General features: G+C 61.1%; 50 protein-coding genes (1 of these 50 running past the window's edge). 17 read left to right on the forward strand and 33 right to left on the reverse strand.

The annotated features are described in order from the left end of the window. Positions 1–1,007: the 3' portion of an L-threonine dehydrogenase gene (yiaY, locus tag ACW5XC_RS04960; protein WP_005359322.1), read on the forward strand. The gene continues 145 nt to the left of window position 1, outside the view; 1,007 of the gene's 1,152 nt are visible here — the last part of the coding sequence; the start codon falls outside the window, past its left edge; the stop codon is at positions 1,005–1,007. A gap of 49 nt (positions 1,008–1,056) precedes the next feature. On the opposite strand, the gene ACW5XC_RS04965 is transcribed toward yiaY, so the two are convergent. The 13 genes from ACW5XC_RS04965 to ACW5XC_RS05025 are packed head-to-tail and all read right to left on the reverse strand — an operon-like array spanning position 1,057 to position 11,890. Next, on the reverse strand, positions 1,057–2,442 hold the full coding sequence (locus ACW5XC_RS04965; protein WP_042053981.1) for a vWA domain-containing protein: 1,386 nt from the start codon (positions 2,440–2,442) through the stop codon (positions 1,057–1,059). Next, complete coding sequence (locus ACW5XC_RS04970) at positions 2,442–2,876, reverse strand: pilus assembly protein FlpK (protein ID WP_321969350.1); 435 nt, start codon at positions 2,874–2,876, stop codon at positions 2,442–2,444. Before ACW5XC_RS04970 ends, ACW5XC_RS04965 begins: the two co-directional genes overlap by 1 nt. Positions 2,877–2,929: 53 nt before the next feature. Then, a complete protein-coding gene (locus tag ACW5XC_RS04975) occupies positions 2,930–3,403 on the reverse strand; it encodes a TadE/TadG family type IV pilus assembly protein (RefSeq protein WP_042053984.1) in 474 nt (157 codons plus the stop codon). Then, positions 3,400–4,158 carry a tetratricopeptide repeat protein gene (locus ACW5XC_RS04980; protein WP_110302836.1) on the reverse strand — a complete coding sequence of 253 codons (759 nt, stop codon included), beginning with the start codon at positions 4,156–4,158 and terminating at the stop codon, positions 3,400–3,402. Before ACW5XC_RS04980 ends, ACW5XC_RS04975 begins: the two co-directional genes overlap by 4 nt. Before the next feature lie 19 nt (positions 4,159–4,177). After that, on the reverse strand, positions 4,178–5,062 hold the full coding sequence (locus ACW5XC_RS04985; RefSeq protein ID WP_042053987.1) for a type II secretion system F family protein: 885 nt from the start codon (positions 5,060–5,062) through the stop codon (positions 4,178–4,180). Positions 5,063–5,065: 3 nt separating this feature from the next. Then, complete coding sequence (locus tag ACW5XC_RS04990) at positions 5,066–5,950, reverse strand: type II secretion system F family protein (protein ID WP_042053988.1); 885 nt, start codon at positions 5,948–5,950, stop codon at positions 5,066–5,068. Continuing rightward, positions 5,947–7,260 carry a CpaF family protein gene (locus tag ACW5XC_RS04995; RefSeq protein ID WP_042053989.1) on the reverse strand — a complete coding sequence of 438 codons (1,314 nt, stop codon included), beginning with the start codon at positions 7,258–7,260 and terminating at the stop codon, positions 5,947–5,949. Before ACW5XC_RS04995 ends, ACW5XC_RS04990 begins: the two co-directional genes overlap by 4 nt. Beyond that, entirely contained in the window at positions 7,260–8,393 is a 1,134-nt protein-coding gene (locus ACW5XC_RS05000; protein ID WP_042053990.1) for an AAA family ATPase, read from the reverse strand. The genes ACW5XC_RS04995 and ACW5XC_RS05000 overlap by 1 nt, the downstream gene beginning before the upstream one ends. Positions 8,394–8,396: 3 nt before the next feature. Further along, positions 8,397–8,945: a hypothetical protein gene (locus tag ACW5XC_RS05005; protein ID WP_042053991.1), complete on the reverse strand. Its 549-nt coding sequence runs from the start codon at positions 8,943–8,945 to the stop codon at positions 8,397–8,399. 11 nt (positions 8,946–8,956) lie between these two features. Continuing rightward, positions 8,957–10,354 (reverse strand): type II and III secretion system protein family protein, encoded by a 1,398-nt coding sequence (locus ACW5XC_RS05010; protein WP_042053992.1) that lies wholly within the window; start codon positions 10,352–10,354, stop codon positions 8,957–8,959. 19 nt (positions 10,355–10,373) lie between these two features. After that, a complete protein-coding gene (gene cpaB / locus ACW5XC_RS05015; protein ID WP_042053994.1) occupies positions 10,374–11,264 on the reverse strand; it encodes a Flp pilus assembly protein CpaB in 891 nt (296 codons plus the stop codon). 9 nt (positions 11,265–11,273) lie between these two features. Continuing rightward, positions 11,274–11,687 carry a prepilin peptidase gene (locus ACW5XC_RS05020; protein WP_178378374.1) on the reverse strand — a complete coding sequence of 138 codons (414 nt, stop codon included), beginning with the start codon at positions 11,685–11,687 and terminating at the stop codon, positions 11,274–11,276. After that, complete coding sequence (locus ACW5XC_RS05025) at positions 11,687–11,890, reverse strand: Flp family type IVb pilin (protein ID WP_005350403.1); 204 nt, start codon at positions 11,888–11,890, stop codon at positions 11,687–11,689. Before ACW5XC_RS05025 ends, ACW5XC_RS05020 begins: the two co-directional genes overlap by 1 nt. A 221-nt stretch (positions 11,891–12,111) precedes the next feature. Between ACW5XC_RS05025 and ACW5XC_RS05030 the strand changes: the two genes are divergently transcribed. From ACW5XC_RS05030 to ACW5XC_RS05045, 4 genes are all read left to right on the forward strand, one after another. Further along, complete coding sequence (locus tag ACW5XC_RS05030; protein WP_042053996.1) at positions 12,112–15,117, forward strand: DUF1566 domain-containing protein; 3,006 nt, start codon at positions 12,112–12,114, stop codon at positions 15,115–15,117. Between the two features lies 1 nt (position 15,118). Beyond that, a complete protein-coding gene (locus tag ACW5XC_RS05035) occupies positions 15,119–15,823 on the forward strand; it encodes a DUF1566 domain-containing protein (protein ID WP_042053997.1) in 705 nt (234 codons plus the stop codon). 125 nt (positions 15,824–15,948) lie between these two features. After that, the gene (gene bamE, locus ACW5XC_RS05040) at positions 15,949–16,287 is read left to right on the forward strand and encodes an outer membrane protein assembly factor BamE (protein WP_042053998.1); all 339 of its coding nucleotides are present in this window, start codon (positions 15,949–15,951) and stop codon (positions 16,285–16,287) included. A gap of 171 nt (positions 16,288–16,458) precedes the next feature. Next, positions 16,459–17,088, forward strand: a complete 630-nt coding sequence (locus ACW5XC_RS05045) for an NAD(P)H-binding protein (RefSeq protein ID WP_042054000.1) — start codon at positions 16,459–16,461, stop codon at positions 17,086–17,088. A gap of 144 nt (positions 17,089–17,232) precedes the next feature. On the opposite strand, the gene ACW5XC_RS05050 is transcribed toward ACW5XC_RS05045, so the two are convergent. Both ACW5XC_RS05050 and ACW5XC_RS05055 read right to left on the reverse strand, forming a co-directional pair. Further along, positions 17,233–18,927 carry a pyridoxal phosphate-dependent decarboxylase family protein gene (locus ACW5XC_RS05050; RefSeq protein WP_042054002.1) on the reverse strand — a complete coding sequence of 565 codons (1,695 nt, stop codon included), beginning with the start codon at positions 18,925–18,927 and terminating at the stop codon, positions 17,233–17,235. A gap of 218 nt (positions 18,928–19,145) precedes the next feature. Continuing rightward, positions 19,146–20,162, reverse strand: coding sequence for a lipoate--protein ligase A (locus ACW5XC_RS05055; protein WP_042054004.1), 1,017 nt, complete (start codon positions 20,160–20,162; stop codon positions 19,146–19,148). A gap of 430 nt (positions 20,163–20,592) precedes the next feature. Here ACW5XC_RS05055 and ACW5XC_RS05060 point away from each other — a divergent pair, with 430 nt between their 5' ends. Further along, positions 20,593–23,055, forward strand: a complete 2,463-nt coding sequence (locus tag ACW5XC_RS05060) for a diguanylate cyclase domain-containing protein (protein ID WP_042054005.1) — start codon at positions 20,593–20,595, stop codon at positions 23,053–23,055. 50 nt (positions 23,056–23,105) lie between these two features. On the opposite strand, the gene ACW5XC_RS05065 is transcribed toward ACW5XC_RS05060, so the two are convergent. Genes ACW5XC_RS05065 through ACW5XC_RS05105 form a run of 9 tightly spaced genes read right to left on the reverse strand, consistent with a single transcriptional unit; the run spans position 23,106 to position 32,831 of the window. After that, a complete protein-coding gene (locus tag ACW5XC_RS05065; protein ID WP_042054006.1) occupies positions 23,106–24,305 on the reverse strand; it encodes an ABC transporter permease in 1,200 nt (399 codons plus the stop codon). Then, complete coding sequence (locus tag ACW5XC_RS05070; RefSeq protein WP_042054008.1) at positions 24,305–25,519, reverse strand: ABC transporter permease; 1,215 nt, start codon at positions 25,517–25,519, stop codon at positions 24,305–24,307. The genes ACW5XC_RS05065 and ACW5XC_RS05070 overlap by 1 nt, the downstream gene beginning before the upstream one ends. After that, the gene (locus tag ACW5XC_RS05075; RefSeq protein ID WP_042054009.1) at positions 25,520–26,209 is read right to left on the reverse strand and encodes an ABC transporter ATP-binding protein; all 690 of its coding nucleotides are present in this window, start codon (positions 26,207–26,209) and stop codon (positions 25,520–25,522) included. Then, on the reverse strand, positions 26,202–27,341 hold the full coding sequence (locus ACW5XC_RS05080; protein ID WP_042054010.1) for an efflux RND transporter periplasmic adaptor subunit: 1,140 nt from the start codon (positions 27,339–27,341) through the stop codon (positions 26,202–26,204). Before ACW5XC_RS05080 ends, ACW5XC_RS05075 begins: the two co-directional genes overlap by 8 nt. A gap of 27 nt (positions 27,342–27,368) precedes the next feature. Next, complete coding sequence (locus ACW5XC_RS05085; RefSeq protein ID WP_042054011.1) at positions 27,369–30,545, reverse strand: efflux RND transporter permease subunit; 3,177 nt, start codon at positions 30,543–30,545, stop codon at positions 27,369–27,371. Beyond that, complete coding sequence (locus ACW5XC_RS05090; protein ID WP_042054013.1) at positions 30,538–31,578, reverse strand: efflux RND transporter periplasmic adaptor subunit; 1,041 nt, start codon at positions 31,576–31,578, stop codon at positions 30,538–30,540. Before ACW5XC_RS05090 ends, ACW5XC_RS05085 begins: the two co-directional genes overlap by 8 nt. A gap of 41 nt (positions 31,579–31,619) precedes the next feature. Then, entirely contained in the window at positions 31,620–32,090 is a 471-nt protein-coding gene (locus ACW5XC_RS05095) for a YeeE/YedE family protein (protein WP_042054014.1), read from the reverse strand. A gap of 13 nt (positions 32,091–32,103) precedes the next feature. Continuing rightward, a complete protein-coding gene (locus ACW5XC_RS05100) occupies positions 32,104–32,517 on the reverse strand; it encodes a YeeE/YedE family protein (RefSeq protein ID WP_042054016.1) in 414 nt (137 codons plus the stop codon). Further along, entirely contained in the window at positions 32,517–32,831 is a 315-nt protein-coding gene (locus ACW5XC_RS05105; RefSeq protein WP_005338008.1) for an ArsR/SmtB family transcription factor, read from the reverse strand. The genes ACW5XC_RS05100 and ACW5XC_RS05105 overlap by 1 nt, the downstream gene beginning before the upstream one ends. A gap of 88 nt (positions 32,832–32,919) precedes the next feature. Between ACW5XC_RS05105 and ACW5XC_RS05110 the strand changes: the two genes are divergently transcribed. From ACW5XC_RS05110 to ACW5XC_RS05130, 5 genes are all read left to right on the forward strand, one after another. Then, positions 32,920–33,105: a YgaP family membrane protein gene (locus ACW5XC_RS05110; protein WP_042054017.1), complete on the forward strand. Its 186-nt coding sequence runs from the start codon at positions 32,920–32,922 to the stop codon at positions 33,103–33,105. A 54-nt stretch (positions 33,106–33,159) separates the two neighbouring features. Next, positions 33,160–33,348, forward strand: a complete 189-nt coding sequence (locus tag ACW5XC_RS05115) for an FAD-dependent oxidoreductase (RefSeq protein WP_236727569.1) — start codon at positions 33,160–33,162, stop codon at positions 33,346–33,348. Then, positions 33,312–34,421 carry an NAD(P)/FAD-dependent oxidoreductase gene (locus tag ACW5XC_RS05120; RefSeq protein WP_236727570.1) on the forward strand — a complete coding sequence of 370 codons (1,110 nt, stop codon included), beginning with the start codon at positions 33,312–33,314 and terminating at the stop codon, positions 34,419–34,421. Before ACW5XC_RS05115 ends, ACW5XC_RS05120 begins: the two co-directional genes overlap by 37 nt. 380 nt (positions 34,422–34,801) lie before the next feature. Continuing rightward, a complete protein-coding gene (locus ACW5XC_RS05125; RefSeq protein WP_042054018.1) occupies positions 34,802–35,206 on the forward strand; it encodes a hypothetical protein in 405 nt (134 codons plus the stop codon). A gap of 217 nt (positions 35,207–35,423) precedes the next feature. Beyond that, positions 35,424–36,152 carry an MgtC/SapB family protein gene (locus tag ACW5XC_RS05130; protein ID WP_042054020.1) on the forward strand — a complete coding sequence of 243 codons (729 nt, stop codon included), beginning with the start codon at positions 35,424–35,426 and terminating at the stop codon, positions 36,150–36,152. A gap of 91 nt (positions 36,153–36,243) precedes the next feature. Here the strand turns inward: ACW5XC_RS05130 and ACW5XC_RS05135 are convergent, their stop codons facing one another. From ACW5XC_RS05135 to grpE, 8 genes are all read right to left on the reverse strand, one after another. Beyond that, on the reverse strand, positions 36,244–37,254 hold the full coding sequence (locus ACW5XC_RS05135) for a LacI family DNA-binding transcriptional regulator (RefSeq protein ID WP_074042676.1): 1,011 nt from the start codon (positions 37,252–37,254) through the stop codon (positions 36,244–36,246). A gap of 27 nt (positions 37,255–37,281) precedes the next feature. Further along, positions 37,282–38,697, reverse strand: a complete 1,416-nt coding sequence (locus ACW5XC_RS05140) for a glycoside hydrolase family 32 protein (protein WP_042054022.1) — start codon at positions 38,695–38,697, stop codon at positions 37,282–37,284. Further along, positions 38,697–40,061, reverse strand: a complete 1,365-nt coding sequence (locus tag ACW5XC_RS05145) for a sucrose-specific PTS transporter subunit IIBC (RefSeq protein WP_040065997.1) — start codon at positions 40,059–40,061, stop codon at positions 38,697–38,699. Before ACW5XC_RS05145 ends, ACW5XC_RS05140 begins: the two co-directional genes overlap by 1 nt. Before the next feature lie 83 nt (positions 40,062–40,144). After that, positions 40,145–41,101, reverse strand: a complete 957-nt coding sequence (locus tag ACW5XC_RS05150) for an aminoimidazole riboside kinase (RefSeq protein WP_074042679.1) — start codon at positions 41,099–41,101, stop codon at positions 40,145–40,147. A gap of 115 nt (positions 41,102–41,216) precedes the next feature. Beyond that, the gene (locus tag ACW5XC_RS05155; RefSeq protein WP_143182591.1) at positions 41,217–42,722 is read right to left on the reverse strand and encodes a carbohydrate porin; all 1,506 of its coding nucleotides are present in this window, start codon (positions 42,720–42,722) and stop codon (positions 41,217–41,219) included. Positions 42,723–42,985: 263 nt separating this feature from the next. Continuing rightward, positions 42,986–44,128, reverse strand: a complete 1,143-nt coding sequence (dnaJ, locus tag ACW5XC_RS05160; protein ID WP_042053030.1) for a molecular chaperone DnaJ — start codon at positions 44,126–44,128, stop codon at positions 42,986–42,988. A gap of 101 nt (positions 44,129–44,229) precedes the next feature. Continuing rightward, positions 44,230–46,158, reverse strand: coding sequence for a molecular chaperone DnaK (dnaK, locus tag ACW5XC_RS05165; RefSeq protein ID WP_042053028.1), 1,929 nt, complete (start codon positions 46,156–46,158; stop codon positions 44,230–44,232). Between the two features lie 298 nt (positions 46,159–46,456). Then, on the reverse strand, positions 46,457–47,032 hold the full coding sequence (gene grpE, locus ACW5XC_RS05170) for a nucleotide exchange factor GrpE (protein ID WP_005338036.1): 576 nt from the start codon (positions 47,030–47,032) through the stop codon (positions 46,457–46,459). A gap of 291 nt (positions 47,033–47,323) precedes the next feature. Here grpE and nadK point away from each other — a divergent pair, with 291 nt between their 5' ends. From nadK to ACW5XC_RS05200, 6 genes are all read left to right on the forward strand, one after another. Next, positions 47,324–48,208 (forward strand): NAD(+) kinase, encoded by an 885-nt coding sequence (gene nadK, locus ACW5XC_RS05175; RefSeq protein WP_005338038.1) that lies wholly within the window; start codon positions 47,324–47,326, stop codon positions 48,206–48,208. Positions 48,209–48,458: 250 nt separating this feature from the next. Beyond that, a complete protein-coding gene (recN, locus tag ACW5XC_RS05180) occupies positions 48,459–50,123 on the forward strand; it encodes a DNA repair protein RecN (protein WP_042053026.1) in 1,665 nt (554 codons plus the stop codon). A 278-nt stretch (positions 50,124–50,401) separates the two neighbouring features. Then, a complete protein-coding gene (locus tag ACW5XC_RS05185) occupies positions 50,402–51,292 on the forward strand; it encodes a manganese-dependent inorganic pyrophosphatase (protein ID WP_042053024.1) in 891 nt (296 codons plus the stop codon). A gap of 244 nt (positions 51,293–51,536) precedes the next feature. Continuing rightward, on the forward strand, positions 51,537–52,700 hold the full coding sequence (gene macA, locus ACW5XC_RS05190) for a macrolide transporter subunit MacA (RefSeq protein ID WP_042053022.1): 1,164 nt from the start codon (positions 51,537–51,539) through the stop codon (positions 52,698–52,700). Then, the gene (locus tag ACW5XC_RS05195) at positions 52,697–54,682 is read left to right on the forward strand and encodes a MacB family efflux pump subunit (protein ID WP_042053021.1); all 1,986 of its coding nucleotides are present in this window, start codon (positions 52,697–52,699) and stop codon (positions 54,680–54,682) included. Before macA ends, ACW5XC_RS05195 begins: the two co-directional genes overlap by 4 nt. 2 nt (positions 54,683–54,684) lie before the next feature. Continuing rightward, a complete protein-coding gene (locus tag ACW5XC_RS05200; RefSeq protein ID WP_042053020.1) occupies positions 54,685–56,049 on the forward strand; it encodes an efflux transporter outer membrane subunit in 1,365 nt (454 codons plus the stop codon). 534 nt (positions 56,050–56,583) lie between these two features. Here the strand turns inward: ACW5XC_RS05200 and ACW5XC_RS05205 are convergent. Then, positions 56,584–56,994 (reverse strand): H-NS family histone-like protein, encoded by a 411-nt coding sequence (locus tag ACW5XC_RS05205; RefSeq protein WP_005344269.1) that lies wholly within the window; start codon positions 56,992–56,994, stop codon positions 56,584–56,586. Between the last annotated feature and the right edge of the window lie 431 nt (positions 56,995–57,425).

Here is a 57,425-nt window from a genome sequence, read left to right on the forward strand (position 1 = left end):
CCAAGCTCACCACCCTGCTGGCTGAACATGGTATTGAAAGCGCTGTTTTCGATGAGACCAAACCCAACCCCACCACCAGCAACGTCGAAGCGGGTCTGGCGATGATCAAGGCCAACGGCTGCGACTGTGTCATCTCGCTGGGTGGCGGCTCGCCCCACGACTGCGCCAAGGGCATCGCGCTGGTCGCCGCCAACGGTGGCAGCATCAAGGATTACGAAGGGGTGGATCGCTCCGCCAAGCCGCAGTTGCCGCTTATCGCCATCAACACCACCGCCGGTACCGCCTCCGAGATGACCCGCTTCTGCATCATCACCGACGAAGCGCGCCATGTGAAAATGGCCATCATCGACAAGCACGTTACCCCGCTGATGTCGGTCAACGATCCCGAGCTGATGCTGGCCAAGCCGGCCGGCCTCACCGCCGCCACCGGTATGGATGCCCTGACCCACGCCATCGAAGCCTATGTCTCCACCATCGCCACCCCGGTGACCGATGCCAGCGCCGTGATGGCCATCGAGCTGATCGCCAAGCACCTGCGCACCGCCGTTCACCACGGCGATGATCTGCACGCCCGCGAGCAGATGGCCTATGCCCAGTTCCTGGCCGGCATGGCCTTCAACAACGCAAGCCTGGGCTATGTGCACGCCATGGCCCACCAGCTGGGCGGTTTCTATGACCTGCCCCACGGTGTCTGTAACGCCGTGCTGCTGCCCCACGTTCAGGCGTTCAACGCCCAGGTGAGCGCGGCTCGTCTGAAGGATGTCGCCCGCTACATGGGGGTGGACGTGAGTGCCATGAGCGACGAACAGGGCGCCGCCGCTGCCATTGCCGCCATCAAGCAGCTGGCGCTGGATGTGAAGATCCCGGCCGGTCTGGAGCAGCTCGGCGTCAAGGCCGATGACTTCGATACCCTGGCCAGCAACGCCCTGAAAGATGCCTGCGGCTTCACCAACCCGAAACAGGCCAGCCACGAAGAGATCGTCGCCATCTTCCGCGCGGCGATGTGACCCTGTTAACACCTTGAATAGCGAGGGGCCGATCAGGCCCCTCTTTGCATTATTTCGTCAACACGACATCGTTGATGGAGCTCGCCAACCGGGTCAGCACAGTACGAATATTGCTTTTGGTTGCTTTGAAGGCCAGGGAGCGATCACTGGCACACTGGGCCACGAAACGGGTATCCCCTTCGAACGCCACCGTGTAGATCTGGATTCCCTTGCGTTTCATCTCCCGGCATAACAGCAACTGCTTGCGATCCCGCAATGCTGCCTCGGACCCCATGTGTTCCCCATCGGAAAACAGCACCATGATCTTGCGGTTATCCTGCAACCCATATGTGCGCGGCAAAGCTGCCGCCCCCTGCCGCCAGCGTCCCTGCCACTCTGGTGAAAGCAGCCGCCAACCCCACATCACCCCCTCTGCCGTGTTGGTATTGAATGCGGCATAGAGGGTATCAAGCGCCTGACGATAGTCGGCACGGGTCGCAAGATGAGGCTGGATCGGACTGACCCCGCAATCCGGATCATCGAAGATGCCGAGCTTGTCACGGCGGTTCTCCAGATAGCGGTCCAGCGGATTATCTTTGGGCGCAAAGGCCAGCAAGGGCGTCCCATCGCCATAACGGGCAATGGGGGGAGGCTTGGTGCTGTAAAAAAGATGGGGCCTCAGTTCATCCCGCGGGGCCTGCTCCAGTTTACGGATCCAGCCGGGCGTGACCTCTGCCACCCGATCGATACCATCAACATGTTCCGGCAATCTGGCACAGAATGCCTTGCGTTGACGCCCAGGCACCTCTCGCGACAACAGATTGAGCCAACCACGCTCCTCTGCGAGCGTCCGCAACCCGAAGGGAATTTCGATGCTTTCGGGATGAAACAGCTCGGGATGATCGCCGATATTGACCAGCCCGGTGGCGGGAATGATACTGACCACCCGATCCTGATTGCGCCGCTCGCGACCAAACAGCACCTCGCCAAACTCGACAAGGCCCTGCTTGATCGCCTTCATGGGTGCACCTGACATGGAATCGGAAATATCCAGCACCAGCGCGACTTCGATCCGGCTTCGTGCACTGCTGGCACGCGCAGCCGCCGCAATCGGCATCCCCTCCTCCCCTTCATCTATCGCCGAGAGATCCATCAGAGCGGGCACTTTTCCCTGCAAGATCACTTGCGCCCCCTGCTCTCCCTGGTTCAGGCGGGGAGTAGCCACCTGCAGGTTACGCCCGCTCAGATTGGCCTGCATCAGCGCCTGGGCATCTTGCAAGGCTGTATCGCTATCTGCCGCAGAGTAGATGACTGCATCGGCAGCGGCGCTGAGCAGACTCTGGCCGTTGTAACCGCGCACCAGCTCGATGGCGACCCCGGTCAGCGCCAATACCCCGACCAGCATCAATGCGAATGCCGGAGATAAGCCGCCACGCTGTTCAGACAATAGTGGCATCAGTGGATCTCCTGAATAAAGTGGGTGGTCAACGCACGATCGCCCCACAGGCGGCGAAACATGCCCCCCCCTTCCAAATCCGGACGATAGCAAAGGGTCACCCGCATCAAGGTGCCAACCCGCAGCGGCGGCCAATTGCCCTGCCCGGCACAGCCACTTCCCTGCAACAGCGGCAACAGTTCACCACTGGCGCTGTTGTACTGCTCTATGGTCAACGCCGCTTGCCCACCATGCAGAGCCGCCAGTTGCTGCTGCACAAATCCTTGATAAAACGCCAGCTGGGAAACTGCCGCCGCATCCTGCGTGACCCCTTGCTGGGTCACTATCTGCGTCACGTTATAGGCCACATTGTGCAACCGCTGTTCAAGGCGCAGCAGTTGCAATGCCTCGTTGCCAAAACTGAGCAGGGCCAACAGCGCGGGGATAAACAACATCGCCTCGATGCTGATACTCCCTCTGTTTTGTGCGGGTCGAGAGATGGTTCTGCTCATCCTGCACCACCTGCCGGCAACCGGTCAGTCAGCAACAACAAGGTGCTCTGATAACCCAGCTGGCGATCGGCCACCAGCCAGCTCGGGGTCAGCAGCAAACGGGGGCGAAGTCTGGCGGTCACCTCCAGCACGGGATCGGCGGGTACTCGGGTGTCACTGCCAGGATCCAGCCCCCCCTCTTGTTGTCCCAACATGGCTGCAAGTGACACATGATGCCTGACAGTCACCTCCACCCCGGCCAATTCACCGTGCCCTTGCTTGAGTAACCGCTCCCGAATAGCGCCAGCCAAGGGGATCCGCCCGGCGGCCGACTCGGCCTGCAGCTCCCGCAATGCAGCGCGAAGGCCATACTCCAGGGTGCTGTATTGCAGCTGTATCCGCAGCACATCCACCACCAGCAGCAACAACGCCAGCAGCAGTGGCAAGATGATCACCAGTTCGATGCTGGCCACGCCACGCTGATGATTCACACAGACTGCCCTCTGAGTTGCGCCTTGAGCAGCCGGATATCGTGTTCCAGCTGGCTGGCACTGAGAAAGCGCGACAGGATGAGGCGAGCCTGAGGTTCATTGCCCTCGGCCAGCAGCAGCAGGGCGTAGTTCATCTCCACCTGGGGTGGCAGGCTCTGATAATGCAGCAGCGGCTCGAAGGCCTGACGAGCTGCGACCCGGTTACCCTCCATCAGCCAGCCCAATGCCAGATTGCCGCGATAGTCAGGCTCATCCGGAGCAGCGGCTACCGCCGCCTCAAACAGCGCACGCCCTTTGGCAAACGCCCCCTGCCGCAGACTGGCTACCCCCAGCCCATTGCTGAGCCGGGCCCGTGCCAGCGGTGTCAGCTTCGGCAAGGCGAGTCCTTGACGATAAGCGGTTGCGGCCTCCTCCGTACGCCCATCATCGAGCAGGAACTTGCCCAGATAATTGGCCGCCTCCGGTGCCTGCTTGCCAGCGCGGTCGAGCAGCTGTTGCAGGCCATCGCGTGCGGCCTGCTTTTTATCTTGCTGATAACGGGTTCGCGCCAGCATCAGCTGCGCCTCTTCCAGCGAGGCATCACTGCTCAAGAGCGCCAGATAGAGGCGTTCCGCCTTCTCGTACTGGGCAGAATCAAAAGCAGCCTTGGCCACCGCCATGCCATTGCTTTGACTCTGCGCCGATGCATCACCATGGCTGCTGCATCCCGCCAGCAGAAGCAGCGAGATAAAAATGAGGTAATAGCTTGATTTCATATCCGATTCCATCACCTGCTCAACGCAGGCTGTTGATCAACAAATTGAGGGTGGGGGCAATGATCAGCACCAGCATGGGCAACATGATGAGCGCCATCTGGATGAGAGTGATCTTGCCCGGCAGGGAGCCTGCCTGCTCCTCCAGTGCCAGTCGTCGCATCTGGCGCGCCTCCTGACTGATGGTGCGCATGGTCTCGGCCAATGGCGACCCGTACTGCTGAGCCATCTGCAAGGTGTTGGCGAGACGATCCAGCTCGGGCAAGCCGGTCCGCCAGGCAAGCCGTGCCAGACAGCTGGCCTGATCGCCGCGCATCTGGATCTCGGCATGAGTACGCAAGAATTGCCGGGCAAGCCCCGGCTCCAACGCCTCCAGATAGTGACCCACTCGCAGCAACGCCCGATCCAGCGCAAGCCCCGCCTCGACACTGATCACCAGCAGGTCGATGGCATCAGGCACCACCTTCTGCTGAGCCGCCTTGACCTTGCGGGCCCGCCATTGCAGCCAGCGCTCCGGCAAGCCGGCCCCTACCACATAGGCCATCAGTACCCACATCAGGGTGAATCCATCGGCTGGGGCAACCAGCAGGCGCCATGTCAGCACCATGATGGCCAACCCCAGCCCCCCCAACAGCTTGGCACCCCGTAACCGGTCAAAACCCTGGCTGGCAAAGATCCCGGCTTGTGCCAGTAACTGCTGCAAGCGTGCCTGCTCGCGGCCGCCCACCGGATAACCGCGGCCACACCACGCCAGCCACTCACGCCCCGGCACCTTTGCCGCGGCAAGAGTGGCATAACGGCGACACTGTTGTTGCCACTGTTGTTGTTGCCGGTAACCGTACCAGCCCGTCACTGCGGCAAGCGCAAGCGACAGCAGTGCCAATGCGAATAGTTGGGTAACAGCCATGACCTACCCCTGCAGACGTGTGAGCCGGCGGATAAGCCAGAGCCCCACCGCCACGCTGATTGAGACATACCCCATCACCCACTGGCCGCTGGCCGTGGTCATCAGATAGGTAAAGTGCTCCCGCCCGGTACTGAACAGCACCAGCAGGATGATGACAGGCAGAGCGGCCAATACCTTGGCAGAGTTGCGACTCTCGGCGGTGATGGTCTGGATGCTGGCCGCCAGGGTCTGACGGGCACGCAGGGTTTCGACCAGTTGTGCCAGCACGTCGGAGAGGCGACCACCGGTCTCTTGCTGCAGGCTGAGCACTATGGTCAGAAACTGGAACTCGGCCACCGTGACCCTGCTTGCCGCCTGTCGCATCACTTGCGCCACCGGTTGCCCTACCTGCAACTCGTCGTGCATCTGGGCAAACAGCCGTGACATCAAGCCGCGCTGCTGCCGTGCCACTTGCAGGAAAATATCGGCCAGCGGCGCCCCCACCCGCAGCGCCCGGATCATCCCGTCAATCACCTCGGGCAGGCCGGTGCGAAACTGCTCCAGCGCACGCTGTTGCAGCTGTTGATAGAGCAGCAGACCAAACAGCAGCGCGCCACCAACCGCCAGCAACAACGCCAGCCAAAGCGGCATGCCATTGGCGACCAGCAAGATGCAGGCAAGTGCGGCGCCTGCTGGCCCCTGCCAGCACCAGCGTGTCAGTTGTTCCTGACCCACCATGGTCACCATCTGCTGATACCACCGGGGCAAGGGACGCGCCGCCTCCCGAGACTCCGGTTGCCCGCCATAACGCTGGCTCTGTTGCAGCCAGGCTTCACGCCGACTCTGCCACTGCCAGAGCAGCAGACAGGCCGCCCCCCAGCCAAGGCAGACGAATAACAGCATACTCATGCTCCCTCCCCCCCAGCTTCATCCATGCACGCCAGCAACTCGGCTAGCAGGCCCGCCTGACGGGCCTTTTCTTGTACTCCGGCAGAGAGCTGATGGGCCATGAAGCGCCCCTGCAACTTGCCATGCAACTCGGACTCCAGCACGAAACGAAACAACGGTTGCATCCTGATCTGGCCCCCCTCCAGCGCCGTGATTTCACTGATGGCAGTGATGCGGCGCTGACCATCGCGCATCCGCTCCAGTTGCACCACCAGATCCACCGCGCTGGCGATCTGGGCCTGAATGATCTGCTCGGAGAGGCGCTCCGCCCCCATCTGCAACATGTTGGTCAGGCGCAGCAGCGCATCTTCCGGGGTGTTGGCGTGCAGGGTGCAGAGTGAACCGTCATGGCCGGTGTTCATCGCCTGCAGCATGTCGAACGCTTCAGCGCCGCGCACTTCCCCCAAGATGATCCGGTCCGGCCGCATCCGCAGCGCATTTCGCACCAGCGCCCGCACACTCACCTCCCCCTTACCTTCGGCACTCTCGTTGCGCGTCTCCAGCGGTACCCAGTGCGGCTGCTCAAGAGAGAGCTCGGCGGCATCTTCAATGGTGATGATCCGCTCGTCGTCGTTGATGTGCTTGCTCAGGGCGTTGAGCAGGGTGGTCTTGCCCGACCCCGTCCCCCCCGAGATCAACACGTTGAAACGACTGCGAGCAGCCAGACCGAGAAAGCGGGCCATGGCGTCCGACAAGGCCCCTTTCTCCACCAGATGAGCCAACGTCAGGCGGCTACTCGGGAATTTACGAATGGAGATGGAAGTGCCGCACAGGGCGATCGGCGGTGCAATGACGTTGACCCGGCTGCCATCGGCCAGACGGGCATCCACCATGGGGGTGGACTCATCCACCCGCCGTCCCACCGCATTGACGATCCGCTGCGCCACATTGAACACATGCTGACGGTCGCGAAAGCGCACCCCTGATAACACCAGCTTGCCGTGCCGCTCCACATAGACCTTGTCCGGACCATTGACCAGAATGTCCGACACCTCGGGATCATCGAGCAGGGGTTGCAGCGGCCCGACCCCCACCATCTCGTCCACCAGTTGCCGCCCCAGCAGGAGCAACTCCTGACGGTTGTAAGGGAGCATGCGGCGGCTCGAGAGCTGATCGAGGGCATTGGCGACCCGCTCCAGCAATGCATCACGGGGCAAGGTGGCGGCCACCGAGGGCTCCACCAGCTCGTAAAACGCCTCGCGCGCGGCCTCAGACATGGTCAGCAGCGCCCCTTGTACCGGCGGCTGCCGATTGCTGGCTTGTCCGAACATCAGCGCAATCCTCCCCGGCGGCGTCCCGCAGGTTGAGTGCCAACCAGCTCGGCTGCCAGCCACTTGATTGCTCGGGCCAGTTTGCTTTTTTGCTTGATTAGCGCCATACCGGCCCGCTCGGCTCGTACAAAGGCGCCGTGGTCATAAGGCAACACGGCGGCATGAGGTTGACCACAGACCCGCTCCAGCTCTGCGGTGGGCACTCGCCCCTCCTTGCCGCGGCAATGGTTGCCTACCAGCAGGTGACGTTGAGCCTGTCCCCCTTTGGGCAAGTTCCCCAGCAGTCGCAAGGCCCCCAGACTGAAATCGTGCAACCAGATCACCACATCTGCCTCTTGCAGCAAGGCGCGTAACCCATGGCTGCGCAGGTCTGGCACATCGATAATGAGGGTGCTGTAGTGCTCCGCCATCACATTGACCGCGGCCACCAGCTGCTCGGCGCCGAGCACCAGCTCAGCGCCCTCGTCATAGAAAAGGAACAACCGTGACCCGAGTTGATGAGCGGTGTGGGCCAGCAGGGTGCCATCTAACCGATCTGTCGCCTGCCACCACTGCTCGCCGGGCGGGGCATAGTCGCTGCCCAGCAAAATAGGGTGACGGCTGTGATAAAGATTGAGATCCAGCAGAGCCACCTGACGGTGATGCTGCTCTGCCAGCTCCAGTGCCAGATTGGCGCAGACGGTACTGGTGCCCACGCCACCCGCGGCCCCCACGACACAGATCACTCTCCCTTTACGCAAGGAGGTCACCAGCGGCACCCCCAGCAGACGCAGCAGACCTGCACGAAGCGCATCAGGATCCAGCGGCGCCGGGTAGTAATCATCCACCCCCACCGAGATCAACCAGCGAAACAGGGCGACATCTCCCCGCTCCCCCAGCAGCACCAGCCGCATCTGGGGTGGACAACATTCAGCAAGCGCCGCCAGATCGGCCGCCAGCGTCTGCTGATTTTCCACCTCCACCAGCAGGATATCGGGCGCACCGTGAGCCAGGCAGTGCGCTCTGGCCTCCGCCAGAGAGCCCGTCAGCTGCAGGTGCTCCACATCGCTCAATCCGGCCATCACCCGCTCGACCCCGGCACTCAAGGCGGGCTGGCGCGTCACGGCCACCAGCCGTTTGGCTTGTTCACTCATGACTTACTCCCCGGTCGTCTGCTGTTTCTTGGCCGATTTGGCCTTGCCCTGATAGAGGCGCTGTACCGCGCCGGCATCGAGGGCGCTACCACTGCCGTCATAACGGGCACCACGAGCCCAGTGCTCGCCATGGCTTTGGGCACGATATTGATTGCGCAGCACCAGACAGGAGCTGGCAGAGGCTGACGCCCCGCCTCTGGTATAACGGCAGCTATCCGGCTGCAAGGTGGCATCGAGTAGCACCTGATAGTCACCTTGCCCGGTCGGGGTGAAGATGAGCCGGGTATCGAGCGCCAGCCACTGAGCCAGCTGTTGGCGCAGCGCCTCCGGCGTTGGCGCATTGCTTGCTGGCTGCGGCCCGCTGATCTGCAGCGTGACGGTGCCCGCCTCCAGCCGATTGGCCAAGGGGGCCAGTTGCCATTGCAACTGCTGTTGCAACTGCGACGGGACAACCCGGAATTGCAACTGATCCTTGAGAGGGGCAACCGGAGGTGGGGTGGTACAAGCCAGTAACGGCAACGTCATGGCCAGCAACAACGTCTCTTTCAACATGGTCATCCTCCTCAGTAGCTGTAGCCATAGTTGCCGAACAGGCGGGTTGTCTGCGCCGCCGGCAATTGGGTTGACCCCATGTCGGTGAAGAACAGTCGCTCGAAGCGACTGGGAGCCCGGTAGTGATCCAGCGGCGTCGACAGGGAGAGGGGATCGCTGGTGGGCTGCACCAGACGGGCAGTGGCGATGATCACCAGCTCGCTCTCCTGATTTTTGAAGCTGTTGCTGCCAAAGAAGGGGGCCAGCCCGGGGATCTCTCCCAGGAAAGGCAGCGCTTCGTTATTCTGGTTGCGATGGCTGCGCACCAAACCTGCCAGCGCAAAGCTCTGGCCGTCAGCCAGCTCGATGGTGGTGGTGGTACGACGCGTCTCGATGCCAGGTACCACGACCCCGGCAATGGTGACGCTGTTCTCCCGGCTCAGGGTCGATACTTCCGGGGAGACCGTCAGGCTGATGCGATTGTTGTCCAGCAGGGTCGGCGTCAGCTCCAGCGAGATGCCGAACTTCTTGAACTCAATCTCGGGCCCGTTATCGCCGTTGCCAACCGGAAAGGGGAACTCACCGCCGGACATAAAGGTCGCCGCCTCTCCCGATTTGGCCGTCAGGTTGGGCTCGGCCAGTACATTGACCAGACTGTTTTCCACCAGCGCATCGATGATGGCGTTGATGTAGACCACATCTTTCTTGCCGCTCCAGCTGCCTCGCTCCAGCGGCTTCGGGAAACGGTTACCCGGCGAGACACCCAACTGCAGATACTCACCCATCGCGCTCCAGCGCAGCCCCAGCTGTTCACTGGTAGTACGCTGCATCTCGACGATGCGCACCGATATGTTGATTTGATCCGATCCGGCCAGTCGCAGCTGGTTGATGACATTGGCGTACTGACCGCTGCCCCCACCGGCGACTGCTGCACCTTCATCCTGATTACCCGTCGGAGGCGAAGGGGCCATCACCGTACTCTGGGCGACGGATTGCGGTTGCAGTCCCTTGGCAAAGCCTTCCACCATGCTGAGGATTTCGTGCGCCTGCAGCGGGCTGGTCACCTCTCCTGCCACTACGATGGCACCGCCCGACTCGCTAAAGGTGAGTCGACTCTGGGGGAAATGCTGACGGGCCAGCTGTTCCAGCGGTGCGAGGTCAGCGACGACGGTTACCCGATAGTGACCCAGGGTTCGGCCATCGAGTGCAGTCACCACCAGATCGGTGTGGCCCACCTTGCGGCCATAGATCAGCAATTGCTGCTCAGAGGGGCTGTGTACTCTGACCAACTCCGAATTGGCCACAAATGCATCCAGCACAGGTTCATCAAAATTGAGCAGGGTGGATTGCTCGGGAGTGAGCGTCAGGCTCTCGGCGGCTGCGGCCCAGAGCGGCAGCATGGCGAGCAATATGGCAAATGTTCGCAACATCATTTCCTTTCTGTGTTGATTAGGGTTGACGGGTTCGGTCGTTACCGTCGCCATAACTGATCTTGACCCCATGACCTGGAATGGCTCTCGGGTTCTGGCCGCGAGCGACCTGTTCAGCCCATATCAGACTCCCCTCCGGCAGCGCCATCGCAGGGCTGCCCGCCGGTGCGCTCTGTGCCGAACGCAGTACCAGAGCCAGCTCTCCCAAGCGATGTGCCAGCAACAAGCGTGCTGCCGCCCGAGGGGGCAACTCGAAGGTCACGGCGACCTGGTCGAAGTTATCCTGTGCCGCAGGATTGCCGTTGAGCGCGGCGATATCGGTCACCTGGGCGTCGATGGCCAGCAGCTTGATATCAGTCAGAATGATCTCGGCCGACTGATTGCTGGTTACCTCTGCCCCTTGGGCATTGTGTTGACGCGCATGCTTGCTGGTGAGGATCACATCCACCCGGTTACCGGGCCGGATCAGGCCGTGGCTGGCCGCCTCCCTCCCCAACGCTAGGGTCACCGCTCGCATGCCCGGCGCCATCATGGCGGAGAGATAGTGACTCTGCTCGGGACGAACCAAATCATCGGCAGAGACGATCTGGCCCGCCTCCAGCGTGCGGGTCACCAGACTCCCCTTAAGGGCCTTGGTATCGGTAAAACCAAACAGAAATAGACCCGGCAGGTTCCTCTCTTCGGCTTCGGGAAGGGCTTGCCAGCCCAGATCTTCGGGATGGATGAAAGAGCCGGCCTGCACCCGATGGGCGGCAACCAGCACTTGGGCCACCCGATCCGGCGTCAACGATTCTGCTGGCGGATCCTGTGAGGACGTACCGCTCTGCGGCGCAGGTTCAGCTGGCCACAAGGTAGCCAGCATCGCCGCCAGCACCAGCAGTGCAGCGATAAGCAAAAAGAGTTTCTTCATAAGGTGTGACTACATAAACAGAGGTGTGGTCAGAGCTGTCGCCCAGAGGATGGCAACCCCATAAGGCACAGTAGTTCGATTGGGTGAAGGGCGCAGGCGGCTATGGATAAAACACACCAGGCTGAGCAGGCCACCGGAGAACGCCATCAACAGCAATAATTCGGGCCATTGCTCGCCTGCCCCATAGAGGCAGACCGCCAGCAACTTACTGTCCCCGGCGCCACACCAGCCTCGGTGATAGGCAACCAGCCCCAACAGCAAGGTCAGTATGGCCAACACCAGTGACAGCGGATTGAACGGCAACAACCAGCCAACCCAGAGAGCCAGTACCAGCACCGCCAGATTGGGGATCCGCCGTTCGAACAGATCACTGACCAGACACCAGCAGGCCATCAGTATGGCGAGCCATTGCCCCCACGCCATCACTTGCCAGCCGCGTCCATATTCAACCCGGCAACGATAGCGGTGAACTTCTCTTTCAACGCCGTGATGAAGATCCCGTCCGAGCCAAATATGGCCAGGATCCCAGCCGCCAACCCGGCAGCCAGGATGCCGTACTCAATGGCCGTGGCACCGCTTTCATCCTTCAGGTAGTCACGAAGGTAATCCCAAACTCGCATCGTCATTTTTTGTCCCTGTTTTTTTATGCCTGAAATTAAACAACGACAAGATGATATTGAGATAACAAACGAGAATCAATATCATTATCATAAAATGAAATAATTCGCAGAGTGAATTTGCCAATTTAACGGAGTTAACAGCGAAAGCATCTGCAATTGGTTTCATTTACGCGCTAAAAGCCGGACTTGGCAGATTAATAATCTAAACAACAATAACGGAGTCGAACGTGTTCAGGACAACGAAACTACTGCTATTGCTCCTTTGCTGCGCCACATTGCTGGCATGCAAGGCAGAGCTGGGCAGCCCCGAGCAGGCGGGAAATAACGCAAGCAACAGCGGAGGAAGCGGTAGCAACCAGCAACCCACCACACCGGATAGCGGAAGTGGCAACAACCCGGGCACTGCGGGAGGTACTGCCAGCGGAGGAAGCACCAGCAGTAGCAGCGGAGGAAGCTCAGGTAGCGGCTCGGGAACAACTGCACCAGACCAATCGGGCCAACCAACAACGGAGACGACACAGCCCGCCCCACCCACTTCGCTGGATCTGGCCGGCGCACTGCCGCTGACTCACGAACAGGGTGGACAATTTGATATTCAGCTCTGTGCCGACAAGGTCTGCGTCACCCAGAGCGCTCAGGCTGATGGCAGTTTCGGCTTCAAACTGAAATTGAGCCAATGGCCACAAGACAAGGCGCTGCGCCTTGTCGCCAGCCACCGTCAGAACAGCGCGCTATCCCTCAGCAGTGAATTGCCTACGCTGACACAACTGCTCAAACAGGATCAAAACGGGGATGGCATCATCACCGAGCAAGAGAGCCCTCGTCTGCACCTCTCCCCCATGCCGCTGGCATATCAGAGCATCATGGCGGCGCTGCAAAAACAGGAGGGAAAACAGGATGTCTCTGGCCAGCTCTTCAGTAACCCTCATCTCAATCACCGTTTTGCCCGAGATTTGACCGCCTTGCTGCAGTTGACCCTGAACGGCGATATGCCGCTGCCGGCCCAGCAACTCAGTGCACTGGCAACTGCACTGGTCAGCCAGCAACAGTCCAACCCGACATCTACCCTGTTTGAACACCTGACGACACAGGCCACCAGCCAAGGCACAACATTACCTGACGACGCCGAAACCCGGCTTAACGATGCCCTCGCTGCCATGGAGAAACTGGATACCCGCACAGCGACCTACCAGCTGCTCACCACCTTCTATCCACAGCGAAAACTGACCTTGCTGGGACAATTCCCCTCTCGTCTGAGTGAAGCATCGGTATCGGTAGAGATCGGTGCCAAACCCAACCATGATGGGCTCAATGCCCACTATTTCAAACCCGAACGCCCCATTCGGCCACAACGGCTTGCGGTAATGGCCCAGAGTGGTCAGATGCAAGAGTCTCTTCCCATCAAGCTGGGCAACCAGTACAGCATCACTCTCACGCTCGCTGACCTCAACAACAGCTTCGCCAGTTGCAAACCGGGCAGCAGCGAGACCAGTGATGATCTGATGGAAGACACCCTGACCCTGGTGGTACAGGATGCCAAGAGTGAGGTGGAACTGCGCTCGGTGCTCGGCTCTTTCTGCGAGCTGGTCAAGCGCGATGAAAATCGCGATGGCATGCTCGGCGCCAACGAATACCCGCGCCTCAATGTGGGCTATACCACCACGGCGCAGTGGGCTCTGCTGCTCAAAACCACACTCAGTGCCGGCATGGGCTCTTTCCTGGACTGGCAAGCCTGGACCCTGGCAGAGCTGGATCAAAAACTCAAGGCACTTCCGAAGCATCAGGTTGAGCTACTGGCAGCCATGGTTGCCCTGCAGGCCGAAGGGGAGCTCTGGCAGCAACCTGTCAATCTGATCGAGGGCACTGATTTTCGCCAGCAACTGCTGAGCTGGCTGGAGATCAACATGGCCAATGAATATTCAACCGTGTCCCGCAACAATCAGATACCGGACCTGTTCAAACTGGAAACCACCATCGCCGACAATAGCGGGCTGGGTCCCCTGTTGAATGCCAATCCAGACAAGAACATCTCCCACATCATCAAGGCGGCGACCGGTCTGATCCGCAACTCGGAAAGCGATGCTCTTCTCTATCCCGGAACCAGCACAGCGGGTAGCTGGCTCACCCCCTACCCCAACAGCCCCATATCCCCTGTCTGTCAGCGCGAGGTGTTGTCAGATCAAGTGATCGGCCTGGCTATTCTGGGTCAGGGCCGTGATCAGGATGGCAGCCACTGGGTCACCCTCGGCTGGCAACCCCAGGAGGGAGTGAGTCAGTATCGAATTGGCTGGGGGAAAACCCCGTTTGAACATATTGAAAACGCCGAACAGCAAAACATCAGCCAGCAGACTCGCATCACCCTCAAGGGTCTCCCTCACTATCAGGACTACCAGATAAGAGTGATGAGCGAGGGTGGCACCATCAGTGCCCCACTGACCTACCGAGCCGGGCAGTTGCATGTGGCCGATACCCGTATCACTCACAGCATGGGGTTGGATGATGGCAAGCGTGGTCGGGACCTGGATAGCCGCTGCGATCCCTTGAGTGGACAAGCGGTCAACAGCAATCTGGATGGGGTGCTCGGTGCTCGCTACATCAAGCTGGACAACCGGGGAGAACCCCTGCCACGCCAAGATCTCTCCTACAAACAGATGCCGTTTGCCTGCGTGGCCGACGCCCTGAGCGGGCTGGTATGGGAGACCAAGGTACAACACAAGGATGGCGAATCTTCCCTGCACGATGACAAGAGCCTGTTTGCCTATGACGATATCCAGAGCAACAACGCCTTCAACGGCAGCTGCTATGACCCGCAAAGTGGCACTCTGGCCAGTGACCGCAGCCGCTGCAATCTGAAACGCCAGATAAGCCAGGTCAACCAGAGCAAGCTGTGTGGCCTCTCCAACTGGCGCGCCCCCAGCCAGCAGGAGTTCTACGGCATCATGACCCTGACCCGGGATAATCCCATTGCCCTCGATACCCGCTACTTCCCGCTCTATTCAGGTTTGCAATACACCCGTGGGAAATGGCAAGAGCTGGAGGGGATTTCCCACGGCTTCTGGACCTCGGATGTGATGCCGGTCAGTCGTACCAACAGCACTTGGGCAAAAGATGATGGCGGGCTTGATGCATATGAGGTTCGGCCGGATAAGTATCTACGCGGCAGCGTCGCCCGCCAGTATCAACCTCACCACGTCATGCTGGTGAGCGATGGCTTCAAGGTCACAGGAGAATAAAATGCACCACTCTCTCTTCCCCTTATTACTTGCTGCCGCCCTGTTGCCGGCAGCAAGCCAGGCCCGTGAATGCCTGCCTGGCTATCAGGACGATGGTACCCGTTTCGTTAGCGAACTGATCGACACGGCCGAAGGCAAGATGCAGGTGGTCAATGACAGAGCTACCGGTCTGCAGTGGATCTACTGCCCCTACGGTCAACAAGTCAGTGATAATGGCTCTGGCTGCGAGGGCATGCCCGAGGTGATCAACAGCAGAGCAAGCCAGAGCGACAACCCCTTGATGACCATCATCGTGCAGGCCAACGACCGGCTTGACACGCCCACACACCCTTGGCGGGCCCCAGACATCAAGGAGCTGTTTACCCTCTACAACCCTCAGTGCCAACCTGCTACCTACAGCGCAGTGGGCTTTCCTGAACCTCAATTGGCCGCGGACACTGAAACCCTCAAACAGCGTGCGTGTGAAGCCAGATATGACCCGGTGACCCATGAATATCTTGAGCCGACTGAAGAGCAGACACAGGCTTGCAACAAGCTCACCGGGCAAAGCAATGCCTTAACCATGCTCCAGTTTATTTCGGACAGCTCCTCCGGGGATGGATACAACTACCTGCAGTTCGAACCATCACATGAAGTGTTTCATGACGACGGTTACAGTGCACCTATGCTTAGGCTCGTCAGGCCAATCCCGAACCACAGTGAATGATGCTGTGCTGGCCAAAGGGAGGTAACTCCCTTTGGCAATTTTTGCCTTGGCTTTTTACTTCCGCCAAGGGAGTAGGTATGATTCGGCCAGCGTAAAAAGACTTGAATGGATGATCTGAACTCGATATGCGGATGAAACACCTGATTGCCGCGGCTTTGACCGCCCTCACCCTCTCCGGTTGCAGCCTGGTCTATCGTATCGATATTCCCCAGGGCAACTATGTGGAACAAAAACAGGTCGACAAACTGCGCCAGGGGATGACCCGCGAGCAGGTCAGCTATGTACTGGGGACCCCCATGCTGCGCGACGGCTTTGACCCCAACACCTGGTACTACCTCTATGAATTCCAGCCGGGCCACGGCGACAAGGAGCGCAAAGAGCTCACCGTCACCTTCGCCAACGACAGGCTGACCACAGTGATGGGTGACTTCCCGCTGCCAGCAGCCTTCAATACCCCGCTCTGATATCCCACAAAACCGGCCTCGCGCCGGTTTTGTTTTATCCAGCCCCGCGTAATTCATCCTGCCCGACAACACTGAGTCATTTATCCCCATTGCAGCTGCCCGCAAATTGCCTGATGCTGATGAGCAGCCACCATGGCATCAACACCATCGAATGACACAGGGAGAATCCCCATGAGCCGGATCCTGATTGCCGGAGCCAGCGGCCTGATCGGTCGCGAACTGGTGCAGCAACTGCCTGCCGAACATGAACTGACCCTGCTCTGTCGCAAGCCGGGCAAGGAGGCACACCACTGGCTGCCGGTCAATTTTGATGATCTGGCCAGCGTCACCCTCTCCCGCCCGGTGGATATCGCCTTCTGTGCCCTCGGTACCACCCGCAAAGAAGCGGGCTCTGCCGAGGCGTTTCGTCGGGTCGATCTCGACTATGTCATCGCCTTTGCCGAGCTGGCCTGTCGCCACGGTTGTCAGCGGCTGATCGTGGTCTCGAGCATGGGAGCCAACACAAGTTCCCCGGCTCTCTATCCGCGTACCAAGGGGGAGATGGAGCAGGCCCTGCTGGCCCAATCCTGGCCACGGCTCGCCATCGTGCGTCCCGCCATGCTGCTGGGGGATCGCCAGCCACCGCGCCTCTCCGAGCAGATCTTTCAGACCATCTACCCGCTGTTTCGGCCGCTGCTGGTGGGCAAGCTCGCCCGCTGGCGCGCCATCGAGGCCCGTCAGGTGGCCCACGCCATGATCGCCCTCTCGAAACTGCCCGCCGGGTGCGAGATTGTCGAGAATGAGCAACTGCTGGCCCTCTGAGCCCGGCCTTTTCCACCGCTTTCGCATACCGTCGTGAAAACAGAAGGGCAAGCCAACCGGCTTGCCCTTTGTTTATCTGTTGGCGAGGTACCCTGACCGCCTCTTGCCATCACCGGCTGCGCTCGGCAGTCAGGGCAACCGCCATCAACCGCGAATATGGTCGATAAAGGTGTCGATCTGCTCGCGAGTGCAGGCCGGATTCATAAAGACAGCCTTCTCCCCGGCGATGTAGGAGTACTTGCCGCGAGCGTCATAGTCGGAGTGGGCCACCGCCTCCACCCAGTTGGTGTAGAGCCCCACCTTGCCGCGCCCCTTGAACAGGCTGCGGTGATAGTCGGTGTTACGCTGCAGCCGCGCCTTGTAGGCAGGGTCGCTGGAGCGGGCCAGCTCGAAGGCGAATTCGGCTTCCGGATCGCTCACCCACTCGGGGTTGTAGATCTTGAAGCCGACGCTCGGCCCCTGATTCTCCTGCGCCACCAGCTTGACGTTGCCAAGCTGACTCAGGCGATAGCGGAAGTAGTTGGCATTTTGCAGGCAGTGGGCCAGCACGGTGCGATACCCCTCGACCCCCATGTAGTTGAGCGCCGCATAGGCACCGAACAGACCGCTCGCGCCGCGGGAGCACTCGATGGTGGATTGCAGGTGGGTCTGGCCCTGAATGTCCCGCTCGAAGTAGGAGAAGTTCTCGGGGTCATTCTCCATCGCCTTGAGGTCATCCTGCTCTTTAATCATCACCAGACTGGAGGTGTAGGGTACATAGCCCCACTTCTGGAAGTCGACGGTGAAGGAGTCGGCATATTTGAGCTCGGCAAAGCGCGCCACGTTGCGCTCGATCCCTGCCAGAGTCGCACTGTTGATGGCGAGCGGGTTGGCGGCAAAGTCGTAACCCAAGAAGAAGATCATCGACCAGCCGATGGCTGCGTCGACGTGGATATGGGGCTTGACCGCCACCTCGAACTGCTCGCAGAGGCGATTGCGCAGCTCGAACACGGGTTTCACCTGATCCACCCCGAAGGTGTCGGTGGTGCCCATGGTGAGCATGATGGTGGGCACCACGTGTTTCAGGGCAAAACAGGCAGTCAGGGTGCGCTCGAGGTGGTCGAGATCGATGTCGTTGTTCTCACCGACCTGAATGCGGATGGTCTTGTTCTCGATATCGACCCCAAGCAGGGAGAGGTTGGTGATGTTGGAGTAGTGACCGCCCTGGGAGTTGATGATGCGGTAATCCTGATAGTGGCCGAGCCCCTTGTGCTTGGCTTCTGGCAGGCTTTTGCGAATGCCGAGCAGGTAGCCGTAGAGGTTACAGAAGGTCCCCCCCTGGGTGAAGATGCCGGTGGCGCACTCGGGGTCATAACCCGCCAGCAGCGCAATCTGGCGCACCACCTTCTTCTCCAGCTCCTCGGCCACTCCGGCATATTCGGAGTAGACCAGATTGGGGTTGGCCAGAATACCCATCTGGGCGCCATAGATAGCGGGATCCGCCGACATGGTGATGACGTTCTCGACGCTGGAGGGGTTCTCCCAATCCTTCGACAGGGCGGCGGCAAACAGCAGCTCGGCCATGGGCTCACCCGGGGTGCGCATGGTGGCGGGCACCGGCATGGTCTCGCAGAGATCGGCCAGGCGGGCACGGCCATCAGGCCAAGCATTCAAACGGGCATCCGGCGCCAGACCACGGGCCCGAAATTCATTGAGGGTGGCAAATCCGGGTTCGCGAAAAACGGGCCAGAGATCGGGATTGCGCGAGAAAAAGTTGGCTTTGACGGTGGCGAAACGGGCGGAGAAATCGGGGTGAACGGCATTGACGCTTTCGTCTTGAAGATAAACTAAGTCACTCATTTTTATACCATTAGTACAGCAAATGTGCGGCCGTTATACCCCTGTGTCAGCGGGGCCAACAGTGACAATATCTAATGGCCTACCCTACTTTTTGTTATGTATCAGCCATGACAAGGGCTGGCAAAAAGGCGTCTTTGAGGCGCCTCTTTATATTTCGTGATCTTTCTCCCATCCTGGCTGATAGCGCCCTCACTACCGGACCGCCATCAGCGCTCCCCTCAACGCAGAGAGGCCAACAGCCAATCGGCAAACTCCCCCAGCTCGCCCTGATGTTGCGGAAAGGCCGCCAGCCAGGGCTGCAGGCGCGCGGCAACAGCGTCCGGTCGATAGCCACAACCCGCCAGTTCGGCCGCCAGCCGATCAAACGGGGCCGGCTCCAGAGTATCGCTAAAGAGCTGCGCCTGGGTGATGACCCCTTTCTCCACATCAAAGTGCAGCTCCACCCCGCCCCAGCTGAACCGCTCCTCCAGCAGATGGGTGAAGGCGGGCGCGTGGCCATAGTTCCACTCCCAACTGCGCTGGCGAGCGAAGGTCTCGGCAAAGCCCGGCAGATCCGGCATCTGCTCCGGGGAGATATGCTCGGGCTCAACTCGCGCGCCGTAATGATGGAAAAAGGCCTCCTGCAGCGCCTCGCTCACCTGTTGATGGTCAATCCCCGGCTGCAGTTCGCACAGATTGGCCACCCGGCTGCGCACCGAGGTGATCCCCTTGGCCGCCAGCTTCTTGGGGTCGGGGTTGAGGTAGTTGGCAAGGCGGCCGAGATCGGCATCCAGCAGCAGGGTGCCGTGGTGGAACCCGCGATCCAGAGTCTCCCGATAGGCCGACCCCGATACCTTGCGCTCCCCGTCCGGGGTCGCCACCAGCAGATCGTTGCGACCGGAGGCAAACGCCTCGATCCCCAATCGCTTAAGCCCATCCAGCACGATGGCGGTGGAGACGCTCTTGTCATACTCCGGCTTGCCCGCCATGAAGGTGAAGCAGCTGTTGCCAAGGTCGTGGAACACGGCGCCGCCACCGCTGCTGCGACGCGCCAGGGTCACCCCGTCCTCTTCCATGCGGCGGGTATTGCACTCCTTCCACGGATTCTGGGCACGACCGATCACCACGGTATTGGCGTTGCGCCAGAGGAACAGCACCCGCTGGCCGGGGTCCATCTGGCGGAAGATGCACTCCTCAACGGCCAGATTGAACAGGGGATCGTGAGAGTCGGAGACAAGCAGACGCAAGCGGGACATAAAAAGACCTTATCCGGAACTGGGGACAGCATGATAACACTGACGGGGTACCATCACTGAGCCGTTGCACATTAACCGGTGCGCAGCAGCCGCGATACATTTGCGTCACACCTGACTGCCCCATAAAAGTATCTATTGATATAACGACACAGCTTGACGTGCAACCACGAAAAAAATGCAGTCAAGCCACAATGACAACGATAAAAACGGGAAAAAGTGGCTAGAATGCGACCACTTCGATAGGCCATATGACTCTCTTATTGGTCACATAACTTGCAAAAAAACGGCATGTATCCATCCCGTGTGATGAACGACACAAAAATGACTTCCCAACCCCCCTATACCCCATTGCAAACGCCTTTTCTCCCCTTGCAGGTGACACAAAATTGCTTGAATCTAGCCTAGACACCGCTCCCGAGAGAAACGTTGTATGACGGAGAACGCAGCCCCCCGCCAGCCCCTCAGCTGGTTTATGCCAATGCTGGTCGGTATGGTCATCGCGACCCTGACCTCTCCCCCCGTGCGAGCCGGCGAGCAGGTCATCGTCCAGTTGCCGTGGCAACACCAGTTCCAGTTTGCCGGTTACTATGCGGCCATCGCCAAAGGGTTTTATCGGGAGGCCGGTCTGCATGTCACCCTGCGCGAAGCGGACTCCCGCACCGATGTGGTCAGCGAGGTGATCTCGGGAAAGGCCCAGTTTGGCATCAGCGGCAGTGATCTGCTGCTGGATCGGGCTGCCGGTCGTCCGGTGGTGGTGCTCGCCGCACTGCTGCAGCACTCGCCGCTGGTTCTGCTCACGCTGGATCGGCCAGATATTCGCAACCCGGCCGACCTGGCCAACAAGCGACTGATGCTGGAGCCTGGCTCCAACGAGCTGCTGACCTACCTTTCCTACCATACCCGCAGCCGCGACTGGGTCACCCTTCCCTACAAACAGGGGATAGAGGCACTGCTGGCGGGCAAGGTGGATGCCATCAGCGCCTACAGCACTACCGAGCCCTTCTATCTGCAACAAAAAGGGATCCCCTATCGGGTCTTCAGTCCGCGCACCATCGACTTCGACTTCTACGGCGACAACCTGTTTACCTCCGAGCGGGAGCTGATCACCCGACAGGATCGGGTCTACGCCTTCCAGCAGGCCAGCCTCAAGGGGTGGCGCTATGCGATGGACCACCCCGAAGAGATGATCAACCTGATCATGGAGCAGTACCCGACCGGGGCTGGCCGTGAACAGCTGGAGTTCGAGGCGCGCGAAACCAGAGAGCTGATGCAGCCGGATCTGATCGAACCTGGCTACATGCAGCAGGAGCGCTGGCTGCAGATCGCCAAAACCTATCTGGAGGCGGGCATGCTCACGGTATTGCCCAACCTCGACCGCTTTATCTACGACCCGGCGCAGGAGCGGCTGCGCCAGCAACGGCAACTGCTCGACAAGAGCGTGGCGGTGGCCATGCTCATCACCTTTACCCTGATGACCCTGCTCGGCATCTTCTTGCACCTCTATCTGCGCCTGCGCCAGGAGGCACGGGATCGCCAGCGGCTGACCCGTGAGCTGGCCCAGAGCGAGCAGCACTATCGCTTCGTGGCGGAGAACAGCGCCGATGTGATCTGGACCATGGATGCCGCCAGCTTGCGCTTTCGCTATGTCAGCCCGGCCATCACTCCTCTAAGCGGCTACGAGGCCCCCGAGCTGTTTGCCCTGCCCCTCAAACAGCTGCTGCCCGATGCCTCAAGGCAACTGCTGCGCGAAGAGATCTCCGCCACTCTGGCCGCCTGGCAGCGGGGGGAACATGACCAGACTCGCCGGGTCATTCGCACCCAGCTGCGCCACAAGGATGGCCATCTGGTGGCGACCGAGACCATCACTACCCTCCATGGCAACCACAATGCCCAGCCGGAGGCGATCCTCGGGGTCACCCGGGATATCACCGAGCGGGCAGCGCGAGAGGAGATGATGCGCCGCCTAGCCTTCTACGACCCCCTCACCGGGCTGCCCAATCGCCGCTTGCTGCAGCAACGGCTCAAGGAGCTGATGGAGCAGGAGACGCCCCGTCCGCTGGCATTGATGTTTATCGATCTCGATCACTTCAAGCCGATCAACGACACCTTCGGCCATGAGACCGGGGATATTCTGCTCAATATGGTGGCCGAGCGGATGAGCCACTGCGTGCGCAAACAGGATCTGGTGGCACGGCTGGGGGGCGACGAGTTCGTTATCTTGCTGCCGGAGAGTGGCGACGAAGTGCTGGCGGTGGCCGACAAGCTGCACCAGCAGCTGCGCCATCCGTTCCAGCTGGAGGGGCAGGAGCTGCTTATCTCCAGCAGTATCGGGCTGGCGCTCTATCCCGAGCACGGGGAGGATGCCAAGACGCTGATGCACCACGCCGATCAGGCCATGTATCAGGCGAAGAATCGCGGCCGCGGCCGGGTCTGCCTCTTTACCGAGGGCCTTGATCCCGAGCAGGGGGCACTGCTGTGGCAACCCGGCCACGAGTGCGGTCACCCGCGCATCGATGCCGAGCATCGCCAGCTCTTCGTATTGACCAACCGGCTGCTGGAGCGGATGAAAGATCAGCACGAGGATCCGGCCCCGTTTCTGGAGAGCCTAGAGAGCCTGTTCGACATGGCTCGTCACCACTTCGCCTTTGAAGAGCAGATGCTGGCGGAGATCGACTATCAGGAACTCGTCAGCCACCGTCAGGATCACCAGCGCCTGCTCAACAAAGCAAGCCAACTGCTGCACGCTGCCAAAGCGGGGACGCTGGGCAACGACGAGTTGCTCAACTTCATCATTCAGGAGCTGGTAGTCGGCCACATGAGTCAGGCGGATCGCCGCTACTTCCCCCTGTTCAGATCTGAGCGCAGCCTGCCGGTTGCGGAGGTGGTCACCTAGTCCCCCCTGTTCAGACCCGAGTGTAACGCACCTCTTGCGAAAGGGTCGGCCTAGTCACCCCGCAGGGCAACCACTGGGTCGAGACGCACCGCCCGCAAAGCGGGGGCGACCCCGGCCAATAGGCCAACCAGGGCGCTGCAACCGAGCGCCAGCAAGAGATAGAGAGGATGGAGGGTGAGCGGCAACCCGGCCGCCAGCAACGCGAACAGCAGCTTGAGCACCCCGAGCAGGGCCAGCCCCATGGCTCCGCCCAGCAGCGCCAGCACCACGGCTTCGAGCAGGAACAACAATAGAATGCGCCGCCGTGGGCAGCCCAACGCCATCAGCAAGCCCACTTCGGGGATCCGCTCCTGCTGGGCGATGCTCATGATGCTGAAGATGCCGACCGCCCCGATCAGCAGCGAGATAATGCCGAGCCCGCCAACCGCCAGCTTGATGATGGAGAGTATCTTGTCGAGGCTGGTCAGCATGTCCTGCTGGGAGGTGAGGGTAAAATCTTCAGCGCCGTGGCGGGCGATCAGCACTCGCCTGATCTGGGCGGTGATCTCGGCCTCCGTCTGCCCGGCGCGATAGATGACGTCGATCTCCTGCAACCCCTCCTTATTGAACAGCGCCTGGGCGTGGGCGGCGGGCAGATAGATCATGTCATCCAGATCAAAGCCGAGAAATTGCCCCTTGGGCGCCAGCACCCCAGCCACCCGAAAACGGCGATCACCGGCGCGCAATAGACTCCCTGGCGCATCGCCACCGGGAAACAGCTCAGCCGCCACCTTGGCCCCCAGCACCGCATAGGCGCGGGGCATGGCACTGTCGTCCGCGGGCAGAAAACGTCCCTGCACCAGGGTGAGTCGCCAGCCGGAGAGCGCCGCAGGGCCGGTGCCCAGAATGGCGGTGCTGCGGGTCAATCCGCGGCTGCGCACCTCCCCCTGCCCCTGCACCACAGGGAGCGCCGCCTCTACCCCTGCCAATCTGGCGAGGGCATCGGCGTCTTCCAGCAGCAGGGGGCGACTGCTGGAGAGGATGCCGGGCGGGCCGCCGGCGGTTTCGGTCTTACCCGGGGTCACGGCGATCAGCCGGGTGCCAAATTGGGAGAAGCTGTCGAGCAGATAGAGCCTGAGCCCCTCGCCGATGCCGGTGAGCAGGGTCACCGAAGCGATCCCGATGGCAATGCCGAGCGCCGACAGCAGGCTGCGACTGCGCCCCGCCAGCAAGGCGCGCCAGAGCCAGAACAGCAGATCAGCGGCGCGCATCAGCCACCGCTCCACTGCCCGCTGCGCAGGCTGCTGACCGGATCTTGCCGTGCCGCCCGGGAGGCGGGCAGCCAGCTAAAAAACAGCCCGGTCAGCAGGGCCGCCGGTATGGTGCAGAAAGTAGCGAGCAGAGGGACCGCCGCCGGAAATCCGGGCCAAATCACTCCGGCGAGGCCAACCAGGGCATAGCCCAAGACCGTGCCAAACAGCGCGCCACTGCCGCTTAGCAGCAGCGCCTCCCACAAAAACAGCTGGCGGATCTGGCGACTATCGGCCCCCAGCGCCTTGAGCAGGCCGATCTCGCCGGTGCGCTGGCGGGTGCTGATCAGCGCCAGATTCATCATCATGATGCCGGAGACCAGCAGGCTGATGGCACCGATGCCAGCAACCGCCAGGGTGAGGGTCGAGAGAATGGTGGAGAAGGTGGCCAGCATGGCGTCGCGGCGCACCACGGTCACATCGAGCCCCCCGTGACGCGCTTGCATCAGCTGCTCCAGTCGCTTGACCAGCGGGGGCACCGCTTGCCCCGCCAGCGGCTGGATCAGCAGCCGAAACAGCCCCTCGGTGTTGAACAGCCGCATGGCGCTACCGACCGGGATCAGCGCGGCCTCGGCCATATCCATCCCCAGATTGCTGCTCTGGCTGGTGAAGACCCCCACCACCCGAAAGCGACGATTGTCAAAACGCAGCCACTGTCCGACCGGATCGGCCTGACCGAACAGCTCACGGGCCACCTTGGCCCCGAGCAGGACGGCCGGTCGATCTTCTGCGGCATCCCCCGGCAGCCAGCGGCCGGAGAGCAGCTCCAGCCCGTGGGTATCGCGCAGCCCGTTGCTGCTGCCAAGCAGCATGGTCTGACGCAACCGCGCCCCCTGTTTGGCCTCGGCAAAGCCCATCACCAGCGGCACCAGCCGCACGTTTGGCTGGTGCTGGCCAAGGTAGTGCATATCATCGAGGGTGATCTGCCGCAGACTGTTGCCGGTGACCGGCGGCAGCCCGCCTGTGGTCTCCTTGCGGCCCGGGAACATCACCAGCAGATCCTTGCCAAGGGAACTGAACTGGTCGGCCACATAGCGCCTCGCCCCCTCCCCCAGCGCGGTGAGCAGCAGCACCGAGGTGACGCTCAGACTCACCGCCAGGATCAAGACCAGCGCCCGTGAACGCTGACGCAACAAGGCCACGGCGGCAAAGCGGATCACATCGGGGCGCCGCATTCAGCCACCGCCGCTATCAATGTTGATGCGGCCATCGTTCATCAGGATCCGCCTGCCCGCCCGCTCACCGAGGCGCGGATCGTGGGTCACCACCACCAGCGTGATCCCCTGCTCCCGGTTGAGCCCCTCCAGCAGGGCAATCACCTCCTCCCCGGAGCGGGAGTCGAGATTGCCGGTGGGCTCGTCGGCCAGGATCAGCCGCGGCGCCATCGCCATGGCCCGGGCGATGGCCACCCGCTGACGCTGACCGCCGGAGAGTTCGGCAGGGCGGTGTCCGGCCCGGTTCTCCAGCCCCAGCTCCCCCAGCAACTGCTGGCTTCGGCGATGGCGCTCGGCGGGCGTGATCCCGCACAACATCAGCGGCAACTCGACGTTTTCACGGGCGGTGAGGCGGGAGATGAGGTGAAACGACTGGAACACGAAACCGATGCGATGGCCGCGCAGCTGGGCCAATGCGGGTTCTGACAGGGTGGCGGTGTCCTCCCCTCCCAGCCAGTAGCGCCCCTCGTCTGGCCGATCCAGCAGCCCCAACACATTGAGCAGGGTCGATTTGCCGGAGCCCGAGGGGCCCATCACCGCCAGATACTCCCCCTCGGCAACCCGCAGGGATACGCGATCGAGGGCGGCCACCTCGCTCCCCCCCAGAGTGAAACGACGGCTGACGGCATCAAGGCGAATGAGATCACTCATCCGTCTGCTCCGTGGCGGCGCTGAAAGGGCCCTCTCCGACAATCTGTCCGGGCTGGGCTGCCAGCCGATCACCGGCGGCGAGCCCCTCGGCCACTTCAATCCAGTTCCAGTTCTCCACACCCCAGCGGGGTACCACCCGCACCAACTTATCCCCTTCCAGCCGCAGCACGCTGCCATCGTCGGCCCGGCTGCTGGCCGCTACCCGCAGCACATCGGTGGCGCGGGTCACCTCGACCTCAAGATCGGCGCTGTAGCCAATAAGCAGGGGCACATCGGTGGGCAGGGCCGTGAGCGCCGCCTCCACCTCCACGGTGCGGGCCTGCTTCTCCAGCTCCTTCACATAGGGGGCGATGCGGGTGACGGTGGCGGCAAAATCGCGCCCGGGCATGGCATCGAGCAGTACCCGGGCAGACTGGCCCACCTTGAGGCGGGCGGCATCCACCTCATCGATGGGGGCTGAAACATACAGACAGTTATCATCGATAAGATCGATCACCGGAGGCATGGCCACTCCGGGCGGTGAGGGGGTCATGTATTCGCCCAACTTGCTGTTGACCTCCGCCACCACTCCGGCAAACGGCGCCAACAGGCGACGCTCGCTCAAGCGAGCCTCCACCTGGGCGACCTGCGCCTCGTCGACCCGTTCCTGCTGACGGGATGCCTGACAGACATAGCGGCGGGTATCGGCCAGATTCTGGGCCTGCTCGGCGAGGGTGCGGGAGGTGAGATTTTTGGCCAGCAAGGTGGCCAGCCGGTTGGCCTCCCGCTCGTAGTAGGCCGCCTCGCTGCAACGCTCCTCGCGCTGGGTCTTGCCAAGGGCCTGCTGGGCGCGGGCCCGGGCGAGATCGGCGTGAATATCGTCACTCCAGAGGGTCAGCAGCAGATCTCCCCGGGCTACCCGCTCCCCGGCCTTGACGGCGATCTGCTCCACCACGCCGCCACCGGGCAGACTGAGTCCGGCCCGCTGACACGACTTGATGGTGCCAGCCCGGGTGTTGACCACGGTGACCAGCACATCCCCCCGCCCGACCTCAGCCAGCCTGATCGGCGTCGGCTGCGGTTGCCACCACCATGCCAGAGCAGCAGCCGCTACCACAGCGCCACTTCCCCACCACAACCAACCTCTCTTCATCGCGCATCCTTTCGCTAGTGACTCCCGTCATGTGCGTCGGGAGAGCAGGGCATAATAGAGCAAGGGTATCACCACCAGGGTGAGCAAAGTGGAGACCAGGATCCCGAAAATCAGGCTGATGGCCAGTCCGTTGAAGATGGGATCATCGAGGATAAACAGAGCCCCGATCATCGCCGCCAGCGCCGTCAGCATGATGGGTTTGGCCCGCACCTGCGCCGCTTCGATCACCGCCTGCTCGAACGCCACTCCGGCGCTGCGCTGCTGCTCGATAAAGTCCACCAGCAGGATGCTATTGCGTACGATGATCCCGGCCAGGGCGATCATCCCGATCATCGAGGTGGCGGTAAACTGGGCTCCCAGCAGGGCGTGGCCTGGCATCACCCCTATGATGGTGAGCGGAATAGGAGCCATGATGATGAGTGGCACCAGATAGGATCGGAACTGGGCCACCACCAGCAGATAGATGAGGATCATCCCCACCCCGTAGGCGATGCCCATATCGCGGAAGGTCTCGTAGGTGATCTTCCACTCCCCGTCCCACAACAGCGCCACCTCCCCCAGCTTGTCGGGCTGCTGCACGTAATACTGGGGCAGATCGATGTCGGCACCGGCGGCAAACATGCCGTAGAGCGGGCTGTCGGTATGGCCACCCATGTCGGCCACCACCATCACCATGGGCTGCATGTTCTTGTGCATGATATAGCTGGGGGCCAGCTCATCACGGCGACTCACCAGCTCGGAGACCCGCACCAGCTGGCCGCTCTGGCTGCGCACCTTGAGGGCCAGCACACCCGCCAGATCCCGTTTGTCACCGGGAGCCAGTTCGATGCGGATCGGCACCGGATACTTGGCGCCGTGCCCCTGCAGCCAGCTGGCATCCTGATAACCCACCCCGCCATTGAGGGTGTTCACCAGATCCCCGAGATCGACCCCGAGCAGGGCCGCCTTGCTGCGATCCACCACCAGCCGCCACTTGGGCTGCGGGTCGGTCAGATAGATATCCACATCCACCAGATCCGCCGTGGCCACAAAACGGGCCTGTACAGCGCGAGCGGCCGCTTCGCGGGCGGCCTGAGTCGGGCCATAGATCTCGGCAACGATGGGGGACCAGACCGGCGGGCCGGGGGGCACCTCAACGACTTTCAGGTTGCCCCCTGCCGCACTGGCAATGGCCTGCAGCGGCTCCCGAACCGACTGGGCAATCTGGTGACTGCTGCGATCCCGCTCATGCTTGTCTACCAGATTGACCTGAATATCCCCCACGTTGGCGCCGCTGCGGATAAAGTAGTGGCGCACCAGGCCGTTGAAATTGATGGGGGCGGCGGTACCGGCATAGATCTGGTAATCCTTCACCTCAGGCACTTTGGCAAGCTCTCGCCCGACCGCCAGCAGGGTGCGCTCGGTCTGCTCCAGGGTCGCCCCCTCCGGCATATCGAGCACCAGCTGGAACTCCGACTTGTTGTCAAAAGGGAGCATCTTGAGCACCACCCACTGCACCACCGGCATGGCGGTGGCGGCCCCGACCAGCAGCAACACCACCAGCCAGAGTTTGCGTCTAGCGCGCTTGGCGCCATCACCGATCAGGAAAGGAGTCATCAGCCGGTGAAAGAGGCCAGCCTTGGCCTCGCCGTGGGCACCGTGCACCTCACCCTTGAGCAAATGGCTCGCCAGCCAGGGGGAGAAGATGAAGGCCACCAGCAGGGAGATAAGCATCCCCATGCTGGCATTGATGGGGATGGGGCTCATGTAAGGGCCCATCAGACCACTGACAAAGGCCATCGGCAGCAGGGCCGCAATGACGGTCAGGGTCGCCAGTATGGTCGGCCCCCCCACCTCATCCACCGCCCCCGGAATCAGATCCTTGAGCGCCCCATTGCCCAAACCGCGATGGCGGTGGATGTTCTCCACCACCACGATAGCGTCATCCACCAGAATGCCGATGGAGAAGATCAGCGCAAACAGCGACACCCGGTTGAGGGTAAAGCCCCAGGCCCAGCTGGCAAACAGGGTCAGTGCCAGGGTGATGACGATGGCCACACCCACCACCAGCGCCTCGCGCCAACCCATGCTCACCAGTACCAGCAGCACCACCGCCGTGGTGGCAAAAATCAGCTTGCCGATCAGGGTGTTGGATTTGGTCTCGGCGGTAACGCCGTAGTCCCGGGTCACCGTCACCTCGACCCCGGCAGGAATAAGCCGATTCTTGAGACTCTCGACCCGCGCCTCCACCCGCTTGGCCACATCGACCGCGTTCTGGCCCGGCTGCTTGCCGATGGCCAGGGTCACCGCCGGATAACTGGCCTGCCCCATCCCCATCCAGCTGCGCTTGGTCGGAGTCTCCTGACCCAGAGAGACCTTGGCCACCTCCCCCAGATAGACCGGCTTGCCGTCGTGCAGCCCCACCACCAGCTCTCTAGCCTCCTGCTCACTTTGCAGGAACTGCCCCAGCTGCACCTTGATCTCCCGGTTATCTTGCTCGATGGCCTGTGTCGGGCCCACCTGATTGGCGGCCGCAAGTCGCTGGCTCAGCTCACCCCAGCTGATGCCATGGGCGCTGAGGGCCGCCGGATCCGGCATCACCCGCAACACGGCACTCTGGCTGCCCAGCGTGTAAATATCACGGGTACCGGGAATGCGCTTGAGTTCGGTCTCCAGCTCATGGGCGACCCGGGTCAGCTCGGGAGCCCCAAGTTGCTTGCTCCCCTCTTTGCTCCAATCTTTGCTCCATAAGGTCAAACTGACGATGGGGACATCATCGATCCCCCGGGGTTTCACCAGCGGCTGACCGACTCCGATCCCCTGTGGCAACCAGTCGCGGTTGGAGTCGAGCTGGTTGTTGAGATCGACGATGGCCTGCTCGCGGCTCACCCCCACCTTGAACACCACCACCAGCAAGGCGCCATCGGGTTGGGAAAAAGAGTAGAGGGTATCAATGCCCTTTATCTGGGAGACCACCTGCTCGGCAGGGGTAGTGACGAGAGAGGCCACTTCAGCCGGAGTGGCTCCCGGGAAGGGAATGTAGACATCAGCGAAGGTGACATCAATCTGCGGCTCCTCCTCCTTGGGGGTCACCAGCACTGCAAACAGGCCGAGCAGCAGCCCCACCAGCGCCAGCAGCGGGGTGATAGCCGAGCCCTGAAACAGCGCAGCCAGCCGACCCGCGGGCCCCAGCCTCTCCTTGTTGCCGTTCAGCTCGCTACTCATGGGCCACCTCCTGCTGCTGCGCCCAGCCATCGGGAGCCAGCTTGTCACCGGCTTGCAGCCCGGCCAGGATCTCGCACTGCCCTTCAAAGCAATGGCCGACCCGCACCGGCGTCAGGGCCCAGCCAGCGGGTTGCTGCAGATAGACGCCGTTGAACTCCCCTTGCCGCAGCAGGGCGCGATCCGGCACTTGCAACACCTGACGTTCACCCTGTTTGAGCTGCACCTTGAGCCACATTCCGGGCAATACCCCGACGGTTTGCGGCGGCAAGTCGAGGCGCAACCTGAAGGCGTGGCTCTGGCTGTCGGCATAGTTGAAGCGGGTCAATTTGACCGGGGTAACAGACTTGCCATCGGGCAGCAGCACCTGCACATCCGCAGGCTCACGAGCCAGCGTCAGGGCGGATTGGGGCAACTCCACCTCCACCCGCAAGGTGTCGAGAGAGAAGCCGGAGAGCAGCGGGGTACCGGGGGCGACAGTCTCCCCCAACTCCACCAGCCGTTTGGTCACCACTCCGGCGTAGGGAGCCAGAATGCGGGTATAACCGTAGGCCTCGCGGGCCTGAGTGAGAGCCGCATCGGCAGCATTCACCTCGGCGCGGGCGGCGCGATCCGTCGCCTGGGCATTATCGAGCTGGGCGCGGGTGATCACCCCCTTGGCGATCAGCGCCTGAAAGCGGGCAAGCTGGCGCTCTGCCTCCACCTGCTGGGCCTGCGCCCGGGCCAGCCGTGCCTCGGCACCCGTGACGGCGGCAAACTGCTCTTTGCCGCTGATCTCCAGCAGCGGTTGCCCCGCTTGCACCTGATCGTTCACATCCACCAGCATGCGGGAGACCCGGCCGCTGGTCTGGGCCGCCACCGTCCCCTGATTGATGGCACTGACGGTGCCATCCAGCGTCAGCCAGTCGGTCACCGGCTGTGGCGCCACTGTCAACAAGGGCTCTGGCTCCCCGTCCGCGGCAAAGGCCCGGGGGGATGTCATGGCCTGCGATGTCATCACCAACAAGGTGATCCCCAGCAACCGGATCTTTTCCATCATCACTCTCCTTCCCTGGCGTAATCTGTCACTTCACGGGATCAGGCGGTATGGGACTGGCGCACCTTATCCTTCCCCCGAGCTGGCGCCTTGGCCAGCACCCTGGCCAGTCCTTTGTCAAACAGCAAGATCCCGGCCACCATGGCCGCTATAAACAACATTATCATGGGCTGCCCGCTGGAAATGAGACTCAGAGCAGGCCCCGGGCAGATACCCACCAATCCCCAGCCGATGCCAAACAGCGCAGCCCCGCCGATCAGCCTGCGCTCGAGCCGAGGAGCTGGTACGGCGGCGATGGGCTCCCCCAGCACACTCTGGCGACGGGGTTTCACCAGCAAGAAGTAACCCGGCATAAAGACCAGCAGGGCGCCTCCCATCACGAAGGCGAGGCTGGGATCCCAGGCGCCAGCCAGATCGAGAAAACCGGTGACCCGAGCGGGATCCACCATGCCGGAGATGGCCATCCCCAGTCCGAACAACACACCCGCAAACAAACTTGTCAGCAACTTCATGGCGATCAGCCCCTTACAGCAGATGATGAGTGACGAAGACGGTGATAAAGCCTGCCGCCATAAAGGTGAGGGTGGCGACGATGGAGCGCAGGGAGAGCCGCCCCATGCCACAGATGCCGTGGCCGCTGGTGCAGCCATTGCCAAGACGGGTACCGACCCCGACCAGCAGACCGGCCAGTAGCACAACGGGCCAACCGGGCAGCGTGGTGAATGCAGGCATGGTGGCCCAGCCCAGGGTCAGCGCCAACCAGGCACCCGCCACAAGCCCCAGCAGAAACAGCACCCGCCACGGCGCACGGTGTTGCAGCGCACCGGCCAGAATACCGCTGATCCCGGCCACCCGGCCGTTGAACAACATCAGGATCAGGGCCGACAGCCCCGCCAGCATGCCACCGCCCAAAGAGAGCAGCCATTGGCTTTCCATCATCAAGATTCCTTATTTTCTGAGTGACAAAAATGGGTTTGCAGCGCCCCCAGCACATCGGCGGCCGCCTCGCTCACCAGCGAGTAATAGATCTGCTGGGAGACCTTGCGCGAACGGATCAGGCCGTAGCGCTTCAATACCGAAAGTTGCTGGGAGAAGGCCGACTGCCCGAGTTGGCTATGGGCCAGCAGCTCCCCGACCCCCTTCTCCCCCTCCACCAGCTGGCAGAGCACCATCAGGCGTTCGGGATGAGCCAACGCCTTGAGCAGGGAGGCGGCGGCTGTCGCATGTCTGTTCATCTCGTCGAATTGGCTCATAAGAGTAAATTAGCAATTGCTGATATTTGTTCTATTGTATAAAACAACACTAAATTAGCAATATCTAAAGTAGATAAGGAGAAAGAACATGACAGTAGATAACGGAGTCAGAATCGTCGCGGGTTGCATGTTGCTGCTCTCGCTGATCCTTACCACCTGGGTTCATCCGGGTTTTGTCTGGTTGAGCGTGTTTGTCGGGGTCAACCTGATCCAGAGCGCCTTCACCGGTTTCTGCCCGGCAGCGATGATCCTCAAACGGATAGGATTTAAATAACTGGGTCGGATGACCCTGCTCACATGAGCGTGTAATAAACGCAGGAGGCTGAACATGGCAACGGTAATCGTCATCGGCGCGGGTCTCGGAGGCATGTCTGCCGCCTACGAACTCAAGGCCGAACTGGGCAAGCAGCATGAGGTGATCCTCATCAATGACAAGCCGGACTTTGAATTCACCCCCTCCAACCCCTGGATTGCCGTCCAGTGGCGGGAGCGCAAGGAGACCTCGATCCCCATGTGAAGAAAAAGGGGATCCGCTTTATCCATGCCGCCCTGACCGAGCTGCAACCGGCGGTGCAGCAGCTCACCCTCTCCGATGGCCAGACCCTGCGTTACGACTTTCTGGCGATCTGCACCGGCCCGGCCCTCGCCTTTGACGAGGTAGCGGGGGCTGGCCCCGAATCCGGTGGCACCACCAGCGTCTGTACCCTCTCCCACGCCGAAGAGTGCCGTCACAGCGTCAGCGCACTGGTCGATGATCCCGGCCCTGTGATTGTCGGCGCCATGCCGGGCGCCTCCTGCTTCGGCCCCGCCTACGAGTATGCGTTCATCCTCGATCGCCACCTGCGCGACAAGAAGGTGAGAAAAAATGTGCCCATGACCTTTGTCACCAGCGAGCCCTACATCGGCCATCTGGGTCTCAACGGCGTAGGTGACTCCAAGGGGATGCTGGAGAGCGAACTGCGGATGCGCGACGTGCAGTGGATCTGCAATGCCCGCACCGTGGCGGCGCAAGATGGCCAGATAACGGTAGAGGAGCTGGACGATGAGGGCAATATCAAACGCACCCACACCCTGCCCTACAAACACGCCATGATGCTGCCCGCCTTTGTCGGCATTGCGCCGCTGCGGGGCATCGAGGGGCTGGTCAATCCCCGCGGCTTTGTCATCGTCGACGAGCACCAGCGCAACCCTGCCTTCCCGCAGATTTACGCCGCCGGGGTCTGCATCGCCATTGCACCGCCGCACAAGACGCCGGTACCAACCGGGGTGCCCAAGACCGGCTATATGATTGAAGCGATGGTGCGCACCCTGAGTCACAACATCAAGGCGGAGCTCAGCGGCCAGCCGCCAGTGACCAAGGCAGTATGGAATGCCATCTGTCTGGCAGACATGGGGGACACAGGTGCCGCCTTCGTCGCCATGCCGCAGATCCCGCCGCGCAACGTCGCCTGGTTCAAGAAAGGAAAGTGGGTCCATCTGGCCAAGATCGCCTTCGAGAAGTACTTTCTGCACAAGATGCAGGTGGGGGATACCGAGCCCATCTACGAGAAACTGATGCTCAAATACCTTGGCATCGACAAGACCGAATGACCCCGTAGACCCGGCCCTCGCCGGGTCTGCTTTTGGCGGCCCTGCGCGGCAAAACGGGCTTTCGATTATGTTTCAAGATGTTGCTGCAAGCGGCGCGGGGTTTACCCTGCCCGCCGCCTCGGCTATCATTCGAGCCTCTTATCAATAGCGGAGACCATCAGTGGGCAACTCATCAAGTGACAGTTGTAGACCGACCCTCATCGTCGGTACCAAGGTCGCGAGCTAGCCGCAGGTCTTTCTCTGCCGCATGCTCGCAACCCTGCGAGAAGCGGAAATCCACTCCCCTCTTCTCCCTTTTTACACTTGACGTCTGGCAACCAGTGGCCAACCGCCACGGTCGCCATGCCTGCATAGTTTCTGCTTCCCACAAGGAGGCTGCTATGCGTTTTATCTCAATCAAACCGGCTGCGGATCGCGCGGTCACAACAGGTTCTGTTGCAACCCGGACTCACCCCCTGTTGAACCGGCTCGGCCGTGGCATGCTGCCACGCTGGCTGGGCGGCAAACCGCGTCAGCATCACTACCGGCTGCAGATCCGCTGCGAGGATCGCGCCGATATGGAGCAGGTGCTGGATATGGTGAACCACACCTTGCAACCGGCGGGGCTGCAACCGATGCAATCGATGAAGCCGGGTCACGGCGGCGGGCGAGAGCTGGTGCTCAACCTGCAGTGCACCCCGCCCCAGCGCCGCTATCTGGTGCAGTTTGTTCATCAGGTCGGGGTGGCACATCCGGTTCGCTGGCAACTGCGCCCGCGCATCGACTGCGATCCCGAACTCAACTGACCGCACACCTGCGTTAACAACAGTGAAAGGGGCCAGCCACGCTGGCCCCGCTTGTTGCGTCCTCTCCGAGCGTCAGGGCATCTGATGATGCTCGCGCCCCGGGACGCCGCGTTTTGTTTGTCTGCTGGCCATCCGCGCAATCATCCCCTGATCCATCAGCCTCCCGGCGTTTCATCATGGATTGCGCCAAGCCAGCGCTTATCAGAAGGAGTACGCCATGAAGATGTGGCAACAAATTGACATGATCTCCCTGCTCGACACCCTGGCCAGCCTGCTGCTCGCCTTTGTGCTTGGCAGTCTGGTCGGGCTGGAGCGCCAGTACCGCCAACGTACCGCAGGCCTTCGCACCAACGTGCTGGTCGCCGTGGGAGCCGCCCTGTTCGTCAGTCTGGCCCAGCGCATCTATGACCTGCACGGTGGCAGCTACAGTGTGGTGCACGTGGTGGCCTATATCGTCTCCGGCATCGGCTTTCTCGGCGCCGGTGTCATCATGCGCGAGTCGGGCAATATCCGCGGCATCAACACCGCCGCCACCCTGTGGGGGGTAGCCGCCGTCGGTGCCGCCTGTGGTGCCGGGCTCGCCATCGAGGCGATTCTCGGCGCCCTGTTCGTGCTGGCCGCCAACACCCTGCTGAGACCGCTGGTCAATCAGATCAACCGGCGTCCGGTGGACAATCTCGACACCGAGGTGACCTACAAGGTGACGGCGCTCACTCCGCGCGAGCACCAGAAAGAGGTGCTGCATTGGCTGGAGGAGATGCTGGAGCAGGCCAACTACCCCCTGAGCGAGCTCGACATCGAGCCGTTTGGCGAGGGGGATCTGGAGATCTCTGCGGTGCTGCTGGCTACCTCCATCGATGGCGACGAGCTGGATGCCCTGATGGTGAAACTCGGCATCCACCCCCATATCAAGCAGGTGTTCTGGCGCACCAGTACCACCGATTGAGCCGTTGGTCAGAGGAACGAGCCATCCGCCCGCAGCAAAAAGCCCCGCCAGCAATGGCGGGGCTTTCTCATATGAGATGGGCGAAGAGTGGCTAGCGGCGACTGCGCCAGCGCACCCTGGGGGTGATCACCCGGGCAGTCTGCGCCGGGGGATTGCCCGCAATCAGTTGCTGCATCAGCTCGAAAGCGGCGAGAGCCAGCGCCGGACAATCCTGCGCCACCGAGTCGATGCGCATGGGAATGCAGTCGAGCAGGTCGTGATCATCGAAGGTGCACAGGCGCATCCCTGTCTCCATCAACCCCGCCTCGTTAAGGTAGCGCAGTACCCCTTCCAGCAGGGTAAAGGAGGCGGTAAAGAGCCCCCTGGGGGGCGCCCCCAGCTCGGCCACCAGCTCGGCCATCAGCTGATAACCGGAGCTCGGCTGGTAGTCGCGATGACGCACCCTTGCTGCATCGGCTTCAAAACCGGCGCGATGAAGCCCCAGCTCATAGCCCGCCAGCCGGTGACGGCTGGGGGAGAGATCCAGCAAACCGCCGAAGTAGTAGATCTCCTCGCCGCACTCGCTGGTCATGTCCCGCACCAACTCGGCGGTGGCCTTGCAGGCATCGGAGATCACCATGGGCAGGCGCGACTCGCCAATATGGCGGTCGAGCTGCACCACCGGCAGGCGGTCGTGAATGCGGGCATAGATGTCATCGCTGTGGCCGCTGGAGGCGACAATCAGCCCATCCACCTGACGGCTGATGAGGTTGTCCACCACCCGCTGCTCGAGGGCGGGATCATCCTCGGAGCAGGCGATCAGCAGCTGGATACCCGCCTCCCGGCAGTGGGCCTCGAGGGCACGGGCAATGCGGGCAAAACCGAAGTTGGTGAGATCGGGGATCACCAGCCCCCAGGTGTAGCTGCGGGTCTCGCGCAGGGAGCGGGCGTGAAAGCTCGGCAGGTAGTGACACTCCTCCGCCACCGCCTGAATGCGCTTGCGGGTATCGTCGGCAATCCGGTACTCCGCACTCTTCCCGTTGAGCACCAGACTGGCGGTCGCCTTGGACACCCCCGCCAGTTCGGCGATCTGGGCAATCGTGATCCGTTTCTTCTTCTCCACCTGGCCTCCCGGCTGACTAGAACCGGGCTATTGTACTAGGCACGCCGACAGCGGCCAGTGATTGAGGCAAATTTTGCAGCCATCATCGCCGTTACCTGATGAAAGTTGCGGCTTTTCCCCGGGGAAGTAGCGCGCCGACAGGCTGTGACGCCCCTCATCGATGAAACACTCCAGACTGGAGCGATCACACAGGACGGTGATCCGCCCGCCAGCCCATGGGCTGCTGCGGGTCTCCCATACTCCGCTCTGCCAGTTCTGGCGCCGCAAGGTGATGCGCCCCGGCTGCCAGCACAGCTCGGCCACGGCACCGAACCAGAGGCTCCCCTCACCACACAGATCCAGATCGAGCCAGGCCGAGTCGATGGCCAGCCCCGGAAATTCGCCGAGCGTCCCCGCGAAGCGGGTCAACTCTCCCTTCAATGCCGCAAGCTCCGCCACAGGCCGCTGGCAGAGCCACTCATCCTGCCAGAACAGCTCCCGCGGGCAGCTCATCTGGTGGATCCAGCCGTGAGCGACCGTAGGTTGGCTCATCTCGTTCTCCTCCGGCAGCCCCAGCCAACCGAACAAGAGGCGGCGCCCCTGACTGTCTCGGGTGGTTTGCGGCGCATAGAACTCGAAGCCCCGATCCAGCTCGTGGAAAGCCCCGTGCGCGAAGTGCTCGCCGTCGAAATCCCCCGCCAGCCAGCCGCACTGGTAGAGGTTGCGATAATCCTCGCCTGCCGGGGCAATCCCTTGCGGGCAGCTGATCAGCACATGGCGCTCCCCCAGCGGGAAGAGATCCGGGCACTCCCACATATAGCCAAACTCCCCGAGGCCGCCGTGCCCGCTGCCGGCGATAGGGCCCACCAGCGTCCAAGCATCCAGCTTGTCGCCGCGATAGAGCAGCACTTCTCCCTGGTCATCCAGGGTGCGAACCCCCAGCACCATCAGCCACTGCTGGCCGTCGTGCCACACCTTGGGGTCGCGCACGTGGCCGCTGTAGCCTTCGGGCAGATCCAGCACAGGCCCCAGCTTGGCAAAACCACCCTCACCGTCGGCCCGGGCCAGACACTGATAGGCGGTGCGGCCGCCATCCTGGTATTTGACATTGCCGGTGTAGATAAGGGTCAGACGCCCCTGCTCGTCGCTCACCGCAGAGCCCGAATAGCAGCCGTGGCTCTCATAGGCTTCGGTGGGCAACAGCGCCACCGGCTCGTGCTGCCAATGCAACAAATCGGTGGAGGTGACATGGCCCCAGCCCTTGTTGCGGTGCTCGCAGCCAAGCGGGTTCCACTGGTAGAAGAGGTGGTAGCGCCCGTTGTGCTCGATAAAGCCGTTGGGATCGTTGAGCAGCCCCACCGGGGCTGCCAGATGCCAGCGGGGCCGATGGGGATCGGCCGCCGCCTTGAGCTGTCCGGCCAGCAGCGACCGGACAATCTGGTTGAGAAGATCGCTTTCCTTCATCACTCCACCTTGTACTTGAGCAGGTAGGAAGCGGCGAAAGCGGCGCCAAAGGCGATCACCAGCCCGATGATGTAATGAATAAGGCTCATGGGCTGGACGATGGCCATGCCGGGAATACCGGTCAGCCCCACCGCCGTCATCCCCACCTTGGCCGCCACCACGTAGGCGCCGCCGCAGGCCCCGCCAAACAGACCGGCGAGGAAGGGTTTGATATAGCGCAGGTTCACCCCGAAGATCGCCGCTTCCGTGATACCCAGCAGGCAGGACATGGCAGCCGGCACGGTAATGGCCTTGATCTTCACGTCGCGAGTCTTGAAGTAGACCGCGAGGCAAGCCCCGCCCTGCGCCACGTTGGCCATGGCCCAGATGGGCAGCAGGAAGTTGACGCCAATTTGCGGATTGGCCAGCAATCCCGCCTCGATGGCGTGGAAGCTGTGGTGGATGCCGGTGATGACGATAAGCGAGTAAGTGCCGCCAAACACCAGCCCCGCCAGCCAGCCCGCCTGCTCATAGAGGGCGCTCAGACCAAACGAGATGCCATCCCCCAATACCCGACCCGCCGGGCCGATAAAGAGCAGCGCCACGAAACCGGTGATGATGACGGTGAGGAACGGCGTGAGGATCAGATCCAGTGCATCCGGAATGCGCTTGCGCAGCTGTTTCTCCAGATGGGACATAAACCAGACTGCCAAGAGCACCGGGAAGACGGTACCCTGATAGCCGATCATCGCCACATCCAGTCCGAAGAAATCCATGGTCTTGAAGCCACCGGCCACGCCCCAGGCGTTGGTCAGCGCCGGGTGGGTGAGGATGCCGCCAAGGGTCGCCCCGAGGTACGGATTGCCGCCAAACTCACGTGCTGCCGTAAAACCGATGAGGATCGGCAATATGATAAAGGCCGCCGAGCTGAACATGTCGAGCATCACAAACAGGGCGCTGTCGGCATTGGCCCAGCCGTAGGTGCGCACCATGCCGAGCAGCCCCATCAGCAGGCCCGAGGCGACGATGGCCGGAATGATCGGCACGAAGATGTTGGAGAGGGTTCGCGCCAACCGCTGGGCCACGTTGAGCTTGGCCGCCGCCATGTCGGTCAGCTCCGCCTTGCTGGCGGTGCCGGTACCGGTCAGCGTCACAAACTCCGCATAGACCTTGTTGACCAGACCGGTGCCAAAGATCACCTGAATTTGGCCCGCGTTGCTAAAGCACCCCTTGACCCCCTCCAGCTTGTCGATGGCGGCCTTGTTTACCTTGCTGTCATCGGCCAGCACCAGCCGCAGCCGGGTGGCGCAGTGGGCAGCGCTGACGATGTTCTCCTTGCCCCCGAGCAGGGGCACCAGATCCTTGGCTATCGCACTGATATTCATATTCTTCCTCTTATGACCCGCCACGCTGGCGGGCCCTTGTCACATGAGAGTAGGGGCTGTCGAGCCGGGCTTCTAGCCGCAGATCAACAGCCGCTTGTGTCTGATCGCAAAAAGGCATCCAGTTCGGAGCGGGTCGGCAGCGCCGTCATCGCCCCCTTGGCGGTGGTGGCGAGCGCCCCGCAGCCGTGGGCCTGAGCCAGAATGGCGGGCAACTCGGCCAGAGTCGGCAGCGACGAGCGCCCGGCCAGCGCCGCCAGCAGCCCGGCGACGAAGGCATCCCCCGCCCCCGTGGTGTCGATGGGCGTCACTTTCTGCCCCACCCACTCCAGCAACTCGCCATCAAGGTGAGCCACCACACCGGCCGCCCCTCTGGTCACCAGCACCAGCGCCGGGCCAGAGAGAGTTGCAAGCCCGGCGACCAGATCGTCCTCGCCGCTCAGCAGTTGCAGCTCCTCGATGGAGAGCTTGACCACATCCGCCTGTGTAATTGCCTGACGCACCAGCGGCAGCATCTCGGCGGAGTTGCCCCACACCTCGGGGCGCAGGTTGGGGTCGAAGCAGACCCGCCCGCCTGCCGCCTTGATGTCCGCCATGGCCTGCAGGCAGCTGGTGCGTACCGGCTCGTTGGCGAGCGCGATGGAGCAGGTGAGCAACCACTGACCGGCGTCGAAGCGGGGCAACTCATTTGGGGTGAGGAACTGGTCGGCACTGGGGCGCACCATAAAGGTGAAGCTGCGCTCCCCCTCGTCATCCAGTTCTACCAGCACGGTCGAGGTGCGATGGTCAGGATCGAGCCGCAGCGCGGCCACATCCACCCCCTCTCCGCTCAGGGTGTCGGCCATAAAGCGGCCGAACGGGTCAGCACCAACCCGGCCGATAAAGGCTGCATCACCACCCAGCCGTGCCACACCAACCGCCACATTGGCGGGCGCCCCCCCCGGACACTTGAGGTAGTGCAACGCCCCTTCCGGGATCAAGTCCACCACCGCATCCCCCATTACCCACACACGATTCGTCACCTTGCTACTCCACTGCTGCATCGGATCCACGGTCAAACCCGAACTCTGTTCTGTTGGCTGGCATTATCAGCTAAACCGTTTTAGCCAACCAACAGATCTCGGCACCGGTTGCCATTTTTGTGATCGGGATAACGAACTAGAACCAGGTTTCCATCTGCACACCAAAGTTCCACTCGCCACCGGCGGTGAAGTTGCTCTGGCCCATGGCATCGTCGCTGGCGTATTTGTCGAGCTCGGAGGACCAGTCCATCCAGCTGGCGAACACCCTAAGCTCGGGACGTTCGAAGAAACCGGCGGTTTGCGCCTTGAAGGTGGGGGCGAAGGTGAGCTTGGTGAAGTTGCCGTTCACCGCCTGGCGTCCCTTGTAGCCCTTGGGATCGAGATCCATGTACTGCCAGGCCGCCTCGTAGACCAGCTCGACGTTCTGGCTCAGCACCTGCGCCACCCGGGTATTGAAGGTGAGCCAGCGGTACTCGTCCCCTTTCACGTAGCGATCCTGACTCTGCTCGGCCAGCAGGGCCGGGGCAAAACGCCAGCGCGGATTAAGATCGGTAGCGCCAAACACGGCGACCCGCACCGCATCGGCGTCCGGCAGCAGTTCGCTGTCAGAGCCCAGCCCCTTGACCTCGGCCCCCAACCCATGACCGTACAGCACCGCTGCCTTGGCAAAACCGGGGTTGATGCCGAAGAAGCTCTCGCCGTGGTAGGCCAGCAGGGTGTGTGCCCCCTTGTCCGCTGCCTCGCTGCCCGCCCCCTTGTCATTGATGCGGGCGTCATTGTCCTTGGCCGAGAGGCCGTTCACCATCCACTGCCAGTTGCCGACGCGGTTGTTCATGGTGAGGATGTAGCTCTCGATATCGGAAAGACCGCTGGCGCTGATGTCGCCGTAATCGCGGCCATAGAGAGAGAAGTTGGCCTTCCAGCTGTCGGCCAGCTGCACGTCGTAAACGCCGCCGCCGGTACCGGCCAGGAACACCACGTCGGAGTCGAGCCAGTGGATGTCGAAGTTGTCGCGGTCAAAGCGCTTGCCCGCCCACAGCACCGCATTCTTGAAAGGGCCGTCGAAGCTCGCCAGATTGCCGATCTCGGCAAACACCTGACGGGTATTGAGGCTCGAATCGCTGGCGGTCCAGTCGTTGCTGGTCTCCACCCCGTCTGCCAGCATCAGCTTGTAGCGAGCCCAGCTGCCATCCTCGAAGGTCTGGGTTTTCAGCAGGTTGGCCTCCATGTAGGTGTCATCCTCGTTGCCAAGGCGACCGACAGCCCCGCCCACGGATCCTGCCGGGGTGATGTAGGGGCCGCCGCGCCCGCCGTTGCCATTGCTGTTTACCAACAGGCCCGAGCGGGCATAACCGTGAAACTCGAAGCCCTGGGCACCAGCGGTCTTCTCATCCACCTTCTGGCTGCGGTTGTTGGCCACCTGCGCCTGCTCCCTGGCCGCGCTCGCCTTCACTTCCGCCTGACTGGCACGGCTCTCTGCTGCCTCGGCTCTCGCTTCAGCCGCCTGTACCCGCGCCTCCAGCGCCGCCAGACGGGCCTCGACACTCTCACCTGCAACGCTCGCCTGCGCCGCCCACAGCGGGCTGCTCATCCCCAATCCCAGCGCTACCGCCAGCGCCAACTTGCTCTTGAACATCATCATCTTCCTCACCTGTCATCTGTGGCCCGGACGGGCGCTGTTGTTATCGACAGACGGAGCATAGCTAAACCGCTTTAGCTAGCTCAATACAGCAACTAAACCGTTTCAGCAACAGTGTGAGCGGGATAACATTTGTACAGCAGGAATTGGCGGGAGTTGTGAGGAGGATCCCTCATCAGGATCCACTCAATAAGGCGGATCCTGGCGATATACGGGCAAAAAAAGAGCCGGCACAAGGCCGGCTCTGTTTATTCGGGTCGCTGAAATCAGCTGGTCAGATCGTCGAAGAAGCGTTTCACCCCTTCGAAGAAGCCTTCCGATTTCGGCTTGTGGGTCTTGGCAGCGGCACCGCTGAACGACTCGTCCAGCTGGCGCAGCAGCTCTTTCTGCTGCTCGGTGAGGTTGACCGGGGTTTCGATCACCACCTTGCACATCAGATCCCCTACCTGACCTGAGCGCACTGACTTCACGCCCTTGCCGCGCATGCGGAACATCTTGCCGGTCTGGGTCTCCGGAGTGACCTTGAGCTTGACGCGGCCATCCAGGGTCGGCACTTCAATCTCGCCACCCAGTGCAGCTGCGGTGAAGCTAATGGGCACTTCGCAGTAAAGGTTGTTGCCGTCACGCACGAAGATCTCGTGCTCTTTGACGTGCACCTGTACGTAGAGATCACCTGCCGGTGCTCCCGCTTCCCCCGCTTCCCCTTCGCCGGAGAGACGGATGCGATCGCCGGTATCGACGCCCGCCGGAATTTTCACCGACAGGGTCTTGGTGCGCTGGTAGCGACCTTCACCGTGGCACTTGCGGCACGGATCCTTGATGATCTTGCCGCGACCGTGACAGTGCGGACACGCCTGCTGCACCGCAAAGAAGCCCTGACGCATCTGCACCTGGCCGGAGCCGTGGCAGGTCGGGCAGGTCTGGGCGCTGCTACCGGTATGGGCACCGGAGCCGTTACAGACTTCACAGTGAACCAGGGTAGGCACCTTGATCTCCTTGGAGACCCCGCGTACCGCCTCTTCCAGGGTCAGCTCCATGGTGTAACGCAGGTCGGAGCCACGGGCCGGGCCACGACGGCCACCGCCACGGCCACCGCCGAAGATGTCACCGAATACGTCACCAAACATGTCGGCGAAGTCGGCACCGCCGCCAAAGCCACCGTGGCCACCGCCACCCTGGCTCGGGTCGACACCGGCATGGCCATACTGGTCGTAACGGGCACGCAGGTTGGCATCGGTCAGGACCTCGTAGGCTTCCTTGACCTCTTTGAACTTCTCTTCGGATGCGGCATCACCCTGATTACGATCCGGGTGATACTTCATGGCCAGGCGCTTGTACGCCTTCTTGATCTCGCGATCGTCGGCATCTTTCGCCACACCCAGTACTTCGTAGAAATCGCGCTTCGACATACTCATCCTGTGGTTACGCAGACGGGCGTTGGTTACCCAACGCCCGTGAATTCATTGACCAAGCCGATGGGCGAAGCGGGCTTCGCCCATCTGGGTAGGGCTTACTTCTTGTCGTCTTTCACTTCTTCGAACTCGGCGTCGACTACGTCGTCGTCAGCCTTGGCAGAAGAGGAGGACTGACCGGCATCAGCACCGGCTGCACCCTGGGCCTGAGCCTGCTGCTGGGCAATTTCCATCAGCTTCTGGGACGCTTCCAGCAGAGCCTGCTGTTTGGCTTCGATAGCAGCCTTGTCGTCACCCTTGATGGCAACTTCCAGCTCGCTCAGAGCGGCTTCGATCTTGGTCTTGTCGTCGGCAGGCAGGGCTTCACCGGCTTCGGTGATCTGCTTGCGTACGGAGTGGACCAGACCATCAGCCTGGTTGCGAGCCTGTACCAGCTCTTCAAACTTCTTGTCCTCGGCCGCGTTGGCTTCGGCTTCGCGTACCATGCGCTCGATCTCGTCATCAGACAGACCAGAGGAGGCCTGGATGGTGATTTTCTGCTCTTTGTTGGTCTCTTTGTCTTTCGCAGAGACGTGCAGGATACCGTTGGCATCGATGTCGAAGGTCACTTCGATCTGCGGCAGACCACGCGGTGCCGGACGGATGCCTTCCAGGTTGAACTGGCCCAGAGACTTGTTGTCGCTGGCGCGCTTGCGCTCACCCTGCAGCACGTGAATGGTCACGGCAGACTGGTTGTCTTCGGCAGTGGAGAACACCTGGGACTTCTTGGTCGGAATGGTGGTGTTCTTCTCGATCAGCGCAGTCATCACGCTACCCATGGTTTCGATACCCAGGGAGAGCGGGGTAACGTCCAGCAGCAGTACGTCGGTCTTGTCACCGGACAGTACGGCGCCCTGGATGGCAGCACCCATGGCCACGGCTTCGTCCGGGTTGACGTCTTTACGCGGCTCTTTGCCAAAGAACTCGGCAACGGTCTTCTGAACCAGCGGCATACGGGTCTGACCACCAACCAGGATTACGTCGTCGATCTCGCCAACTGCCAGACCGGAGTCTTTCAGGGCGACACGAACCGGCTCCAGAGAGTCCTTCACCATGTCTTCTACCAGGGATTCCAGCTTGGCGCGGGTCACCTTGATGTTCATGTGCTTCGGACCAGTGGCATCTGCAGTGATGTACGGCAGGTTGACGTCGGTCTGCTGGGCAGAAGAGAGCTCGATCTTGGCTTTCTCGGCGGCATCTTTCAGACGCTGCAGAGCCAGCTGGTCGTTGCGCAGGTCGATGCCCTGTTCACGCTTGAACTCGTCTACCAGATAGTTGATGACGCGGTTGTCGAAGTCTTCACCACCCAGGTGGGTGTTACCGTTGGTCGCCAGTACTTCGAAGGTGGTTTCGCCTTCCACTTCGTCGATCTCGATGATGGAGATATCGAAAGTACCGCCACCCAGGTCATATACGGCAACCTTGCGCTCGCCCTTGACCTTGTTCACGCCGTAAGCGAAAGCAGCAGCAGTCGGCTCGTTGATGATGCGTTTTACATCCAGACCGGCGATGCGACCGGCATCCTTGGTAGCCTGACGCTGGGCGTCGTTGAAGTAGGCCGGAACAGTGATGACTGCTTCGGTTACCGGCTCACCCAGATAGTCTTCGGCGGTCTTTTTCATCTTTTTCAGCACTTCGGCAGAGATCTGCGGCGGTGCCATTTTCTTGCCCTTCACTTCAACCCAGGCGTCGCCGTTGTCAGCTTTGGCGATGGCGTACGGCATGATTTTCAGGTCACGCTGCACTTCTTCATCTTCAAAGCGACGACCGATCAGACGCTTGATGGCGAACAGGGTGTTTTTCGGGTTGGTGATGGCCTGACGCTTGGCCGGCTGACCAACCAGGATCTCGCCATCATCGGCATAGGCAATGATGGACGGAGTAGTACGATCGCCTTCTGCGTTCTCGATCACGCGAGCAGTGTCGCCATCCAGAATAGCGACGCAGGAGTTGGTAGTACCCAGGTCAATACCGATGATTTTACCCATTTGACGAATCTCCAAATACTTTGAATAAACTGGCGAGGAACTCGCCTTAATGCGTTAACGGCTAGGTGGGGGCTGCCAATCTGGCTTTCAAGCTCCCGGCATCAAATTTTTTGTGCCGCCGCGGCCTTGCACCCTATATGGGGTCGCCAGACGCAGCTTCAAGCCCCAACCCTAAAAAACCACACCCTTTGTCATGGTTGCGCGGTCACGTTGAGCCGTAAAACCGGGCAAGATGAACAGGTGCTGCACTGCGAAACAAAAAGCCCGCCACGGGGCGGGCTCGGGCACCCACAGCCAATCAGTCGACCGCTTTGGCGATCATCACCATGGCAGGACGGATCACCCGACCGTTGAGGTCATAGCCCTTCTGCATCACTGCAATGACGGTGTTCGGGGCCACATCGGCACTCGGTACCATGCTCATCGCCTGATGGGCGTTGGGGTCAAACGGCTGGTTGATCGGGTCGAGCGCCACCAGACCAAACTTGGCCACGCCGCTCTGCATGGATTTCAGGGTCAGCTCGACACCTTCGATCATCGGCTTGAGGGCTTCGTTCTCCTTGTCGGCCAGTTCGATGGCACGCTCAAGGTTGTCCAGCACCGGCAGCAGTTCATTGGCGAACTTCTCCAGAGCGAATTTGTGCGCCTTCTCCACATCCAGCTCGGTACGACGACGCAGGTTCTCCATCTCGGCGGCGGTACGCAGGGCGCGTTCACGCTCTTCCGCCGCTTTTTGGATGGCGGTTTCCAGCTGCGCTTCCAGTTCGGCAATGCGGGCCTGTTCGGCTGTCACTTCACTGTCTACATCGGTCGGCTCGACTGGCTGGGCTTCCACTTGCTCCATCGCTTCAACCTTTTGCTCTTCGTGGTTCATGACATCTCCAATTCCGGGGTTACTTATGAGGGCCCTGACGTCTGGTTGAGCGACCGGACGACAACAGACCGACTATGTTGGCGCTATTATGGGGATGCATCCCCGGCTTTCAAGGGGTAAAGGGCAATCTGGGTTGCTGAATAGCCGCAACCGTCGGTTTATCCGGGTTGCCGCTCACCGTTTAACCAGTAGCCTCAAGGGGATAGCCGGCCCCGTCACACGGGAGAGCGTCACAAGCGGAGCAAAGCACTGTATACTGGCCCGCAATACCCATCCCAGATCTGACTGACTATGGATTCTCCGTTCAAAACCATCGCCCTGATTGGCAAACCCCACCATGAGGGGGCCAACCAGACGCTGACCGGCCTGCATCAATACCTGACCGCCCGCGGCTTTCGGGTTCTGGTGGAGAGCCGGGTCGCCCAGACCCTGAGCATCCTCGATGAAAACGTGATGGATCTGGTGCAACTGGGCCAGCAGGCCGATCTCGCCATCGTGGTCGGCGGTGACGGCAACATGCTGGGGGCGGCGCGAGTGCTGTCGCGCTTCGATGTGGCGGTGATCGGGGTCAACCGGGGCAACCTCGGCTTTCTGACCGATCTCTCGCCGCAGGATTACCTGCTGCCACTGGAGCAGGTGCTCTCCGGCCACTACAAGAGCGAACACCGCTTCCTGCTGGAAGCCTCGGTCTATCGCCACGGCGAGCGCAAGTCGAGCAATCTGGCGGTCAACGAGGCGGTACTGCACCCGGGCAAGATCGCCCACATGATCGAGTTCGAGGTCTATATCGATGGCAGCTTTATGTATAGCCAGCGCTCGGACGGCATCATAGTGGCCACCCCGACCGGCTCCACCGCCTACTCCCTGTCAGCGGGTGGCGCCATCCTCACCCCCAAGCTCAACGCCATCACGCTGGTGCCCATGTTCCCGCATACCCTGAGCAGCCGCCCCATCGTGCTCGATGCCGACAGCGAAGTGCGGCTGCTGGTCTCGCCGGACAATCAGGACGATGCCATGCAGGTCAGCTGTGACGGCCAGGTGACCCTGGCGGTCCACCCGGGGGACGAGATCCTCATCAAGAAGAGCCACCACCAGCTTCATCTGGTGCATCCCCTCGACTACAGCTACTTCCACGTGCTGCGCAACAAGCTCGGCTGGGGCAGCAAGCTGTTTTAATCGGCGCAGACCGACAACGGCATTGCCAGAGAGGGCGCCTGAATTGGCGCCCTTCTCATTTCTGTCTTAGCAACGTCCCCTGCACTCTCATATCCGTACCGCGTCCTAATAGTCAGTACCGCATTCTCATAGCCATGGCGTACTGGCGCGGCTTTCCTTTGTTAAAAATGGCGGCACCCTCTTTACTGTATATAAGACCAGTATATACTGGATGCATACACAGTAATGTTGGCCTATACAGGATGAGACCATGCTGACCCAGCTGACCGTCAACAACTTCGCCATCGTCAAGTTTCTCGAACTCGATCTGCAACCGGGCATGACCTGCATCACAGGGGAGACCGGTGCAGGTAAATCCATCGCCATCGACGCTCTCGGTCTCTGCCTCGGAGAACGGGCCGAAGCCGGCATGGTGCGACCCGATAGCGACAAAAGCGAGGTCAGCGCCCGCTTCCTGCTGGACAACAACCCGGCCGCCCGCGCCTGGCTCGCCACCAACGAACTGGAAAACGAAGGGGAGTGTATCGTGCGGCGAGTCATCTCCGCCGAGGGCCGCTCCCGCAGCTATATCAACGGCGTGCCCGTCCCCCTCACCCAGCTCAAGAATCTGGGCCAGCTGCTGGTCAACGTACACGGTCAGCATGCCCACCAGATGCTGCTCAAACCCGACTATCAGCTCGCTCTGCTCGATGGTTATGCCGGTCACCATCTGCTGCTCGACGAGGTGCGCCAGCACTATCAACAGTGGCGTCAATTGCAAAACGAGCTGAACCGGCTCAAGGCCGAGCAGCAGCAGCGGGAAGCCCGCCGCCAGCTGATCGAGTATCAGGTGCAAGAGCTGGACGAATTCGCCCTGCAACCGGAGGAGTTCGAAGAGATAGAGGAGGAGCATCAGCGTCTCGCCAACGGCACAGAGCTGATGCAGGAGTGCGGCGCTTGCCTCGACCTGCTCTATGACAACGAAGAGACCACTATCGCAGGGCTGCTGCAATCGGCCGTCGATCGGGCCGAGGGGCTGGTCAGCATGGACAGCCGCCTCACTCCGGTACTGGAGATGCTGAACGAAGCGCTGATCGGCGTGCAGGAGAGCCACAGCGAACTGCGCAGCTACCTCGATCGGCTGGAACTGGATCCCGAGCGTTTTAACGAGCTGGAGGCCCGCCTCTCCAAGGCGATCAATCTGGCCCGCAAGCACCATGTCAAACCGGCAGATCTGGCTCAGTACCATCAGGAGCTGGCCTCTGATCTCGCTCGCCTCAACTCCGACGAAGAGCGGTTAGAGGGGATGGAAGATGAGCTGACCGAGGCCCGTCAGGCTTTTGTCCAGGCCGCCGAGGCCCTGAGCCAGAGCCGTCAGCGTTACGCCCAGGAGCTGGGCGCCAAGGTAACCAGCAGCATGCACGAACTGGCGATGCCCGATGGCCGCTTTGCCATCGAGGTGCGCCCCGATGCCCAGAGCAGCCTCTCTCCGCTGGGTATAGATCGGGTGGAATTTATGGTCACCACCAACCCGGGCCAACCGATCCAGCCGCTTGGCAAGGTGGCCTCAGGCGGTGAACTGTCGCGCATCAGTCTCGCCATCGTGGTGATCAGTGCCCGCAAGATCTCCACCCCGACTCTGATTTTCGACGAAGTGGATGTGGGGATCAGCGGCCCGACTGCCGCCGTGGTGGGTCGCCTGCTGCGCCAGCTCGGCGAGTCCACTCAAGTGATGGTGGTCACTCACTTGCCTCAGGTGGCAGGCAACGGCCACCAGCATATGGTGGTGAGCAAGCATACCGATGGCAAAACCACCGAAACCCGGATGGATGCGCTCGACCAGAATGCCCGTCTCAATGAGCTGGCACGCCTGCTCGGTGGCGACCAGATCACCGACAACACCCTGGCCAATGCTCGCGAGCTGCTGCGCCGCTGAATCAGGTGATAACGCGTTTTGCAGCGATGGCGACTGATAGCGCTGACAAAACATGCTAACTTCGCAGGCTCGGACGAGTGCCATAACCTGCACAGTCAGCAATAGCCAATAGCCAACTGTGAGCACCGAACTCGCGTCAGGATTACCGACCCAGATCAATAAAATGGCGAGTTAGGCGAAGCTGGCAGCAACATGGGCGTGGATCCGGTTGCCTTCATGTGGCGGATTTCGCATAGTGTTGCCCCCCTTTATGGGTATCCAATTGTGAGGCTTTGTCTATGATCCACGTTTTTGGTCACAAGAATCCTGATAGCGACAGTATCTGCAGTGCGCTGGTTATCACCGACTGGCTCAATGGCCAGGGCCGTCAGGCCACCCCATGGCGTCTGGGTGACCTGCGCACCGAAACCCGTTTTATTCTGGAGCAGGCTGGCGTCAGCGAACCCGAGTTGCTGACCAAAGATCTGACCGGTGAAGATGTCTGGCTGGTGGATTTCAGTGATCTGGAACAGGGCCCTGCCACACTGGCACAAGCCAATGTACTGGGCCTGGTGGATCACCACCGTCTCGGTACCCTGGTCACCCAGTCTCCGCTGGATGCCTGGATCCGGGCCGTCGGCTGCACCTGCACCATCGCCTTCGATCTGCTGAGCCAGCAAGGCACTGTGACCCGCAGCCAGGCTCGCCTGATGCTGGGCGCCATCATGAGCGACACCCTCTGTCTCACCTCGCCGACCACCACCGAGCAGGACAAGCTAGCCTGTGAGCGTCTGGCACCGCTGGCCGAAGTATCGCTGGCCGAATTCGGCCAACAGCTGCTGATGGCGAAAACCGACCTGAGCGGCCTGACTCCAGCTCAACTGCTGCAGCAGGATGAGAAGGCATTCCAAGCCGAAGGGTTGAACTTCATCATGAGCCAGATCGAAGTGGGCAGCGAACAACAGCTGGCCGAGCACCTGCCAGCCCTGCAGCAGGAGATGGCCCAGCGCGTGGCGAGCGAAGGGCTCGACTTCTTCGTGTTGATGGTGACTGACCTGACTGCGGCTGCCAGCCGTATCTACTTTACCGAGCACGCCAAAGTACCGGCAGAGTCCAGCTACCACCCGGGCTTTGTCAGCCGCAAGAAGCAGGGTCTGCCCTGGGTGATGGATCTGCTGGCCAAGGCCTGATCCTCCCTCGCCATCACCTATTCCAAAGCCCTGTCTCTGCGCAGGGCTTTCTCATCGCCACCGCCAGTCGCCCCCCTCTTGCTGACCATCATGCTCACGACTGCGGCCTCTCGCTTACTCCTTTCTCGGCTTATTGACAGTTAACGCCATAACTTTGCTTACATATTTGCGGCTGTTATTTATCAGGGCTTTGCTGCAGGATAATCGCCGCGCACAACCTTTTCCGTTTCCATTCAGGTGATCGATGAACATAACCCCCAAGCAGAGAACCCTGGCCATCACAATTCTGATCGCCGTGGTGCTCCTCGGCTGGCTGCTCTGGCCCAGTCAACCACCCAAGGCGATGCTGACCGCTCAGGTGACCCGCGAGGATATTGCCCAAACCGTGCTGGCCAGTGGTGTGCTGCAGGCCGTGGAACAGGTGGATGTGGGGGCCCAGGTCTCCGGTCAAGTCACCAAGCTGGCCGTCGAGGCAGGTGATCAGGTCAAGCAGGGAGACCTGCTGGCCGAGATCGATCCCCTGATTGCCCAGAACAACCTCAAGACGGCCGAGGCGGAACTTGCCAGCAACCGCGCCCAGCTCAAGATCAAGCAGGCACAACTCAAACAGAACGAGCTCGCCTGGCGGCGCCAGCAGCAGATGTTCAAGCAGGAGGCGAGTTCACGGGCCGATCTGGAGAGTGCCGAGGCCCTGCTGGCGGTCACCCGCGCCGAACTGCAAAACAGCCAGGCCAATATCGACAATGCCCTGATCAAGGTTGATCGGGCCAAGACCGAGCTGGGCTACACCAAGATCCTGGCGCCGATGGATGGCACCGTTATCAGCATTGTGACCCGTCAGGGCCAGACCCTGGCTGCCAGCCAGACGGTGCCGACCGTACTCAAGCTGGCCAACCTCGAGACCATGACGGTCAAGGCGCAGATCTCCGAAGCAGATGTCACCAAGGTCAAAGCCGGCATGCCGGTCTACTTCACCCTGATCGGCGATCCGGATACCCGCTATCAGGGTACGCTTCGCGCCGTGGAGTTAGCGCCTACCAACATCAACGATCAGGCCACCACAGGCACCACCACCAACAATGCTGCTGTCTACTACTACGCCCTGTTCGATGTGCCCAATCCCGACCATACCCTGCGGGTGGCAATGACCACCCAGGTGACCATAGTGCTCGGCGAGCGCAAGCAGGTGCTCACTGTGCCGCAAACCGCCCTCGGCAAGTCGCTGGGTGACAACGAGTATGAAGTCACCGTGATCAAGGACGATGAAACAACCGAAACCCGCCATATCAAGACTGGTATGAAGGATGAGATCCGCATTGAGGTGATCAGCGGGCTAAGCGAGAAGGAGGAGGTGCAGCTCAATCACGGAGCCCCCGCCGACAATGATGAGATGGCGGTGATGCTATGAGTGAGCCCCTGAACCAGCTGCCGTTGATCCAGCTGAAAGGGGTCGAGCGACGCTACCAGAGCGGCGACAGCGAAGTCACCGTGCTCCACCCTCTTGATCTCACCATCTCGGCAGGAGAGATGATCGCCATTGTCGGCGCGTCCGGCTCCGGCAAGTCGACCCTGATGAACCTGCTGGGTTGTCTGGATAGCCCGAGCGGCGGCCAGTACCTGTTTCGCGGTCAGGACACCGCCACCATGGATGCGTTGGCGCTGGCCCGACTACGCTGCCACCACTTCGGCTTTATCTTTCAGCGCTACCACCTGCTGCCCCACCTCGATGCCGCCGCCAACGTGGAGATCCCCGCCGTCTATGCCGGCACCAGCCGCCCGGATCGCCAGGCGCGTGCGCGTCAGCTGCTGGGCAGACTGGGGCTGGCCGATCGCAGCCACCATACCCCAGGCCAACTCTCTGGCGGTCAGCAGCAGCGGGTCAGTATCGCCCGGGCGTTGGCTAATGGCGGCGAAGTGATCCTCGCCGATGAACCGACTGGCGCACTGGATAGCCAGAGCGGCAAGGAGGTGATGGCGATCCTCAAGGAGCTGCACGCGCAGGGCCACACCATCATTCTGGTCACCCACGATATGAACGTGGCCAGCCATGCCGGCCGGATCATCACTCTCAAGGATGGTCGGATGGAACAAGATAGCGGCCCCTGCCAAACGGCCGTGTTGGCTCCAGCCACCGCCACAACCACAACCACAGCCCCTCAAAAAATAGTGCCCACTAAAGGTGCCATGGGCCACGATTGGGATCGCTATCGGGAAGCGGGACGGATGGCGATGCATGCCATGCTAGCCCACCGGATGCGCACCTTTCTCACCATGCTCGGCATCATCATCGGCATCGCCGCCGTGGTGAGCGTGGTCGCCCTTGGTCAAGGGGCGCGCGCCAAGGTGATCGACCAGATCAATGCGATGGGCACCAACACCATCGAAATCTTCCCGGGTAAAGGATGGGGCGATGAGAAGATGGCCAGCATCCAGACCCTCAACAAGGGGGATCTCGATGCCCTGTTGGGGCAACCCTATCTTGCGGGCGCCAGCCCCGAGATCGGCAGCTCCGGCCAGTTGCGCTACCGCAACAAGACCAACAGCGGCAATGTGACCGGGGTCGGCAACGACTATTTCAAGGTGAAGGGGATGACGCTGGTGAGTGGTCGCTTACTGGAGTGGCAAGATATCCAGCAGCGTGCCGCCGTCGCCGTGGTGGACAAGAAGAGCATCACCAGCCTGCTTGGCAAGGAGGATCCTGTAGGCAAGGTAGTACTGGTCGGCACCTTGCCGGTGCGGATTGTCGGTGTGGTTTCGCAGGAGACCGGCTTCGGCCCCACCAGCCAGTCGGTCAATATCTGGCTGCCCTACAGCGCGGTGATGAGTCGCCTCATCTCGCAGCACCACTTCAGCCAGATCACCATCCGGGTCAAAGACGGGGTACAACCGGCACTGGCCGAGCAGGCAGTGATCGAACTGATCACCAAGCGCCACGGGGTGAAGGATTTCTTCACCTTCAGTAGTGACAGCATCATCAAATCGGTGGAGAAAACCACCGCCACCATGACCCTGATGGTCTCGGCCATCGCAGTGATCTCGCTGATCGTCGGCGGGGTGGGCGTGATGAACATCATGCTGGTGTCGGTGGTGGAGCGCACCCGCGAGATCGGCATTCGCATGGCCGTGGGCGCCCGCCAGTCGGATATCCTGCAGCAATTCCTGATTGAGGCTGTGATGGTGAGCCTGCTGGGGGGGATATTTGGCGTTGGCCTCTCGCTCGGTATTGGCGCGCTCTTTTCACTGTTGGTGGACTCCATCAAGATGCAGTTTTCGCTCTTCTCCATCCTGATGGCCTTTGGCTGCTCGTCACTCATCGGGATCCTGTTTGGTTACCTGCCGGCACGCAATGCGGCGCGGCTCGACCCTGTTGTCGCACTGGCGAGGGAATAACAATGCACAAACTCTCCTGGCTGGCTCTCTCTATGGCCCTCAGCGGCTGCAGTCAGCACAGCACCTATCAAAGACCCGAGCTGGCGATCGCCCCCACATGGCAACAAGCAGAGGGCGCCCAACTGGCTGCGCAGGCCGGCCCCTGGTGGCGGGAATTTGATGATCCCCAGCTCGACAAATTGGTCGATGCGGTACTGGCCGCTAACCCGGACATGCGTGTGGCGGCCCTCAAGCTCAAAAGCGCCCGACTGGGTGCCGAGCAGGCCAATACCAACCTCACCCCCTCGGTCAATGGCACTATCGCCGCCAGTGGCAACAAGGATCTGAAAACCGGCAAAGACACCAACAGTCTGGGCCCCTCGCTGAGCCTCAGTTACGAAGTGGATTTGTGGGGCAAGCTTGCCTCAGTGCGAGATCAGGCAAGCTGGGAAGCGGCAGCAAGCGAGCAGGATCTCGCCAGCACCCGACTACTGCTGATCGGCAATACCCTGGAGCAGTATTGGCAGCTCGGCTATCTCGGCTCTGCCATCACCCTTGGGGAACAGCAGCTGGCCAACCTGACCCGTACTGAGCAGCTGACCCAGACCAAATACCAGGCAGGCGCCATCACCCGGCTCGATCTGGCGCAGGCACGCCAGCAACTGGCAGGCAAGCAGGCTGAGCTGGCCTCCCTCAAAGCGCAGCAGGAGCAGGCTCGCAATGCCCTGCGTCTGCTGCTGGGCCGCAGCAGCGGGCCGCTGGAGTATGCACCCGCTTCCCTTGCAACCCAGACCATTCCAGAACTTGCGGTGGGTATTCCGGCCGATGTGCTGGCTCGCCGCCCCGATGTCAAAGCGGCCGAATTGCGGCTGCGCAAGACGCTGGCAAAAGGGGACGAGATCCGCACCAGCTTCTACCCCAGCCTGACCCTGACCGGCAGTGCCAGCACCGCATCCGATAGATTGGCGCAGGTGCTGCAAAATCCGGTCGGCACGCTGGGAGCCAGCCTTGCCCTCCCCTTCCTTGAATACAACCGCACCCAGCTCGCCATCGAAAGCTCAGAGCTGGATTACCAGATCGCTGAAACCGAGTTTCGCAAACAGCTCTACACCGCACTGGTGGAAGTGGAAGACAATCTGGCCGCCCGCCACTATGGCCAGCAGCGACTCGATTATCTGCAGGAGCAGCTGAGTTATGCCCGGGAGGCCGAACGACTGGCCAAGGCTCGCTTCCAGGCGGGTGCGACCGGCGTGCAAGCCTGGCTCGATGAGCAGAACCGACTGTGGGAGGCCCAGCAGAGCCTGTTGGCCCAGCAAAAAGAGCAGCTCACCACCACCGCCAAAATCTATCGCGCCCTGGGTGGCAGCGATAGCGTGGCGCCCCGATAACGCCTCCGGCCATTCCCCACTCTGCCGGCAGAGTGGGGAATACCATCGCCATCGACCGCACCGAATTCCCTCGCCCACACGGCAGACAAACGCCATTGCTCATCATCCGGAGCAGTTACGGCAGCCCATCCAATTACATGCATCGGCGACCCAGAATATCCCGGCTATACCTTGCGGCTATCTCTATCCCTCACGCCTCCTGACCGGAGATAACGGTTACCGGATATTCCATCAGCTGAGAGCTCGGCTCTTGCCGAGCGGCGCCCCGTGAATCGTGAGATGCATTTCCGAAGCGCATATCTGAACGACGCATACAAATATGCGATATCACGCAGTTAATCCTGCACGACAAAATTAATCACAAACAACGAGTGATATTGAGAAAAGTAACAGTGAAGTGAAACGACGGTAAAAAGGATACAAGCGAGGATGTAGATAACAGTGGGGCGAAGGGGCAGATTGGATAACCACGAGTAAAACGGCAAAAACAATGCCGCTCAAAGGCGGCATTATTCAATCTCTGAACCTGACGAATTAGATCAGGAAATCGTTCAGGTCTTTACCCAGTGCTACTTGAGCAGCAATGGCTTTCGGCATACGACCTTGACCGGTCCAGGTTTTTTCCTGACCATCTTCTTCGTACTTGTATTTAGCCGGACGCGGAGCACGCTTGCTCTTGGCAGCGCCAGTCGCAGCAGCCGGAGCAGCGGCAGTCGCCAGCAGCTCGCGAGGATCAATACCAGCCTGCTGCAGCATTTCGGTGAATTCATTCAGCTTGCGCTGACGTTCTTCCTGTTCAGCACGCTCCTGTTCAACAGAATCGGCGCGCTCTTGGTAAACTAGGTCAAACTTCTCTTTAGCTTCCAGCAGTTGCTCAAACGGCAGTTCACGAATAGCCGCACGCAAACTGCGAATGTTCAGCAGAACTTTCAGAAACTCGTTCATTATTTCCTCACAAAAAAGTCGGTTACAGGGACACTGTTTCAGAATAGCATGGACAATTCGCAAGAACATACTGTTTTTCTATATTAACGTTCTTTTTTTCTTAAATTTCACCATCAAGATCGAATGCTTGCCACTATCAATAACAAACTGGCTGGAATGCAGATTTTCTGGGTAGAGAGGTGATTACCATCTTGTGTTCAAGAAACATCGGTATTTCAAGACTCATTAATTTCCAGTTCAGCATCCAACAAAACTAACTCGGTAACCTGCTTTATAAGCCTGAGCGAACATTTCTACCATACCTTCAACATCATGTGACAAGACTATGCCTATCTGTTTAGCAATGAACACGTCTAGATCCAGTCCCTTCACCCGATGATGAGGGGATACTCCCAATTGACTATCAACCCATTCGACACCACCAATAAAAT

This window comes from Aeromonas sp. 25-AL00135, from assembly GCF_054052385.1.

What these genes read in the sequence shown, in the direction of transcription:
- ACW5XC_RS04965 (WP_042053981.1), bottom strand. Translation starts at nt 2,442, where the DNA reads ATGCCACTATTGTCTGAACAGCGTGGCGGCTTATCTCCGGCATTCGCA.
- ACW5XC_RS04970 (WP_321969350.1), bottom strand. Translation starts at nt 2,876, where the DNA reads ATGTTGTTTATCCCCGCGCTGTTGGCCCTGCTCAGTTTTGGCAACGAG.
- ACW5XC_RS04980 (WP_110302836.1), bottom strand. Translation starts at nt 4,158, where the DNA reads ATGAAATCAAGCTATTACCTCATTTTTATCTCGCTGCTTCTGCTGGCG.
- ACW5XC_RS04985 (WP_042053987.1), bottom strand. Translation starts at nt 5,062, where the DNA reads ATGGCTGTTACCCAACTATTCGCATTGGCACTGCTGTCGCTTGCGCTT.
- ACW5XC_RS04990 (WP_042053988.1), bottom strand. Translation starts at nt 5,950, where the DNA reads ATGAGTATGCTGTTATTCGTCTGCCTTGGCTGGGGGGCGGCCTGTCTG.
- ACW5XC_RS04995 (WP_042053989.1), bottom strand. Translation starts at nt 7,260, where the DNA reads ATGTTCGGACAAGCCAGCAATCGGCAGCCGCCGGTACAAGGGGCGCTG.
- ACW5XC_RS05000 (WP_042053990.1), bottom strand. Translation starts at nt 8,393, where the DNA reads ATGAGTGAACAAGCCAAACGGCTGGTGGCCGTGACGCGCCAGCCCGCC.
- ACW5XC_RS05005 (WP_042053991.1), bottom strand. Translation starts at nt 8,945, where the DNA reads ATGTTGAAAGAGACGTTGTTGCTGGCCATGACGTTGCCGTTACTGGCT.
- ACW5XC_RS05010 (WP_042053992.1), bottom strand. Translation starts at nt 10,354, where the DNA reads ATGTTGCGAACATTTGCCATATTGCTCGCCATGCTGCCGCTCTGGGCC.
- cpaB (WP_042053994.1), bottom strand. Translation starts at nt 11,264, where the DNA reads ATGAAGAAACTCTTTTTGCTTATCGCTGCACTGCTGGTGCTGGCGGCG.
- ACW5XC_RS05020 (WP_178378374.1), bottom strand. Translation starts at nt 11,687, where the DNA reads ATGGCGTGGGGGCAATGGCTCGCCATACTGATGGCCTGCTGGTGTCTG.
- ACW5XC_RS05025 (WP_005350403.1), bottom strand. Translation starts at nt 11,890, where the DNA reads ATGACGATGCGAGTTTGGGATTACCTTCGTGACTACCTGAAGGATGAA.
- ACW5XC_RS05035 (WP_042053997.1), top strand. Translation starts at nt 15,119, where the DNA reads ATGCACCACTCTCTCTTCCCCTTATTACTTGCTGCCGCCCTGTTGCCG.
- bamE (WP_042053998.1), top strand. Translation starts at nt 15,949, where the DNA reads ATGCGGATGAAACACCTGATTGCCGCGGCTTTGACCGCCCTCACCCTC.
- ACW5XC_RS05045 (WP_042054000.1), top strand. Translation starts at nt 16,459, where the DNA reads ATGAGCCGGATCCTGATTGCCGGAGCCAGCGGCCTGATCGGTCGCGAA.
- ACW5XC_RS05050 (WP_042054002.1), bottom strand. Translation starts at nt 18,927, where the DNA reads ATGAGTGACTTAGTTTATCTTCAAGACGAAAGCGTCAATGCCGTTCAC.
- ACW5XC_RS05055 (WP_042054004.1), bottom strand. Translation starts at nt 20,162, where the DNA reads ATGTCCCGCTTGCGTCTGCTTGTCTCCGACTCTCACGATCCCCTGTTC.
- ACW5XC_RS05060 (WP_042054005.1), top strand. Translation starts at nt 20,593, where the DNA reads ATGACGGAGAACGCAGCCCCCCGCCAGCCCCTCAGCTGGTTTATGCCA.
- ACW5XC_RS05065 (WP_042054006.1), bottom strand. Translation starts at nt 24,305, where the DNA reads ATGCGCGCCGCTGATCTGCTGTTCTGGCTCTGGCGCGCCTTGCTGGCG.
- ACW5XC_RS05070 (WP_042054008.1), bottom strand. Translation starts at nt 25,519, where the DNA reads ATGCGGCGCCCCGATGTGATCCGCTTTGCCGCCGTGGCCTTGTTGCGT.
- ACW5XC_RS05075 (WP_042054009.1), bottom strand. Translation starts at nt 26,209, where the DNA reads ATGAGTGATCTCATTCGCCTTGATGCCGTCAGCCGTCGTTTCACTCTG.
- ACW5XC_RS05080 (WP_042054010.1), bottom strand. Translation starts at nt 27,341, where the DNA reads ATGAAGAGAGGTTGGTTGTGGTGGGGAAGTGGCGCTGTGGTAGCGGCT.
- ACW5XC_RS05085 (WP_042054011.1), bottom strand. Translation starts at nt 30,545, where the DNA reads ATGAGTAGCGAGCTGAACGGCAACAAGGAGAGGCTGGGGCCCGCGGGT.
- ACW5XC_RS05090 (WP_042054013.1), bottom strand. Translation starts at nt 31,578, where the DNA reads ATGGAAAAGATCCGGTTGCTGGGGATCACCTTGTTGGTGATGACATCG.
- ACW5XC_RS05095 (WP_042054014.1), bottom strand. Translation starts at nt 32,090, where the DNA reads ATGAAGTTGCTGACAAGTTTGTTTGCGGGTGTGTTGTTCGGACTGGGG.
- ACW5XC_RS05100 (WP_042054016.1), bottom strand. Translation starts at nt 32,517, where the DNA reads ATGATGGAAAGCCAATGGCTGCTCTCTTTGGGCGGTGGCATGCTGGCG.
- ACW5XC_RS05105 (WP_005338008.1), bottom strand. Translation starts at nt 32,831, where the DNA reads ATGAGCCAATTCGACGAGATGAACAGACATGCGACAGCCGCCGCCTCC.
- ACW5XC_RS05110 (WP_042054017.1), top strand. Translation starts at nt 32,920, where the DNA reads ATGACAGTAGATAACGGAGTCAGAATCGTCGCGGGTTGCATGTTGCTG.
- ACW5XC_RS05115 (WP_236727569.1), top strand. Translation starts at nt 33,160, where the DNA reads ATGGCAACGGTAATCGTCATCGGCGCGGGTCTCGGAGGCATGTCTGCC.
- ACW5XC_RS05125 (WP_042054018.1), top strand. Translation starts at nt 34,802, where the DNA reads ATGCGTTTTATCTCAATCAAACCGGCTGCGGATCGCGCGGTCACAACA.
- ACW5XC_RS05130 (WP_042054020.1), top strand. Translation starts at nt 35,424, where the DNA reads ATGAAGATGTGGCAACAAATTGACATGATCTCCCTGCTCGACACCCTG.
- ACW5XC_RS05140 (WP_042054022.1), bottom strand. Translation starts at nt 38,697, where the DNA reads ATGAAGGAAAGCGATCTTCTCAACCAGATTGTCCGGTCGCTGCTGGCC.
- ACW5XC_RS05145 (WP_040065997.1), bottom strand. Translation starts at nt 40,061, where the DNA reads ATGAATATCAGTGCGATAGCCAAGGATCTGGTGCCCCTGCTCGGGGGC.
- ACW5XC_RS05150 (WP_074042679.1), bottom strand. Translation starts at nt 41,101, where the DNA reads ATGCAGCAGTGGAGTAGCAAGGTGACGAATCGTGTGTGGGTAATGGGG.
- ACW5XC_RS05155 (WP_143182591.1), bottom strand. Translation starts at nt 42,722, where the DNA reads ATGATGATGTTCAAGAGCAAGTTGGCGCTGGCGGTAGCGCTGGGATTG.
- dnaJ (WP_042053030.1), bottom strand. Translation starts at nt 44,128, where the DNA reads ATGTCGAAGCGCGATTTCTACGAAGTACTGGGTGTGGCGAAAGATGCC.
- dnaK (WP_042053028.1), bottom strand. Translation starts at nt 46,158, where the DNA reads ATGGGTAAAATCATCGGTATTGACCTGGGTACTACCAACTCCTGCGTC.
- grpE (WP_005338036.1), bottom strand. Translation starts at nt 47,032, where the DNA reads ATGAACCACGAAGAGCAAAAGGTTGAAGCGATGGAGCAAGTGGAAGCC.
- nadK (WP_005338038.1), top strand. Translation starts at nt 47,324, where the DNA reads ATGGATTCTCCGTTCAAAACCATCGCCCTGATTGGCAAACCCCACCAT.
- recN (WP_042053026.1), top strand. Translation starts at nt 48,459, where the DNA reads ATGCTGACCCAGCTGACCGTCAACAACTTCGCCATCGTCAAGTTTCTC.
- ACW5XC_RS05185 (WP_042053024.1), top strand. Translation starts at nt 50,402, where the DNA reads ATGATCCACGTTTTTGGTCACAAGAATCCTGATAGCGACAGTATCTGC.
- macA (WP_042053022.1), top strand. Translation starts at nt 51,537, where the DNA reads ATGAACATAACCCCCAAGCAGAGAACCCTGGCCATCACAATTCTGATC.
- ACW5XC_RS05195 (WP_042053021.1), top strand. Translation starts at nt 52,697, where the DNA reads ATGAGTGAGCCCCTGAACCAGCTGCCGTTGATCCAGCTGAAAGGGGTC.
- ACW5XC_RS05200 (WP_042053020.1), top strand. Translation starts at nt 54,685, where the DNA reads ATGCACAAACTCTCCTGGCTGGCTCTCTCTATGGCCCTCAGCGGCTGC.
- ACW5XC_RS05205 (WP_005344269.1), bottom strand. Translation starts at nt 56,994, where the DNA reads ATGAACGAGTTTCTGAAAGTTCTGCTGAACATTCGCAGTTTGCGTGCG.